Genomic DNA, 57671 nt, shown 5'->3' with positions numbered 1-57671 from the left:
CACCGCCCCGGCGGGCACCGGTGCGGCCGTGCACACCATCGAACAGATCCGCACGGCCGGCGACCCGCTCGACGACCCGGTCGTGTCCCCGGATGACATCGCCTTCCTGCAGTACACCTCCGGATCCACCGGCCGTCCCAAGGGCGTGATGGTCAGCCACGGCAACCTGCTGTCCAACCACCGCGCCATCGCGGCCGGGTTCCGCATCGGCGCGGACGACACCGTCGTCAGCTGGCTGCCGATGTACCACGACATGGGCCTGATCGGGACCGCGCTGCTGCCGCTCGCCGTCGGCATCCCGGCCGTACTGCTGGACACGATGCGATTCGTCCGTGACCCGCTCTCCTGGCCGCTGGCCATGGCCCGATACCGGGCCACCTGCTCCGGCGGGCCGGACTTCGCCTACCGCATGCTCGTCGACCGTCACGATCCGGCGCGGCTGGAAGGCGCGGACCTCAGCAACTGGCGGGTGGCGTTCAACGGCTCCGAACCGGTCAGCGCCGCCACCATGAACCGGTTCGCCGAGCTGTACCAGCCGTACGGCTTCCGCGCATCGGCGTTCTACCCGTGCTACGGGCTGGCTGAGGCGACCCTGTTCGTCAGCGGTCCGGCACCGGGCACCGGCTTTCCGAGCCGGGACGTGTCCCGTGCCGCACTGCAGACGGGCCTGCTGGCCCCCGACCCGGGCGGTCAGGACACGGATGCCGTCACCATCGTCTCGAGTGGCGCCGAGGCACAGGACACCCGCGTGGTGATCCGCCGTCCGGACGGCGACGTCGCCGCACCCGGTGAAGTCGGTGAGGTCTGTGTGCGATCGCCGTCCGTCGCCTACGGGTACTGGGCACGCGGCACGGACAACGCCGGGATCTTCCGCCACCCGATCCCGGGCCAGGACGGTGGTTTCCTGCGCACCGGCGACCTCGGTGCGCTGCTCGACGGCGAGCTCTACATCGTCGGCCGGCAGAAGGACCTGATCATCGTCGCCGGCCGTAACCACCATCCGCACGACCTCGAAGCGGCAGCGACCGACGGCCATCCGTATCTGCACGCCGGGCGGGCCGCGGCGTTCCAGCGGCCGGACGACGGCGCGCTCGTGCTCGTCGCCGAGTGCGCCCGCGGCTCCATGTCGGTACTCGCCCACGACCCGGACCTGGTACGCGAGGTCGCCGCAGAGGTCCGCCGGCGGGTGACGGCGCACGCCGGGCTACGACTCGACGACGTGGTGATCGTGCCACCCGGTGCCGTGCCGAAGACCTCCAGCGGCAAGATACGCCGGGCCGAGACCCGCGACCGCCTCGCCGCCGGCCGGTTACGCGTCCTCGGCGCCGTGCCGCTGCTCGCTCCCGCGCCTGCCTCCGGTACCGGCCTGGAGCACACGTTCACCGCGCACACCGGGTTCGCGCTCGACGCCGCCGACTGGGACCGGCCGCTGGCCGCGCTGGGCCTGGACTCGCTGCAGTTGATCCGGCTCAAGTCGGCGCTCGAGTCCAGCACCGGGCGGACCCTGCCGGCCGACCTGTTCTTCGGGGACCGGACGCCGTCTGATCTGCGCGCCGCGATCGGCGCCGCCACCGATCCACCACCCGGCCCCGACCCCGGCGGTGTCGCACCGCTTGCCGCGAGGCCTGTCGGCGAGTTCCCGGCCGCTCCCGGTCAGGTCGACCTGCACTTCTACCACCACCTGTCCCGGCAGGACACCGCCAACAACATCGTCTGCGCGGTGCGGCTGCGGCCGCCGGTCGACGAGCATCGGCTGAGGACCGCCGTCCGCGCGGTCCTGCACGCCCATCCCGGTCTGGGTGTGCGGATGGGACCGCTCGGCTCCGGCACACAGATCGTCCCGGACGACCCGCAGCCGCAGTGGCATACGGAGCGCCTCACCGGCGACGACCGGCTGCCCGCGCTGCTGGCCGAGTTCAGCCATCGGCCGTTCGATCTCGAACGCGGCCCGCTCGTGCGGGTCGCGGTCGTGCAGACACCGGGCAGCACGGTCCTCGCGCTCGTCTGCCATCACATCGTGGTGGATCACTGGTCTATGCAGCTGCTCATGGCCGCGATCCTGCAGCACCTGCCGGACCGCCCGCCGCCGGCCGGCACACCGGCGATCGCCTCCGCCATCGACTGGGCAGCCGGCGCGCATGCCCGCGCGTCGACGGCCGAGGCTGAGACGGCGCTGCAGGAGCTTGCCGAACGGTGGCACCCGTATCGGACGCAGGTGCTGTTCCCAGCCGAGGGGACCGGCGTGCGGGCGCTGCGCGCGGCCGCGTCCAGCACCGCCGGGATCATCGACTTCGCCGTCGGCCCGGACACGACAGAGGCCGTCTACCGGACGGCGCACCGCGACGGGCACACACCGTTCGTGTCGATCCTGGCGGCGTACTTCCAGGCTTTGCAGCAGGTCACGGGCGAGCCGCGGCCGGTGGTGGGTGTCCCGCACCACGGCAGGACCGACTCCCGCTACGCCGGGACCATCGGCTATCTCGTCAACATGGTGCCCGTACTCGGCGTGCTGGACGACCAGCCCACCCCGGCCGGCGCCCGGCACATGGCATGGCAGCAGCTGCGCACCGCCTTGCGTACCGCGCAGGTGCCCTCATCCCATCTGGTCTCCCGGCTCTCGCCGCCCCGGCACGGCCAGCACCCGCTGTTCCAGGCCACCTGCACCTTCCAGCAGTCCGCGCACGGACTGTTCGACGACGGCTTCGCCATCCCGTGGACCGGCACCCGCCAGCGCATCGGCGACACCGACATCGAGGTGCTCGACGTGCCACCGCGGCACTGCGCCTTCACCGTGAGCCTCTACGGCGCCCGTTACGTCGGCGGCCTCGCCTTCCGGCTGGTCTACCGCAGCGCACTCGTTACCCATGCGAAGGCCGAGACGATCAGTACAGCCTTCCAGCAGGCACTGCACCAGTCCTCCTTGATCGACACGACCACCTCTGAGGGGCGAGCATGACCTTCCTCGGCGCATCCGATGCGACGAATCTGATCGATGCCTTCGAGCGAGTCGCGCACCGCCACCCGGACGCGATCGCGGTGACCTTCGAGGGCCGACACACCACCTACCGCGAGTTGCACCGGCGCGCCCACGTGCTGTCCGCCGCCGTGCGGCAGGCCGCCGGAGAGACACCCGCACGGGTCATGGTGCTGCTCCCCCGCTCCGACGAGGTCATCGTGTCGTTCCTGGCCGTGCTGCGCGCCGGTCACGCGTACGTGCCCGTCGACCCGCACACCCCACCGGCCAGGATCGCCGTCACCGCCGAGGACGCTGCTCCCGCGCTCGTGGTCGCCTCGGCCGAGACCGCGGGCGCCGTGCCTGCCGGAATCCCGCGCCTGCTGATCGAGGATGTCGGGGAGAACTCCGGACCGGCGGTGACAGCGGATCAGCCGGGTCCCGCATCGCCCGCGTACGTCATCTACACCTCCGGCACCACCGGCCGGCCCAAGGGTGTCGTCGTCACCCACGCCAACGTGCTGCGGTTGTTCACCACCACCCAGCCGTTGTTCGGATTCGGGCCGACCGACGTGTGGTCGCTTCTGCACTCCTTCGCGTTCGACTTCTCCGTGTGGGAGATGTGGGGCCCGCTGCTGTCCGGCGGACGCGTCGTCGTGGCCGGCCACGACACCACCCGGAACCCCGCGTTGCTGCGCGAGCTGCTGCAGGCTGAACGGGTCACGATGCTCAGCCAGACCCCGACGGCGTTCTCGTCGCTGATGGCGCACGAGACAGCACTACCGGACCGGTTGTCGTTGCGCTGGGTCGTGTTCGGGGGCGAGGCGCTGCGGCCCCGGGACCTGCGGCCCTGGGTGACGAAGTACGGCCACCAGGCACCTGCCCTGGTCAACATGTACGGCATCACCGAGACGACGGTGCACGCGTCCTACCGGCGGATCCGGTCCTCGGACCTGGACTCCGCGGTCAGCCCGATCGGGCGGCCGCTGCCGGACCTGGAGTTCCGGCTGCACGACGCCGACGGGCAGCCGGTCGCCGACGGCGATCCCGGCGAGATCGTGATCACCGGCGCCGGGGTCGCCGCGGGCTATCTCGGTCTGCCGGAACTGACCGCCGAGCGGTTCCCCGCCGGCGCCTACCGGTCCGGTGACCTCGCGCGCCGCACCGCGGACGGCGAGTACGAATACCTGGGCCGGGCCGACGAGCAGGTCAAGATCCGCGGCTACCGGATCGAGCTGGGCGACATCCGCGCGGTGCTGGCGACGGTACCGGGTGTGCACGCCGCCGCGGTGGTCGTCCGTCAGCCGGCGCCACCGCGCAATCCCGTCGTCGCCACGGCCGCACCCGCCGGGGAGATCACCACGGTGCGTCGCCTGGTGCGCGGCGAGGACGCGGTCGCCTGGGCCGCCGACCGCACGCCGAAGATCGTCGCCTACGTTCGCACCGGCGACGGGTTCCGGCCGCCCGTACTCTTCGAGCAGCTCCGTGAGCAGCTTCCGCCCTACATGGTCCCCGCGTTCGTCGTACCCGTCGACGCACTGCCGGTCAACGCGAACGGCAAGATCGACGTCGCGCGGCTGCCGGCGCCGAGCGCCGCGAACCGGCTGCGGGAGGATGATCCGGACCGCACCACCGCGCCGGCGTCCGGCGACGCGCTCCTGATCGCCGAGCTGTTCGAGCGGGTCCTCGCCGTGGAAGGCGTCGGCGTCGACGACTCGTTCTTCTCCGTCGGCGGTGACTCCATCCTGGTCGTCCAGCTGCGGACGGCCGCGGCGGCACGCGGGCTGGACCTGGACATCGCCGACATCTACACGCTGCAGACCCCGAGACTTCTCGCCGAGACCGCGGGCCAGGCCGACGCCACACCTGCCGCCGCGGTCGCCGCGTTCAGTCTCATCTCGGACGACGACCGGCAGGCACTGCCGTCCGACGTCACCGACGCGTACCCGCTGGCCCGTCTGCAGGCGGGCGTCATGTTCCACAGCGCGTACGCCGAAGGCGTCAACATGTACTGCGACATCTTCATGTTCCGGCTCCGGGTCCCCTTCGACGAGCGCCTCCTGCGCCGGGCGCTGGAACGCGTGGTCGTGCGGCACGACATTCTGCGCACCTCCTTCCACCTGGCCGGGTACTCCGAGCCGTTGCAGCTGGTGCACACCACCGCCACGGCGCCGCTGTCCGTCACGGACCTGCGCGACCTTGCCGGAGAGGATCAGCAGCACGCGTTCGAGCGGTGGCGCGCCGCGGAGATGCACGTGCCCTACGACTGGGAGACGGCACCGCTCGTCCGGTTCACCGTGCATCTGCTCGGGACCGACGAGTTCATGCTCTCGATGAGCTTCCACGACGCCATGTTCGACGGCTGGAGCGAGACCTCGCTGCTGGCTGAGCTTCTCACCGACTACTGGCGATTCCTGTCCGGCGACGAGGAACCTCGGCCGGTCCCGGCGCGCCGGTACGCCGACTTCATCGCACTGGAGCAGGCCACACTGCACGACCCGCAGGCCCGGCGGTTCTGGGAGCAGGAACTCGCCGACGTCGAACCGACGCTCCTTCCCCTGCTCGCCGGCGGGTCGGCCGACGTGCACGCGGGCCGGATGGGCTTCCTCGCGGTCGAGGTGCCGCCGGTGCTGTCCGAACGTATCGCGCAGCTCGCCGCGGCCAGCGAAGTGTCGGTCAAGCATGTCCTGATGGCCGTCCACGCCCGGGTCGTCATGACCCTCACCGGTCAGGAGGACCTGCTGATCGGCGTGGCGTCCAACGGCCGGGTCGAGGCCGACGGCGGCACGGAGGTGATCGGCCTGCACCTGAACCTGGTGCCGCACCGCTTCCAGCCACGCGGCAACACCTGGCGTGAACTCGTCGCGGCCGCCGCCGCCAAGGAGCGGCAGCTGCTTCCGGTCCGCCGGTTCCCGCATGCGGAGATCCTGCGGGTGGCACGCCAGAGCGAGCTGACCGACATCATGTTCAACTACACCCACTTCCACGGCTACGAGCAGATCGCGCACGCCACCGGGATCGAGGTCCTGGACGGATTCGGCTACATCCAGACCAACTTCACGCTCCGGGCGGAGTTCAACCGTGATCCGTTCACCCGGCTGCTGAGCCTGGACCTCGAGGCGAACCTGGAACGCGTCTCCGCACCGCAGCTGCGGATGATCGCCGAGATCTACCGCAACGCGTTGCACAGCGTCGTCGACGAACCCGACCTCCGGCCGTCCCAACGACGTCTGCTCGGCGAGGACGCCTGGGCCGCCGAGCTGGCGCTGTCGCACGGACCGGCTGACACGCCGCACGACAGCGGGTTCGTGCCCGTGTTCGACCGCGCGGTCACCGCCCACGCCGACCGGATCGCCGCGATCTGCGCCGACCGCAGCATCAGCTACCGCGAACTGGGTGCCCGGGTGGACACCGCGACGGCCCGGCTGCGCGCCGGCGGGGTGTCGCCGGGCACCATCGTCGGCCTGGCCGCCGTCCGTGACATCGACTACCTGGTCGTGTTCCTCGCGGTGCTGCGCTGCGGTGCCGTGTATCTGCCACTGCCCGACGGCCCGGTCGACCGGATCCGTCGCATGGTGCGGCGCGCGGAGCCCGCGGTCATCGTCTGCGACGAGCGGTTCGGCGCGGCGGTACGCGAGTCGGTGCGGGACACCGTCTCCGTGCCGGTCCGCGATCTGGCCGACGTGCTGGCCGACGGTGATCCCGGTGAGATCCCGCGCCTGTCCCCACCACGCCCGCGGGACCCGGCGTATGTGCTGTTCACCTCCGGTTCCACCGGCGAGCCGAAGGGGGCGCTCATCCGGCACGACGGCTTCCTCAACCACCTCCAGGCCAAGATCGACGAGTTCGGGCTCGGCCCCGGCGACCGGGTCTCGCAGGACGCCGCGGCCACGTTCGACATCTCCATATGGCAGCTGGTCGCACCGCTGGCGGTCGGTGCCACCACCGTCATCTATCCCGACGAGATCGGTCAGGACGCCCCGCGCCTGCTGCGTGCCGTCGCCGATGACCGGGTGACCGTCCTGGAGGTCACCCCGTCCGTGCTCAACGTCTTCAACGCCGAGCTGGACTACTACGGCCCGGACACGTTCCGTCTCGACGCCCTGCGCTACGTCGCGTCGCAGGCGGAGACCCTGACACCGCTGTGCGCCAACACGTTCCGGCGGCTACTGCCTCACGTGACCCTGCTCAACATGTGGGGCCTGACCGAAACCTCCGACGACTGCCTTCACCACCGCGTCGAAAGCCACGTCGACGAGCAGGAAGCCTCGGTGCCGATCGGGCGACCGCTGCGGAACATGGCCGTCTACGTCCTCAACGCCGACCGTGAGCCGGTACCCGCCGGCACACCCGGCGAGCTGTACGTCGGTGGCGTGTGTGTCGGCGCCGGGTACATCAACGACCCGGACCGTACGGCCGCCGCGTTCGTACCCGACCCGTTCGCCGGTGGCGACGCGTTGATCTACCGGACCGGTGACCGCGGTCGGCGGCGCGCCGACGGGTCTCTGGAGTTCCTCGCCCGCTTCGACAACCAGGTCAAGATCCGAGGCAACCGGGTCGAGGTCGACGAGGTCGTCCGCGCGCTGGCCGGCGTCGATGGCGTGCAGGAGAGCGCCGTGGTGGTGCGGCCGGCACCGGACGGCGGCCGGCAGCTGGTCGGCTTCTACGTGCCGACGGTCGCCGATCAGCCGGCCCGCGCCGGCATCGGCGACGGCGTGGTCCGCCGGGATCTCGCCACCGACGAGGTACGGGCCGCGCTCGCCCGCACACTGCCGAGGTTCGCGATCCCGGACCTGCTCCTTGCGGTGCAGGCCCTGCCGCGCACCACCCACGGCAAGGTGGACCGGCGGCTGCTGGAGCAGTGGGCCGCCTCCGCACACGGCGGCACCGACAGCATCGCCGCCGACGCCGCCGACCTGACCGCCACCGAGGCCGCGGTGGCGGACGTCTGGGCCGCGGTCCTGAAGACATCACCTCCCGGCCCCGCGACCGACTTCTTCGACCTCGGCGGGCACTCGCTGCACGCCACGCAGGTACTCGCCCGGCTGCGGGACCGCTTCCCGGTCACTCTCCCGGTCCGCCTGTTGTTCGAGAACCCGACCGTGCGTGCCCTGGCCGCGCAGATCGATGCCCGCCTGGCCGAATCGGACCGGCCGGCCCCGGCCGCGCTCACCGCGCCGGTACGCATCACGGACCTGGACGAGTTCCCGCTGACGATGGCGCAGTCCAGCCTCTGGTACCTCAACCAGCTCGACCCGGACGACACCTCGTACGAGAGCGGCTACCTGCTCGACCTGCGCGGCCCGCTGCGGGTGGCGGAGCTGTGCACGGCCCTCGACGTGATCACCGGCCACAACGACGCGCTCTCGGCCAGGATCATCGACCGAGACGGTGTCCCGTTCCAGATCAGCGACCCGGCGGCGCGGCTGCGGCTGGAGCAGCGTGACGCACCGGACGCCCTGGCCGGCGCCGGGACCGACGCGGTCCTCGACCATGTGCGGCAGCGCCGGACGTCGCGCCGGTTCGACCTGAGCACCGGCCCGCTGACCGTGGCGGTGCTGCACCGGTTCTCCGACGAACGGCACGTGCTGGAGTGGAGCGGCCACCACATCGTCACGGACGGCTGGTCCAACGAGCTGATCATCCGCCAGCTGCGGGAAGCGTACGAGGCAGCCCTGGACGGACGCCTCGCCCCGGCCCCTCCCTCGCTGCGCTACGGCGACTTCGCGGTCTGGCAGGAGCAGTATCTGCGAACCCCGCAGGCAGAGGAGCAGGCGGACTTCTGGCGCGGATACCTCGACGGCTACTCCGGCGAGCTCGACCTCGTCACCGATCACACGCGGACCGACGACCGCACCCGCCAGGCGGGGCGGCTGCGGCACCGATGGGATGTCGTCGGTACCCGCCGCATTGCGGACTTCGTCCGCGGGCAGGGCACCACCACGTTCATGTTCGCCCACGCCGTGTCGGCGGCGCTGGCCGCCCGCCTGGCGCAGCAGTCCGACGTGGTCATCGGGGCGGCGGTCGCCGGTCGCACGGTACCGGGCACTGAGGAGGTGGTCGGGTTCTTCGCCAATACGCTGCCGTTCCGCTACGCCGTCGACCGGGACGTGACCGCCAGGGCACTGCTGGCGGCCGTCCGCGGACACGCGCTGGAGGCCATGGACCATCAGGTCCTGCCCTTCCAGCGCATCGTCGACGCGGTCCGGGCTCCTCGCCGGCCCGGCGTGCCACCGCTGGTGCAGGTGGTGGTGTCGGTGACCCAGCCGCTTCGGACCACGAAGTTGCTGCCCGACCTGGCCGCCGAGGTGTCGGACCTGGCCAGCACCCGGAGCATGTTCGACCTGACGCTGCGTTTCGACGACGGCGACGAGCTCGGGCTTCTCCTCGAGTACGACAGGTCGCTGTTCACCGATGAGACCGCGCGCCGGCTGCGTACCGCCTGCGTGCGGCTGGCCGAGTCCTTCGTCGCTGCCCCGGACCGGCTGGTGCGCGAGACGGTCCTGATCGACGACGCGGACCGCGACGCGCTCGACGCCATCGCGCGCAGGATCAGCGGCGGGCCGCTGCACGAGGGCGACATCGTCGCCTCCGCGCACTGGGCCGATGTGGTCGAGGAGGCCACACGCGGCGGTCTGCTCATCCCCCTCGTCCTGTCGCTGTAGCCGTCCGCCCACCCCAGGAGAAGATCCAGTGACAGCAACGGACCGGGCACACACCCTCCGGCAGCGGCTCCTCGCCCAGCGACAAGCCGCAGGCCCGGCCGCCTCGCCCGATGATCCTGCGACGACCGGCTCCCTGATCGACGCGTTCCACCGCACGGCCACCGCATTCCCCGACCGGCCCGCGGTGCGGGATGCGGCAGGCACCCTGTCGTACCGGGACCTGCGGTCACGTGTCGCAGGCACCGGCGACCGCATCAGGGGGCTGATCGGCGACGGTCAGCCGGTGGCGCTGCTGCTGCCACGTTCCGCCGACATGGTGGTCGCGGCGCTGGCGGTCGTGTGGGCGGGCGGGTACTACATACCACTCGATCCCGAGGCGCCGGCCGAACGCAATGCGTTGATTCTGGCCGACGCCGCGCCCGCGCTGATCGTCACCACCGCGCAGCTGAACGCCCTGGCCCCGGATGAACTGCCACACCTACTCCTCGGTGATCCCGCCGAACCGGCCGGCGACAGCGCACCGCCGGACACGTCACCGGAGGCGCCCGCGTACGTCATCTACACCTCCGGGACCACCGGGGTGCCGAAGGGTGTCGAGGTGTCGCAGCACAACGTGCTGCGACTGTTCGAGGTCACGCGTCCGCTGCTGGGCTATACCGAGCACGACGTGTGGAGCCTCTTTCACTCGTTCGCGTTCGACTTCTCCGTCTGGGAGATGTGGGGGCCGCTGTTGTCCGGCGGCTGCGTCCTCGTGGTCGACCGTGGCACCGCGCGGGACCCGGTCGCGTTCCACCGCCTACTGGCCCGTGAGCGGGTCACGATGCTCAGCCAGACGCCCACCGCGTTCCAGGCGCTGGTGAGCGCCGGCCAGGACGATGCGGGCAGGCTGCACCTGCGCTGGATCGTGTTCGGCGGCGAGGCGCTGCGCTTCGGCGACCTGCGGACCTGGGTCGGCATGTACGGCGACAACTCGCCCCAGCTGATCAACATGTACGGCATCACGGAGACGACCGTGCACGCCTCCTACCGAAGAGTCCGCGCCGCGGATCTCGGCCAGCCCGCCAGCCTGATCGGTCAGCCGCTGCCTGACCTGCGCTTCCATCTACGCGACGAGGACGACCGTCCGGTGCCGCACGGACAGAAGGGTGAGCTGCTGATCAGCGGACCGGGCGTCGCGCGCGGTTACCGCGGCCGGCCGGAGCTGACAGCGGAACGGTTCGTCATGATCGCCGGGCCGGACGGTGAGAAAGTCCGCGCGTACCGGTCCGGTGATCTCGTCCGGCGCACCGGGGACGGCGAGTGGGAATACGTGGGCCGGACCGACGACCAGGTGAAGATCCGCGGCTACCGCGTCGAGCTCGGTGAGATCCGTGCGGCGCTGATGGATCTGCCAGGAACACGCCAGGCCGCGGTGCTCACGCATGAGCTGCCCGGTACCGGGCCCGTACTGGTCGCGTACGTGGTGCCGGAGCCGGGCACACGCCCGGAAATCGGTGCCGTACGCGCGGCACTGCATCAGCGTCTGCCGGATCACATGCTCCCCTACGACGTGGTGGCGCTCGACCGGTTGCCGCTGACCGTGAACGGCAAGCTCGACCGGGCCGCACTGCACTACTCGCACAGCACGGCGCACCCGGCCTCCGCACCGCACGGAAATCCGGCTTCCGCACCGCACGAAGACCCGCTCACCGAGGCGATGCTGGAGCTGATGCGTGGATTCGTGCCGCGGATAACCGCGACCGCCGGCTTCTTCGACGCCGGCGGGCACTCGCTGCTGGCCACCCGGCTACTGGCCGCGGTACGCCGGGACTTCGGCGTCGTGGTGCCGCTGCAGGACTTCCTGCGCGCACCGACCGCCACCGGGCTGGCCGGCGCGGTCCGTGACGGCCGGGGCGCCACCAGCGCCGGCGGGGCCGGCAGCGTGCAGCTGCTGTCCCTGGCCGAGAACCGGTCCGGGCATACCACGCTCGTCACCCTGCCCGGTGTGTTCGGCATCGGCGCCGCCATGGTCCGGCTGTCCGTGCACGTCCGGGACCGGTCCGTCTACGCGCTCCACACCCAGGACTTCGTCCGTGCCCACACCGGGCAGCTGACCGCGCGTGGCCTGGCCACCGCCTGTCTCGAGGCGGTGCGCTCCTCCGGAGTGACCAGAGTGCACCTGGCCGGGCACTCCATGGGCGGTGTGCTGGCGGCCCATCTGGCCGGACTGCTGCCCACGGCCGGGATCCACGTCGACGGCCTGATCCTGCTGGACGCGCCGAGTCCGGGCGCGATCCGCGCCCGGACCTCTGCCCCGCAGCGTGCGTTCCTGCAGGACGTGGCCGTCGCGTTCCCGGACCACACCGCGCAGTGGCGCGAGCAGGCCGGCGCCGTTCCCGGCCCGGACGATCCTGGACTGATCGACTGGGCCGCACGCACGGCGGCTCCCGCGCTGGTACCTCTCATCGGCCCGCTCGGTGAGGCGTTCGCCGCCTACCGCGCGATGTACGCCGCGCTCGCCGCCGACCTGCCCCGCCTCGACCGGCCCGCACTGCTGATACAAGCGGGCCAGGAATCGTCGGAGCACGACCCGACGTACCTCGCCGGCTGGAACGAGGTGTTGCCGCGGCTGGCCCGCACGGTGCTACCGACCGGTCACGAACAGATGCTGCACGAGCCCGACGTGCAGCTCACCGCCGCCGCGCTGACAACCTTCGTCCGCACGCTGGAGGCCGGACAGTGACCGGCATGTCATCGCCGGCGCGGGCGAGGACCCTGGTCACCGGCTCCGCCATCATGAGCCTCGGCAACTCGATCACCGTGCCGTTCCTGGCCATCTATCTGCGTACCGAGCTGCACGTGTCCATCTCCACCGTGGGACTGCTGCTCGGATGCGCGATCCTGTTCGCGATCATCGGCGGCTTTCTCGGCGGGGCACTGTCGGACTCGATCGGCCGCCGGCCTGTCATGGTGGCGGCCATCCTCGTGGTCATCGCCTCATTCGCCGGCCTCGCCATCGGTGGCGACGTCGTGACCGCGTTCGTCTGTACCGCGACGCTCACCACCGCCTCCAGCTCCTTCAGCCCGGTGGCGAAGGTGCTGCTCAGCGATCTGGTCGCGCCGGCCGACCGGCCGCGGTGGTTCTCCTACCAGTATCTGGCGATCAACGCGGGTTACGCGATCGGCCCGCTGCTGGGCACCGCGGTCGGGCTGACCGGCGACCGTACGTCGTTCGTCGTCGCCGCCGGCATCTACGCGCTCTACCTGCCGGTCGTGGTGATGGTCGCCGCCCCGGCGCGGACGGCGCCGGCAGACGGGAACACCGGCCCCGGCATGGTTCCGATGCCGCAAGGATGGTGTACCGCGCTGCGACGTACCGTCCTGGCCCTGGTCACCGACCGGCGCCTGGCCTGGTTGCTGATCGCCGCGATCCTGCTGGAGACGGTACACAACAAGATCTCGGTGCTGCTCGCCCAGCACTTCGCCGGGTCCGCCGCGAACAGCGCCTATCTCCTCGGTGCGGTGATGACGACGAACGCGGTCGCCGTCATCGGGCTGCAGACCGTACTGGCCCGGCACATGTCCCGATTCGATCCGCTGCGTGCCATGACCGCGGGCGGCGTGCTGACCTTCGCGGGGATGGCGGGCTTCGCCGTGTCGGCGCAGTTGTGGCACTACGTCGCCGCCATGGTCGTGTTCACACTCGGCGAAGTGCTCATCGTCCCGTCCGAGTTCACGCTGCTGGACCGGATCGCGCCCGCCGACCTGCGCGGCGGCTACTTCGGTGCGCAGACGCTGTCGCAACTCGGCGGTTTCACCGGCCCGTACTTCGGCAGTCTCATCCTGTCGGCGTACGGCGGGACGGCCATGTTCCTGGCTATCGGCTCGCTGGCCCTGGTCAGCGTCGTCATCTACGTCTTCGTCGGACGGCAGGTACCCACACCGTCGCCGGTCGCTGCCGGCACACCGCGCGGGGAAACCTCGTGAGACCACCACTGACGCTCCTGCGATTGCTGGGCCGCCGGAGCCTGCGGGCGACGAGGCCTTCCGGCCGGATCGACGCCGCCGGAGTGCGGCAGCAGGTGGTCATCGACCGTGACGAACGCGGCGTGCCATGGGTCCAGGCCGGGGCCGAGCCGGATCTGTACTTCGGCCTCGGATACGCCATGGCTGCGGACCGGCTGTGGCAGATGGACGTGTTACGCAGGCGCGCACACGGCGGGCTCGCCGAGGTACTCGGTCCGTCGCTGATCGACCAGGACGTCCTGGCCCGCACGCTGTCGTTCTCCTACGCCGCCGAGCGCAGTCTCACGGCGCTGCCGTCGCAGGCGGCCGAGAACCTCGACGCGTTCGCCGCCGGCGTCAATCACCTCATCCGTCGCCTGAGGCGGCGGGCCGCGTTGCCCGTCGAATTCCAGCTGCTGCGGTACCGGCCCGAACCGTGGACGGCCGTCGATTCCGTCGCGATCATCAAGCAGCTCGGCTTCGGGCTCGGCCGCAATCTGCACCAGGAACTCTTCCGGGACGGCCTGGCCGCCCGGCATCCCCACCTGGCAGACGTGTTCTCGGTCCCCCGGTATCCGCAGGGCGGCACGACGACGCTCGGCCGGCCCGGTCCGGATACGCGCCCGGCACCGCCGGCGGCGCCGGTCACCTCCCGCCTGCCCGACTCGTCGCGTGCCTGGCTCAGCGCGCTGCTGACCGGTCAGCGCACCGGCGGCTCCAACGGCTGGGTCGTCGGAGGAGCAATGTCCCGCACCGGCGGGCCGATGCTGGCCAATGACCCGCACATCGCTTTCACCCAGCCGAACCTCTGGTACCAGGTGGGCCTCAGGCTCGGCCCCGACATCGGATACGGCGTGACCGTGCCCGGCATCCCCGGTCTCGTCGCCGGCACCAACCGTGACATCGCGTGGGGCATCACCAACGCCACCGCCGACACACAAGACCTGTTCGCGATCACCGACGCCGATCACCGGCCGCCGGAGTGGACCCGCCCCCAGGTCATCACCGTGCGCGGCGGCGCACCGGTCACCGTCACCGCCTCCGGCGGACCGGGCTACGTCCTCCTCGCCCCGTCGGCCGGCCTGTACTGGTCCGGGTTCTTCGAGTCCACAGAGGCCGAGACATGCCAGCGGATGTGGCGCGCACGCAGCTGGGGACAGTTCCGCGAGGTCCTGCGCGGCTTCGGCGTACCGGTGCTGAACTTCGTCCTCGCTGCCGCGGACGGCACGGTCGGCTTCCAGACCGCAGGCATCATTCCCCGACGGCGGGCAGCGGACGGTGTCGGCGTGTCCAGCCGGGCCGACGCCGAGCGACGCTGGCGCGCTCCTCTGAGCTTCGACGAGCTGCCTGAGTCCACCGGTGACGCCGGCAGTGTGTACGTCACCGCGAACCACAAGATCATCCCGGACGGGCGGCCGCCGCACCTCGGAGCCGACTGGGGCGGCCCGTACCGCGCGGACCGCATCACGGATCTCATCCGCCGGGCCGCACCGGGCATAGCAGCCGCCGACCACGGCCGATGGCAGATGGACACGGTCAACGGCCGGGCCGTACGGGTGCTGCCCGCTCTGCTCACCGCGCTCGCCGCCCATCCACCCGCGCGTGGCCCGGCCGCCGGCTGCTACGACATTCTGGCCCGCTGGGACTGCCGGGACGACGCCGCGCAGCCGGCCCCGCTGATCTTCGCGGCACTCATGCGGCAGCTGGCGGATCGCTGGGTTCACACCCCGCTCGGGCGAGACCTCACCGTACTCATGACCGACGTCACCCTGCAGGTCGATCATCTGGTGCTCGACGACGCCGCCCGCAAGCACGCCGGCGAGAACGAACCGTTGCCGGCCGTCGTCGGCCACGCCCTCGCCGCGGCCGCGGCGAGCCTGGCCAACACCTGGGGTCCCGACCCGGCGCAGTGGCGTTTCGGCGACCTCAACCGGATCAGGGACCGTCATCCGCTGGCGGCGGCCGTGCCTGGGCTACGTGCCTTCTTCGGCGATCCCGACACACCGGTCAGCGGTGGCGGTCAGACGGTCTGCCTGATGTACCCGACGGAGGATGGCTCCGTCACGGAGGGCGCCCCCTGGAGATTCGTCGTCTGCTTCGGCGCCGACGGTCCGCTCATCCAGGACAGCCTGCGCCACGGCGCGTCCGGCAACCCCGCGTCGAGGCACTACGACGACCAGACGATGACCCACACGCAGGGCCGCCTGCACACCGTCCCGCTGGACGGTCCCGCCAGCCCAACCACCCGCCTCACCATCCGCGCACCCCGTTGGCCCGCCACCTGACCGTCACATGCGATCGGCGGGAACCTGCGGCCCTTCGCTCATCGCCGTGCTCACCGAGAGGGGTCGGGCGACGCCGCTGACGCCCAGCGTCAGCCGGGTCGGCGCCCGGCCAGGCTGACGCTGGTGCGCCGTCCACCCCAAGATTTCTGGGAGAGCCGGCTCACTGGCGATACTTCTCCGCGATCATGTGCTATTGCCATAGGTCGGCAATGGCATCGCGACCGCCTGATCGCGACAACGCGGCGACGTTCGCGCGGCACGGCCGGCCGCAGAGGCCGCCGGGTGACCGACGACGCTGCGTCCCGACGAAGATCAAGGTATGTTCGGCGGCAGGTGTGCCGGGAAGACTGGTCGGCGAGGTCCCAGCTGTGCCCTGCCCGAGGAGCCCCGTGTCCGATGCCCCGCGCCGTCCCGCCCGTCACCTGTTCGGTCGGGGTTCCTGGCCTGAAGTCAGCCGGATCGGCGACATCCTCCGTGCCGAGACGGTCGGCGGGATGCTGCTGCTCGGCGCGGCGGTCGCCGCGCTGCTCTGGGCGAACTCGCCCTGGTCGGAGACCTACCGGGATCTCGGCGCGCTCCGGCTGGGGCCGCACGCGCTGCACCTCGACCTGACGCTGGCGCAGTGGGCCGCGGACGGGCTGCTGGCGATCTTCTTCTTCGTCGCCGGGCTGGAGCTGAAGCGCGAGTTCGTCGCCGGGGACCTGCGTGACCCGCGGCGGGCGGTCCTGCCGGTCGCGGCCGCGGTCGGCGGCATGGCCGTACCCGCGCTGATCTACACCACGATCAACGCGACCTCGCCGGGCGGGGCGCTGACCGGGTGGGCGGTGCCGACCGCGACCGACATCGCGTTCGCGCTCGCCGTCCTCGGTGTGATCTCCACGCACCTGCCGTCGGCGCTGCGCACGTTCCTGCTGACGCTCGCGGTCGTCGACGACCTGCTCGCCATCGTCATCATCGCCGTGTTCTACACCAGCTCGCTGCACCTGCTGCCGCTGGCCGCCGCGCTCGTGCCGCTGGCGGCCTTCGCGTTCCTGGTGCAGAAGCGGGTCCGCTCCTGGTGGCTGCTGCTGCCGCTGGCCGCACTGACCTGGGGCCTGGTGCACGCGTCCGGCATCCACGCCACGGTCGCCGGGGTCCTGCTCGGCTTCATGGTCCCGGTCCTTCGGAAGTCCGAGGGGCCCGGCCCGGGGCTGGCGGAGCACTTCGAGCACCGGTGGCGGCCGCTGTCGGCCGGTCTGGCGGTGCCGGTGTTCGCGTTCTTCGCCGCCGGTGTCTCGGTCGCCGGCGCGGGCGGGATCGGCGCCACGCTGCGGGACCCGGTCACGATCGGCATCGTCGCCGGTCTGGTCGTGGGCAAGTGCCTCGGCGTGCTGGGCGCGACCTGGCTGGTGCAGCGGTTCACCCGCGCGTCACTCGGCGACGAGGTCAGCTGGTGGGACGTGCTCGGCCTGTCGCTGCTGGCCGGGGTCGGCTTCACGGTCTCGCTGCTGATCGGCGAGCTGGCGTTCGGCGTCGGCAGCGAGAAGGACGAACATGCCCGGATCGGCATCCTCGCCGGTTCGGTCATCGCGGCGCTGCTGGCCACGATCGTGCTGCGCGCCCGCAACCGGCACTACCAGCGGCTGGCCGCCGAGGAGGAGCTCGACGCGGACGCGGACGGCATCCCGGACGTCTACCAGAAAGACTGATCCGGCTCGCGCCGACCGGAAACCGGCAGCAGTCGCGCTCGGGTCCGGCTGCCGATACCGGACGAGCCGGGCTCAGGTGCTTGTACGCCGCCAGGCCACCTGCTGCACGAGCAGTGTCAGCACGCCCGCGACCACGATCGCCACCAGGTTGATCACGAGCTGCAGCGCGGACCCCCAGGCCTCGCGCCCGACGCCGTAGGCGATCGCGACGGCGGCGTTCGCCGCGGCCGGCACCGTGGTCACCGAGATCAGCACGCCGACGAGCGTGCCGGCCTTCGACGAGGTCAGCGACAGGATCCCGGCGATCCCGGCGAGGAAGCCGACCACCCAGGACAGCGCGTCCGGCCGCCAGATGAAGTCGGTCAGCGGCCGCTCCGCCACCAGCATCGACCGGTCCACCAGGTCGGCGGCGGTCAGCAGCCAGATCACCAGCACGGTCACCGCCATGCCGACCGGGAACCCGACCAGCAGCGCGGTCAGCGACCGGCGCAGCAGATCGCCGCGGCGCTGCACCAGGCCGACGCACAGCGCCGCGAGCGGCCCGAACTCCGGTCCGACGACCATCGACCCGACGATCAGGATCGGCTGGTCGAGCAGCACGCCGATCCCGGCGATGACGCACGCCACCGACATGAAGGCCAGGAACGACACCGACAGCGCGGTCTCCTCGCCGGTCTTGTGCTCGATCTCCTGCCAGACCACCGCGTCGACGCCCAGACCGGGGGTGCGGTCGGCGGCGCGGTCGGCGGCGCCGGAGATCGCCATGTCGACGTTCCCGACCGCGATCGCGCCGCTCTCCTCAAGGCCCAGCGCGCGCAGCCGGTCGAAGAGGTCGCTGGCGCCCTCCCGGACCACGTCGAACTCCACCAGGTCGCCGCGGGGTGACCGGGCGGCGCCCGCGACGACGGTCACGTGGGTGACCGCGTCGTCGGCGGCGAGGATCTCCTCGACCTTCCCGGTCACCGTCTCCGGCGAGATCACCCGAATGTGCAGCACGATGACATCCCCACTCCCCGGACGGTGATCACATAGCTTACGAGTCGCCGGAGTCGGTCCCCGACGTGGATACCGGGGCCGGGCTCGGGCCAGGTCGCTACGGTCGAGCAGCATGTACCTGACCATGCGGACCAGCGGACTGCCCGGATCGAACGGCAGGAACTCCGCCCGCCAGGGGCAAAGGTCCCCGCCCGGCGCCCAGCATCGATGGTCTTAAGGCCCTTATCCATCGCGGTCAACACGCCTACGGTGGCCTTTCCGGAGGTGAACGACATGACACAGTGGCACGCGGGCAGCGCGTCCGATCCGATGACCGCACCGCTGCCTACCGCGCCGGCGACCGCTCTCATCGGTCGCGGCACGCCGGATGGCCGAAGAGCGCGTCAAGCGGCTGCCGGTCGTGGACGACCTGGGCCGTGTGATCGGCATCGTCACCCGCTCCGGCCTACTCGAGGTGTACCTGCGTGAGGGTTCGGAGCACGTTCCCTACGATCGCGTGAACGGGGTCGCGTCATGACGGGACTACTGATGCAGGGCCTCTACGAGCTCAAACGCCGGATGTACCCGGGTAATCGGCCGGGCCGTCTGGCCAGGGCGATGATCCGGCTCGACGCCGCCCAGTTCGCCCTCGGCCTCGCACCCCGGCGCGCCGCCACGCTGGAGGTCACCGGCCGTCGCACCGGCCGCCCGATCGCCGTACCAGTCGTCGTGGTCTTCCTCGGCGAACACCGTTACCTGGTCTCGATGCTCGGCGAACACGCCAACTGGGTACGGAACGTCCGCGCTGCAGGCGGCCGCGCGGTCCTTCGCCGCCGCGGACGCGAACCGGTGCGCCTGACCGAAGTACCGGCCCTGGACCGGGTGCCGATCATCCGCCGCTACCTGCAGGTCGCACCGGGCGCACGCCCGCATCTGCCGGTCACCGCCCGCTCACCGGAACCAGACCTGTGCACGGCCGCCACCATCATCCCGGTCTTCCTCATTGATGCGGACGGGTGAATCGAAGCGTGGATGACGTTGAGCGCGTCAACAATTCCCATCGCCAGGTGGGCACTGGCGAACTCCGCTGTCCGAGGTCGGTATGCCCGGTCGCGCCCCTCGACGCCGTCATGACGCTGCCGGCACTGCTCTCGACGGCCGGGTCTTGCGCGGCGCCGGGTTCCGGGTCCCGGCGTCCGCCGTGGGCCGGGAGCCGTAGTAGGCCACGTGCATCAGCTCCTGCATGTCGTCGAGCATCGGCATGCGCGGGTTCGCGGGCGCGCACTGGTCCTCGTAGGCGTTCAACGCCTGCTGCGGCAGCGAGGCCAGGAACGTGTGCTCGTTGACGCCGGCCGCCCGGAACGACGCGGGGATGCCGACGTCCTCCCGCAGCCGCTCGATCGCGACCGCCAGCGACTCCACACCCTCCGCCGGGGTGGCGGCGGGCAGGCCGAGCATCTGGGCGATCTGCTGGAAGCGTTCCGGTGCGCGGTAGCTCTCGTACTTCGGCCAGCCGGTCAGCTTGGACGGGACCGTGCCGTTGTAGCGGATCACGTGCGGGAGCAGGATCGCGTTGGTACGGCCGTGCGCGACGTGGAACGTGGCGCCGAGCGTGTGCGACATGGCGTGCACGATGCCGAGGAACGCGCTGCCGAACGCCATGCCCGCGATCGTGCCCGCGTTGTGCATCCGCTCCCGCGCCTCCGGATCCGACCCGCCGTGGTGGACCGCGCGGGCCAGGTGGCCGAAGATGAGCCGGATCGCGTGCAGGGCCAGGCCGTCGGTGAAGTCGCCGGCGTAGACGGACAGATGATCGTCGTCGGCTCATACGGCCGTGGTGACCTGCGGGGCGCACGGCGGGGTCACCACCACCTCGGGGTACCTCTGCCGGAAGTCGGTCAGCAGTTCGCTGAGCCGGGCCCGATCGTCAGCCGTCGGCTCGGCCGACTCCGATGCGTGCAGCCAGGCTGCTGCTGGTGCAGGGTCAACGTCTGGCCGCGAACTTCGCGCCCTGGTCCGATGACCGGCTCTGCCGGCGTGCGAGGGCTCGGCGCTGGTGCCGAGGTGGGAGACGGGATGCGGCGTGCCCCCTGGTGGATCTTGTCTGTGGTGGTTGATCGACCACCACCGGGCGTCCTTCGTCGTCGATACGCTCGATCGCAGGCCCGTGGCGGCGGGTGATCCAGGAGGTGTGCTCGTGTGCGTACCGGCTATGCCCCGGCGCGTCGTCCCGGCCGTGTCCGTACCCGCGGATCCGCAGCGTGAGTCCGTACTGGCCGGCCAGCCGGCTCTCGCGTATCTCACCTGGATCCCGTCATCCCCCGGCATGGCGGCCGGTGAGGCGCCGAGACGGATCACCCTGGTGCTCGCGGCTCTGTGATGTCGTCTCCGTAGCCGTCCTGGACTGCTGTGACGTCCGCCTGTGGAATCCACAAGAGAGGTTCGTGTCATGACATCGTCGGACGGCGGGCGAAGCGGACGCGTCCGCGATCTTCTGGCAGCCTGGCTCCGGCTGACCTGGCACGGCAGGCTTACCTGGGCGGCGCTCGCTCTCCTGCTGGTCGCCGGGCTGCCCGGGATGTGCGTCACCGGACAGCTGTACGCAAGCAGCCACCTGGTCGAGGTGGAGCGCGGCGAGCCGATCCGGTTCACCGCGACGGAGGGCGAGCGGGTGACGCTGGCGCTCCGGGTGGCGAAGAGCGTCAACAGCTACTGGCAAGCACCCCGGGGCGTCGTCATGACCCTCGCGGGTGACGGTGACCAGCAGCTGGCGCCACCCCGCAACGACGGCTGGGGCGATTCGATCCTCACGGACTCGTCCGCGGAGGAACAGCTGATCGTCCGGGCGTCGATCACCGTCCCGGCCGCTCCCGGCACGAAGCGGCGCACCGTGACGGGCGCCATCAAAGGAGACGTCTCGTATCCGGTAGATGCCGGCGGGCGGGAGTTCGTCAGCGAGTCGGTGAGTGTCGCGGCGCCGGTGGAGATCACCGTCGTGCCCACCGGAAACAGCGGCGGGTCCCGCGGAACCGGACCGGTTCTCACCTTCGTGTACCTCGATCTCACGCTCGGGTTCCTTCTCGTCGGTCTGGCAGCGACGGCGCTCGCCGCCAACCTGCGGCGACGCGCCCTGGCCAGGCGCGGCCAGCCACGTGAGGGCGGCGGCCTCTCCGGGTTCTGGATGGGGCTGTTCGGGCTCGCATTCAGCGGCGCCCTGTTCCTCGGCGGGCTCAGCACCGTTCTTCAGCTCGGATCCGGGCTCTACCGGACCCTCGGCGAACGCGCCGTGCTCGATGCACCCGGGCCGATCATCTGGGCGCCGGTCACCGTGCCCGCGCTGCTCTGGGCGGCGACCGTCATCGGCATGTCCGCCCTGGCAGCGAAACCGGCTGATGAACCGGCACCCGAGACCGGCACAGGAAGCTGACGGACGGACCGTACCCCCTGGTGGATCTTGTCTGTGGTCATGGGATGAGCTGCATGCACACGCCGGAGAGGACCGGCGATCGCGGTGAACGAGGTGGCCCCGGCCGGAATCGCCCGGGCCGGGTGTGGCAGCCGAGTCCGGTCCGCCGGGCGCTCAGGTCACGGCGGCGCACTGCTTGATCTGGTCGAAATTGCGGCGGGCGAGATCGGCACGCCAGCCGGTCAGCGGTGCGGTCCGGCCGTTGCGGATGAGTTCCACGGGCACCAGGTCTGCCCGTACCACCGAGCGGTCCTGGATGTCGAGCCGCAGCAGGCCGGAGCGGGAACTGAACTGCTGATACAGCGGATGGTGGTAGAAGAGCAGATTGCCGAGGCCGTAGGCGATGTAGGCGTCACCGGCATGCCCGGCGCCCTGCAGGGCGTGCTGATCGGTCACACCGACCCCGGCGACCGGGAGACCGCCGCACGCCAGGCACTCGACCTGATCTGGACGGGCGTCGAGGCACGCGGTTGACCGAGGCCATGGCGGCCGGGTTCGCGCCGTGTCCCGGAATGGGACGGCGCGGCCGGTAGAGCCTCCGGCTCGACCTCCGGAACCGGATCGACATCGCGCTGTGGGCGACGCGCACGGCAGGCCCGTTCCCGCCGGACCAACGACGGTGATCGCCATCCGGTTCCCGTGCGGTGGCTACCGCGGCGGGTCGATGCTCCACAACCGGATGGTGCCGTCTGCCGAGACGCTCAGCAGCTCGCGCTCGCCGGCGCGCAGGCGCAGAGATCGCAGCGGGCCGGTGTGGCCGGTCAGCGCGGCGCCGACCTGCTTCTGGTCGCCGTGCCGGGTGAGGTCCCACAGGCGGAGGGACGGGTCCGCCGGGCCGCCACCGGTCACCGCGAAGCGGCCCTGCCGGTCACAGCAGACGGCGGTGACCGCGTCGGTGTGTCCGGTGAGCCGCGCCTGCGGTGCGGCCGGGGTCTGCCACACCCGCACGACGCCGTCGGCGTAACCGCCCACCAGTGGCCGGCCGGTCGTGCCGGCGGCGATGCAGGTCACGTCGGCGGGCCCGATCATGCCCGCGACCCGGGACGAGAATCCGGTGCCGTCGGCCATGTCGGCGTACTCCCTGATCCGCCCGTTGACGCCGGCGGTCACCACCATCGTGCCGTACCACAGCACCGCGTTCAGCCGGCCGTCGCCACTGCCACCGGAGCGGCGGCTGGAATGGTCGACGGCGTCCCACACCCGCACGTACCCGAACGTGTCGGCGGCGGCCACGTACCTCCCGGTCGGGTCGAACCGCACGCAGGTGACGGTGCCGTGGTAGACGGTGAGCGGCTCACCGAGCGCCGACCCGGAAGCCGCGTCCCAGAACCGGACGGTCTGGTCGTCACCGCCACTGACCAGCACCTTTCCGTCCGGGGAGAAGTCGATGCCGGTGACCCGGCCCTCGTGTCCCGTGATGACCGGCGCCGACTCCCGGCCGGAGGTCACGCTCCACCTGCGTATCGTGCCGTCGGCTCCGGCGGTCGCCACGAGGTCGGCTTCGGACGGGTGCAGGGCCACCTCCCAGGCGTCGTGCTGGATCGCGGACCCGATCAGCCTTCCCGGCCGCGGGTCCGGTGTCGTCCGCAGGGCGCGGTAACCGCGATAGCCCAGCCAGCCGGCCAGCCCGGCGGTGGCCGTGCCGAGGGCTCCGCGTACCAGCAGGTCTCGGCGGCGAATGCCGGGTCTGGGCACGGCAGGATCGTGGCCGGCGCCACCGTCCACACCCGCCTCGGCGCCCGGCCGCATGCGCGTCTCCGATGGCTGCGGCTGCTCCGCCTGCTCCGGTGTCTCCGCCTGCTCCGCCGTTCCCGGCTTTTTCGACGCTGCCGGCCGCTCCGGTGCTTCCGGCGGTGTCGGCGCCTCCGGTTGCTCCGGCTGTCTCGGTGCCGTGACCGGGTCCGGAGCCTTCCGGGGCGGCGAGCCGGCGACGGCGTCACGGTGGGACACGCTCTCCGGCAGGTACAGCGCGCCCTCGGCCACCAGCAGCTCCGGCTGATCCAGCACTGCGGGCGGCAGCCGCAGCGTGCGATGCAACAGCGAAGCGGCCAGCGGTACGCGGGTGGCGCCGCCGACCAGCAGCACCGTGCCGATCTGCTCCGGTGGCACGCCCGCCGCCCGGACGGTCGACACGGTCAGCGCGGCCGTGCGGTCGAGCAGCGGCCGGACGGCGCGCTCGAACTCCTCGCGGGTCACGTGCGCCACCCGGCTGGCGATCGGCACGTGAATCTCGGCCATCGGGTGCCGGGACAGCTGCTCCTTGGCCATCCGGGCCGATCTCCACAGCTCCCGCCGTGCCCGGTGCTCCTCCGTGGTGCGCGGCCAGTCCAGCGCGTTCCAGCTCTCCGCGTCGGCATCGCCGCGGATCAGCGAGACGACGACGGCATCCAGGTCGAGACCTCCGACGTCGTCGAGGCCGTCGCTCGCGAGCACCTCGAAGGATCCGGTCCCGTCCGGCTGTACGACCGAGACGTCGCAGGTGCCGGCGCCCAGGTCGTAGACGACCAGCACCCGATCGTGGCGCAGTGCGCGGCCCGGCGCCGTGCGCAGATACGCGGCGGCCGCGACCGGCTCCGGCACCAGCACGCACTCCCCCAGGCCGGCCTGTCGCGCCGCGTCGGCCAGCACGCCGAGCCGCGCCCGGCCCCACGCCGCCGGATGCGTCAGCACCACCCGCTGCGGCGTGCTGCCACCGGTCGCCCGGCGCGCCTCCTCCGCGACGCGGCCCAGCACGGCCGCGACCACGTCCACGACCGCGACCTCCCGGTCACCGAGCCAGACGGCACCGTCGCCGACGCGCCGTTTCGGGTTCGGCTCGAAGCGCGACGGGTCCCCCATCGAGGCCCGCTCCGCGTCCACGCCCGTGAACAGCGTCCCGTCCGGCGCCGCCCACACCGCCGAGGGCAGCAACGGCGAGGCGTCCAGCAGCAACGGCCGCACCCCGCCCCCGGGTGAGGCGAGGAAACCGACCGTACTCGTCGTCCCGAAGTCCACGCTCAGCCGGTATCCGTCCGCCCGCATCGCATCAGGATGCCAGCCACCGGCTAGTTCCGCGGATCAGGCCAGGCCCGAGCACGCTGAGCGCGTGCAGCACCGATCACCTCGGCATCGTTCAGTGGTCCCGTGCACCGTCCATGACCTCGACTGCGACGCCGGTCCCCTGGAACACGTCACACAACCGGCCGACGAACGCCTGCCCGTCCGCGAGGTGCAGGCCGCCGCTCACGGATGGCCGATTCGCCATGGTGAACTCCACCCTGACGTAGTCGGCGCCGGTCGAGGCCGTGGAACCCGGCGGCGAGCCCGGCCAGCAGGTGACCGTCACCGCGCTCAACTCTCCGATCGGGACCGTCCGCCTCCAGAAGATCCACACGATCCGCATCCGGGTCGGCGCTTCCAGCGGCCACCATTCGCACCGCAACACGTCCGTCGGCAGGCTGACGGCGACGAACGACCCGGCGAGCAGGACAGCCGCCACGGCCCACACCACGAACGGCATGGACCCGCCGTCCGTCATCACGATGAGCCCGCCGGCGGGGCAGCACGCCAGCACCGCCGCGGTGGCCACCATCGGAAACACCGCCTCCCGCAGACCGCGCCACCTGCTGTCGAAGATCAGCACAGCGGCGCCACGCGGATGCCGCAGCACCCCCGCCCCGCCACCCATGCCTCACACCCCGCCCCATGGCCGCCGCATCGCACAACATGAGGCCACGTCCACTCCAGATCCGCACAGCTTCATCGCCGACACCACGCCCTGATCTGCCGAGATGAGTGCACCGGGCTTCACCATAACGAAAGTTGCGCCAATCGATTCGCCGCGTTAAGGAGGCGGCAGATTCTTGCGCCTTTGTCTGTGCTGGTGAGTCACGTGACAATACTCACCTATTGATTCCTAGTCATTCCCTGCCCAGTCGCGCGCCAAGGGGTATGCGATGCCGGTCGTGGATCGGTCTCGACGAGCGACGGTCAAGCAATGCACCGGACCGCTAGGCATGCATGGAGCGTCGTTGTGCGTTAAGAGTGCAACGACCGCCGCTGAATACTACTGTGGTGACATGGGAATCAAAGTACGACCGGCAAAACCGGGTGAAGGGCGAGATGTTGCGCAGCTCTTGGCGGTCGCAGCGTTACCGCGACCAGGGCTGGCCAACACCATTGACAACAATGAACTTATGATGGCGCCTGGAAATCCTGTCGAGTGTTATCTCGTCGCATACGAAGACCTCAAGATGGTAGGCGCCGTAGGTGCCAGCCCTCCATGGAACTGGCTGACCGAATTGGGAAAGCATGGCCTAGCGCGGGAAGAGCAGCGGCGCATAGGGATGATCATCGCTAAAATTGTCAGCGTTGTGGTTGAGCCGGACCATCGCCGACAGGGTGTCGGGCGCAAGCTTTTGCTCCACACAATCGCCTTCTATCGCCAGCATCACTACAAATGGATGTACGGGCAGTTTAGCGACGACAGTCTCATCGAATTCTATAAAGAACTGGGATTCACGGTTTCGGACCCAGACCAGCCGCTTAACGTTCCTGTCGGAATCCGGACCAGCATGCTTGGCGGCTCGGGTGAACGGTGGTTTTCCATGCTACTTTAAGGCATAAGAGCGTAATTTGTAAAACAGTCCGGCGACCTAGTTAAACTTCAACCCGGACGCAATTCACGCGCATCCCACTCAATTGAATCGGGACTCGCTGTCCCAACTCGGCCCCACTTCTGAGCGCAGGATCGTAAGCGCTCATCTGCCGCGGACAGGGTGGGCGTGGTGCGTCGTTGATGCGTGCCGGGTAGCCTCGCAGGGTGCTGGTAGTCCTTGATGGTCGCCGAGTGAGCTCGGAGGCCGATCTGCATCGTGAACTGGCGAGGCTGCTTGACTTCGGCCCCTTCTACGGTGCGAACCTGGATGCGTTGTGGGATCGACTGAGTACCGACGTTGAACGGCCGATGCACCTTCTGTGGACTGATTCAGGGACCAGCCGGGCCGCGATGAGCCCCCTATCGTTCGAGCGTGTCGAACGGATCCTTCAGAAGACCGTCGAGCAGGACACCGGCTGGTGCCTGGAAGAGCGCTTCACTTACGAACTCGCATGATGCACGCTGCTCGCCGACGCGCTCTCATGCCGCTGATAGTGAGCGAGCTGTCTGCGGCGCGAGCCGTCATGTTTGCTGGACGAGGCGCGGCGGCATGTCGTGATGTGGCTTGCTGTGGTTGGTGTCGGCAAAATTGTCACGTCTTGGCTTGGTGGCCGTACCGTCGTAGCCGTACAAACGAACGGTGTGGGATGACCTTGAGCAGATCGCCTGGCACCGGCTGAAGCACAACTACGGCACGGCGTCCGACGTACCCGGGTGGCTTCGTGGCTGTGCCAGTGACGACGCCGGGCGGGCCGCGGCGGCGCTCGACGACTTCGACTCGGCCGTTTACCACCAGGGTGGCTGGATCTGCCCGGCTGCGCCGGCGGCCCTGCCGTACCTTGTCGACCTCGCCGCCGGCCGAGCGGTCCATCACCGCCAGATGATCGTGAGGTTAATCGCCGAATTCATCGACGAGGCCGCACTCGTCGATCGAAGGACCGTCGATGCGGCTTGGCCGGCCGCCGTGGAGCGGGAGATCCCGCGCCTGACGGTTTTACTGGACGACCACGAGCCGGCCGTGCGGCGTGCGATGACATGGCTGCTGAGCAGGAACGGACTGCCGCAGCAGGCGGTCACCACGGCGATCTGGCGGCGATGGCACGTGGAGGACGACCGAGTCGCCCGCTGGGATCTCATCGCAGCGTTCGGCGCGTTGCTCGAACGGGACCGCGACGCCGGTGACATCCGCACGCTGTTGCACGAACTCCTCGACGACGCCGATGTGCAGACCGGGCTCGCGGCCGTGCACGCGCTGGCCGGCACCGACCCGGACGTGCCGCTGACCCGTGCGCCGCAACTGCTGGCAGCGATCCGCGACCCCGGCATCGGAGCCTGGCGGAACTCCGCGTGGTTCGGTACATCCATCATGGACCGCACCGGCCATCTGCTGCAACGCGATCCGGTCGTGGCGACCGGCTTCATCCAGGCCCTCGGCGGTGGATCCGGCCGTGACGAGCGGAACGCAGGCCTGCAACGCGCTGCTGCCCTGCTCGCACAGTGGCGGACCCCGCCGCCGGCACTGCACGACTTCCTCATCGAGCGGCTCGCTGACGACGACGCCGAGGTCCGGTTCCGCGCCGCGTTCCTACTCGCCTGCGCGCCGTCATCCACGGCGGCCGATACCCTCGCCACCCTGGCCACCGACACCAGTGTTTGTGGCTCCCGCTGGGGCGCCACGGTGGGCGATGCGGCGGTGTGGGCGCTGGCCCGCCTCGGCGACGCCCGCTGCGTGCCTCTGATCAGGCAGCAGCTGGCCGGATCCCGGCTCGGCTTCGCCCCGAACGGCCGGTTCTACACGACACCACCGGGATCGTGGGACGGGTTCTGGCTGCCCGCCGTCGACGAGGCACTGACCCCGTTGGCCACGCACGCTGCGAGCCTGGTGCCGGCCGTCCGGGTCGGTTCCTCGCGCGCCCTGTGCCGGTTGCTCGGCGCATGGGGTGCGGCCTCCGCGCCGGCGGTGCCACAGCTCGTACTCCTGCTCGATCGGCACGACCGCCAGGTGGCCGCGGCGGAGGCACTCGGCGGCATCGGACCGGCTGCCACCGACGCAGCCACCGACCTGCGACGGCACGCGTCGATACCCGCCGCGGCGTGGGCACACTGGCGGGTCACGGCCAACCCGGCGCTCGCGTTGAACGCCCTGACCGGCGTCACTCACCCTCACGACCTGCACAGACTGGGTGACCTCGGCCTGCTTGCGGCAGGTGAGGCCGACAGACTGCACCGGCTCTCCCGATCAAAGGACGATTGGGTACGGATGGAAGCCGCATACGCCCACTACCGCGTCACCGCCGATCCGGCCCTCGCGGTCGCCGTTCTCACCGAACTCGCCGGCCCTCTCATCGACGGCACCTGCTCTCCCGTGATGATCACCGCACTGGAGCGTCTGGCCGCGATCGGCCCCGCGGCCGAACCCGCCCACGTGATCGCACGCGCTGTCCTGGACAGTCCGCAACGCCTGTCCTACTTCGGCGGCTGGCACGTCTTCAAGGAGGACGAGCACCTGCGGTCACATGCCACCACCCTGCTCAGCAGAGCCGGCCGCCTGTGAACCATCACCACCTGCCTCCCGCCGCTCGCGTCAGATCCCGGCGTGCCAGGTCCGGCCGGTCATGCCACGCCTCCGCGATGTCCAGATCACCGCCCACCACGCCGATCCGAAGACCACCATGCGCTACGACCGCGCCCGCAAGAACCTCGACCGGCACTCCAACTACATCCTCGCCGCCTACACGGCCTCCGGCACATGACAGCGAGCGATGGTCCAGACCGAGCGACTCTGCCGATGAGCGGATGTCGACGGATGCCTCGCCAGGAAGCCGCAGGGCTATCGTCTGGACGTGGTCTCTGATCAGCCTCCGATGCTGCCAACGGTGGAACAGCTTGAGTCTTGGGCCGGCCGGGGGTGTGTCGCGCGCGCGAACGAGACAGACGTGGCGCTGTGGCGAATCCCGCAATCGGAGAAGGCCGCATTGATCTTCAGTGGCGTGCCGCTGCTCGGCGGCATCGTCGAAGAGGTCTCTTTTCACGCGGCATCGTCGATGTACCGGCTGGCTTTCGAGTCCAACGGCGGGTCCGCGCATACCGCCTGGGAATACGGTGCCGTACCGGGCACCGGTGAGGTCCGGCTGTGGCGGTCGGACGGCCGGGGAGGTAGTTCATTTGTGAACTCCTCGATCAGCCAATGGTTGTGCGCGCTACACCTGGTCGGCACCTGCTTCGCCGAGTCGGCCGCCCTCGGCCGGTACGACGAGAGCGTCGAGGCGGAGGATCAGGCAGTCGCCGAGCTTGCCGATCTACTGCGCCGGATCGAGGCCATCGATCCGGCTGCCATCGCAGACGGCGATCACGAGCGGCAATTCTGGCCCGCTGTGCTAGATCGGTGGCTCTTTTGATCTCGGTCAGCCTTCATCCGCCTCTGCCATAGTCATAGTGCAGCCTTCACTGTTCAGACCGGCCGCCGACAACTCTGGCTCGATGCGCCGGCGTTGACGCCGTTCCGCCGCTTCCGGGCGGCAGGCCCTTGTCCTGGGCGGTGACGACGTGTTGCCCTCGGAACGGCTGTTCCTGCGGTGGGGCCGCGGCCCACCCTTTTAGATGGTCATGGCCGCATTACGGCCAGCACTTACGGTGCTCCGTGGTCTTCCCAGTTCTCGGCGCAGACGCGGGCTCCGCTGACCACGGTGTCCCCAACGCGGTCAGCCCGCACGTACATGTTCAGTCCGTCCGGCCCCAGGTCTCCGCTGCAGCCGATGATCAGGCCGATCTCGTCATTGTCGGCACGCTGGATCAGCGTCGCGTCGATGCGCGACACCGGCGCCCCCACCAACTCGATGCCCTCGTAGCAGACCCGGGGACCAGTGCGCCCGTGCACGGTGACAGCGCCCAGGACGGGCAGGCGACTTCCCAGATCCCAGTAGTGCGCGGTCACCCCGGTATGATCGAAGCGGTCGCGGGTCAGAATCCACTGGCCGCTCTTGCCGGAGCCCGGCCACGGAAAATGACCATGCCGGACCGCGGGCACCTCGCCGCCCAGCGCGGCCATCACCTGCTGCGCATCCATGTCGAACCGAAGGGGACCGATACTTTCCAACGGCGTCCAGTCCCAGCGCGGGCGGTCCCGATCGGCCTTCAATGCCCACGCCCCCGGGTTCGGCTCGCGCGTGCGGACATCGATCCATTCCAGGACCGGCGGAGCGTGGTACGGATCCGCTGCCAGCTGGGAGCACACCGGCAACGCATCGGTGATCACCGCGTCCCGGCGTTCCCAGTAGCCGGCCGGCGACAACCCCCACTCCTGGACCGCGCCCATGGAGATGCCCCACGACTGCGCTTCAGGATCACCGCTCCAATTGACCCGGACCACGGCTCCTTCCTTGATGTGCGAGCCGGTCGAGCTCCGCCCGGACCTGTGAAGGAGCTCGGGCGATGAGCTGCACATCCCGGAACCGAAGCAGTGGCCCGTCCATCGCATCGACCGCCACCGCCACCAACCGGATGCCGTGCGCGTAGATCGCCGTCACGCCGACCTCGCCGTACCGCCCCCAGCACGTGCCGGCTTCCCTGCCGCGGGAGACCCCGGCAACCGCCCGACCCAACACGGCTTCGACCTGCTCAGGGCTCATGCCGAAACGCAGCGGCCCCACCGCTACCCGCGGATCGAGTATCCACTGCTCCCGGCCCCCAGGCCTTCTCTTCCACCAGCGCATCTCAACCCCGCTCACTTCTACAACCCCGGCCGATGATCGGGAGCGATCACCGTAAGCGGGCCCTCTGACAATTCAGACCCAGCGCGGGCATCAGCCGCGCATCGCGGCTGCATGACCTTCGGGCGTGCGCCGCCCTGACACTCGCCTGACAGGGGGAACGGCAGCAACGCCGGGTCACGTCAATAGTGGAGTGCGAGAACCGGCTTAGCGCTGGCGAGGTGCCCGGATCTGCCGCCGACCGCGCCCGGTGGCCTACGTGACCGGTCATGGAAAGTGGCGCGTGCCGGGGCGGCTCGACGGGCCCTCGGGCCGGGACCAGTGCATGAGCGGCGCGGAGACGGCGAAGGCTTGGGCACAGGGCACCCTGATCTACGTGTCGCTGTCGTCGGCCGGTAGTGGGCTGCCTTGACGACTCACTTTCATTTTGCAAGTATGCTGGCATGAGCCTGTTCATCACCTGCCCGGTCGAGAGCGTGGAGCGCGCGACCGCCTTCTACACCGCTCTCGGCTGGACGCTCAACGCCGAGATGTCGGATCACAACGTGTCGTGCTTCGCGATCGCGCCCGAGCAGTACGTCATGCTCGGCAGCCGCGAAATGTACGCGAGCGTCGGCGGCGTCGAGGACCTGGTCGGAGGGCCGGACACCCCCTCGAAGGTGACCGTCTCGTTCGACCTCGGCAGCCGCGAGGCGGTCGACGAGCTCGTCGACCGCGCCAGCGCCGCCGGCGGACGAATCGGCGACACCGACGACTATCCCTTCATGTACCAGCGCCAGTTCGATGACCCCGACGGCTACCACTACTCACCGTTCTGGATGAAGCCGAGCGCCGATCCAGCCGAGTGAGCGACCTCGCCGCGGCACTCGACATCGTCGGCAGCCGGTGGGCACTGCTCATCGTGGAGCGGCTGCTCGAAGGGCCGCAGCGCTACGGCGACCTACAGCGTGACCTCGGCGCACCGACGAACATGCTCGCGACCCGCCTGCGCGAACTCGAGGCGGCCGGGGTGCTGTCCCGACTTCCTCTTCGGCACAACACCCGTGCGTACGCGCTGACGGAGCGCGGGCTGGCACTACGAGACGCAATCGTCGCACTCGAACGTTGGGGCGCCCAAGAGACGTAACCCCACGCCGTGAACCGGGTGAACGCCAGCGGGAACTGCATCGCCTAACGGCCACGAAGCCGACGTCGCGTTCCAGCGTGCACCATCCGCTCATGCCGCCGAGCGCGCGGTGCCGCGATGACCGTCGGCGAGTGCGTCGAGAGTGGTCATGGGCGGGTGGGGCAGAGATATCTGTCCCAGATCTGTGCCGTGCGGTAGGGGCCGTCGCCTGCGCAGTCTCGCTGTGGCTCGTCGAAGCGCACCCAGTAGTTGAGCTCGCCGGGCAGAGCGAGGTGATGGCGGACCGGCTCCGGAGCGCCGAGATCGTCGATCACGCCCTCGAACTCTTGCATCCATGGGCCGTCCCAGTCGGTGTCCTTGACGACGCGCACGCGTGTGCCCGCAGGCAATGCATCTGTCGGCCATTCGGCTGACATGGGACGCCCGATGACCTGCTCGATGGCAGCCCGGTCCGCGGAGACGCGGTCGTCTCGCCCCGGGTGATCCTGCATCGGAGCATCATCGGAACCACCAGGCCAAGGCCGCAATCCATTTCAGGACGCCGCCCTCGGACGTGGCCTCTGCCGAGATCGGTGCGCTCGTTCATGTCGTGAGTGAGCGGGAAGGTGCAGCGTTGGGTCGATCGCCCTCAACTGCCGCCGATCGTGCGCGGCCATCCCCACTGCCGGAGCGGGCCCGGCGTGCCGAGACGACGGGGGTGGCTCGGCCGTCCGCTACCGTTGGTGCATGGTCGCTTCCGCACGGCTGGCGGTTGTTTCCGGCGGCGCGACCGGGATCGGCCGGGAGGTCGCCCGCATGTTCGCCGGGCGCGGGGATCGGGTGGTGATCGTCGGACGGCGGGTGGAGCTGCTGCGCCAGGCCAGTGAGGACATCAATCGGACGGCCGGGGCTGACCTGGCGATCCCGGTCGGCGCCGACCTGACGGATCCGGCGCAGGTCCGGCGTGCCGCGGACCTCATCGCGGATCTGGGCGAGGTCGGTGTGCTCGTCAACAACGCCGGCGCGGCCGTCACCCCGCCCGCGGGCGACGGGCTCGACGCCCTGGCCGCCTCCTGGCGCCGTGATCTGGATGCCAGTCTGCTCACCGCAGTACTGCTGACGCATGCGCTGCTGATCATGATGAGCCGCCCTGGCGGCCGGCTCACCATGATCAGCTCGGCGGCCGCGCAGCGCGGTGGCGCGGGCCCGCACTCGGCCTGCTCCTACGCGGCGGTGAAGGCGGCGCTGCACGGCTGGGCCCTCGGACTGGCCAGGCAGCTCGGCAGGGATGGCATCACGGTGAACGTCCTGGCACCCGGCTACATTCAGGACACCGGCATCTTCCACGGCCAGGACACCCCCGGCTTCGTGGCGACCAAGATCGCCGACACTCTGGTCGGCCGGCCGGGGACACCGGCCGACGTCGCGGCGGCGATCAGCTATATTGCCTCGCCCGAGGCCGGATACCTCACCGGGCAGATCATCGGCCTCAACGGCGGCGCCGTTCTCGGCCGATAGGCGCTGCGCCGGCCGCTCCGACCCGGAGCGGCTTCGTGCCGTGACCGCAGGCGGCCTGCGCCGATTCCTCGAATGGATTCGCGGCGCCGTCGTCCACTTCGCCGTCGCCCGCGCACCGGGCGATGTCTGAGGCGCGTTCGATCAGCACCGGCTACGGGAACTCTGCTGTCAGAACCGCGTCGGTGAAGGCGTCGACGTCGCGCGGAGGTGCAAGCTCCAACCTGTGGATGTCGTCGAGCGGTAGACAGAAACCCGGCCGGATACACAGCTCGTTCAGCAGCCCTTGGGCGTCGGAGTCCAGATCGTCGCGATATCCCAGAGGTCACAACATCTCAGGCGGACAACCGTCACCGTGCGAGGTCCCAACCACTGATCGCGGGAGAACCACCCGCTTCCGCCGCCGAGCGTACGCGACCGCAAAACGGATCCGTCACGCATTGCGACACGGCCTCGAAACGACCCGACTCACCCTTGTGCCGAGAACCGTGCGTCCCGCAGGCCGATGTCTACGGGAGGATCCGGCCACCGTCCTCGCCGTGCAAGCCGATCAAGGTAATCCAGCAACTCTGCCTCGCTGCGCAACAGGCGTTCGCGCTCGGCAACCGGCAGTCCGTCGAGGAGGTCCGTGAGCTGCTCGGCACGGGAAACATGCACCATGGCGCCTGAGTACTCCCGACAGCGCGAACACCAGGCCAGGCCGATGCAACGCTCAAAGAAGCGGTGGGTTGACGAGTAGAAACGGTACCGGTAGGAGCGGATCTCGCCGTCGCATGCGACCTCACGACGGGACAGGCCCCCGTGGAGCACGCCTACCTTGGTCCACTCCCAGCCGGTCGCCCTACGCCCCACGCCGGCATCCTCCCAGCGCGAAACGCTCAGTCGCCATCCGGATCTGCCGCAGGCCGGCTCGCGGCAGGCCCGAACTCTGCGATGCTGGCGCCGGACCTGCCGAAGGTTCGGCGGTGATGTGATCAGACAATGTGGTCACAGAGCGGCGAGCAGGTGCGACCGAGGCGGTGGCCAAGTTCCTGTAGTAAGTTTCCGAGCCGTTCGACCTCTTCAGGAGTCGGTGGTGTGATGGGGGCACCGCCCGCGATATGTTCCCCCACCTCATATAACGTGCCGTAGAGGTCCTCGGCGGTAGCTCGGTCGAGTCGCATTGTGATGTCATCGGTCACGCGACGAAGTTACTCTCATACCGCTGTCGGTCGGTGGCGGAGGAGCCGATGCTGCGGCATGTCGTCGTTCGAGGTCTTCGGCCGCTCGCGGCGGACGGTGTTCCCTGGCGTTGATCCGCGGCACTGCTGAAGACCACCCGGCCGCGGGCAGCAGCTCCACGTCGCCGCTGGGCCGGCGAAGGTCCGAACATGATCAGGTCGGGATACGGCCTGCCAGAACCGCCCCGGTCGTCTGCATGGCCGGTCCGATGGTGTGAGGATCGAGACTGTGCTCGGCCGCGACGGTCGTCGCCAGACAGTCTCCCCACGTCGCCGCCCATAACGACGCCAGGTCATCGTCTGGATCGAGGTCCTCAGGCCTGCCAGGGATACCGAAAGCGTCCAGAAGTCTCCGCCCGACGCCGAACGGCTCGCCGATGGATAACTCGCGTCTTCCTCATCCGCGCCGCGCAGGTCGTCTATCGACGGTGACCGACATTATGAGGTCGGTCGCCCGCCGTCTTCCCGGCGGCGACGAGAGGACTCAGGGCGTGGCGGGCAGCCCGGTGCGGCACAGCTCAAGGGCGTCCCGGGCACCGCGGAGGGCCGTGATCACCGTGGGCGAGGGATGCACGTGCACCTCGGCGAGGTCGAGGCCGCCTGATCCCTCGGTGACCGGGTAGGCCAGTTGCTCACGCCCGAGCCGGAACTGGGCGTCGATACCGGCGCGGTTGCCGCGCGGATCCTGGCGATGCCAGCCGCCCGCCAGGTATACGGCGACCAGGCCGTGCAGGAACGGTTCTCCACCGTCGCTCAGCTGCTGGTAGCACAACCCAGCCGGAACGCCGGCGGCCCGGACCACCGCCGCCAGCAGGTGGGACTTGGCGTAGCACAGGCCCACGCCGGCGCTGAGCACCTCACCGGCGGTGACGGTGATCCGCGGATCCTGGGCGTCCACGGAATGCCGGATCCGGTCACGAACCCACTCGAACGCGGCCCGCGTGAAGTCGACGTCATCCGGATGTGCCGCACGGAGTTCATCGGACAGTGCCCGCACCGCCGGATGGTCCACCTCGACGACCACGTCACCGCCCAGGTAGTCCGACGGTTCACCCGCGATCAGCTGCACACCTGTTCCTTCCCGCTCGGCCGGCCGGTTCGAGGACTCGGACCCGTCACAGCCGTCCCGCATTGCCTTCGGCCTCCGGACGAGCGTAAGACAGCGGCGCCCGTCGCAGACCGCGGATCGCCGGGGTGAGCAGCAGTGCGGCGCAGACCGCGACGCTGACCGCGCCGGAGAGCAGCAGCAGCTCGCGCGGGTCGACGATCTCCGCGACCGGCCCGGCGAGCGCCTGCCCGATCGCCACCCCGGACACCGAGCCGGCCACCTCGTACGCGGTGACCCGGTTGAGCACGTCCGGCGCGACCTGGGTCTGCACGCTCGTCGACCACATCACCGACCAGAACGCCCACGCCACGCCGCCGATCAGGTGGCCGGCCATCAGCAGCGGCAGCGGCAGCTCCAGCGCCACGGACAGCGGGATGCACGCGAACCCGGACATGGCGATCCCACCGGCGGCGAGCGGGTGCGCCGGCCGCAACCGGATCGCGATCAGGCCGCCGAGCACGGTGCCGGCGCCGAGCCCGGCCATCACCCACGCGAACGCGACGTCCCCGAGGCGCTCCCCGATCAGGCGCGAGCCCAGCGGCACGTACGGCCCGAAGACCAGCATCCCGAAGAAGACCCAGATCAGGATGACCGACCACATCCAGGCGCGGGACCGGAACTCCGACCAGCCACGACGCAGGTCGCCGAAGAGCGAGGAAGAGCCGATCACGGGGGTACGCCCGGGAAGGCGCAACAACACCAGGCATAGTCCGCTGATCAGGAACGTGGCCGCGACCACGGACTGGGTGGCCAGCCGGACCGCGTCCGCGCCGACCATCATCGTCCGGGCCCCGATCCGGTCCGCGAAGACGCCGCCGAACAGCACGAAGAGCACGAACGGCGCGGTCCACACGGCCAGCACCGAACCGACCCCGGACACGCCGTGGATCGCGCCGACGGCGAGCGCGGTCACGACCGGCAGCATCGCGTCACCGGGCAGGGAGACGGCGCGGGCGCCGAAGTACAGCGTGAAGTTCCTGGTCCACAGCCGGCCCGGCGTCGTGAGCAGTGCGGTGCGCATGGTGTCCCATTCTGGGCGTGCGACGGGTCACCCACAGGCGCTGGGCAGGACGTCCATTGGGTACATTCACGCCATAAGGCACCGCGTCGTCGCGCTCGTCGACCCGCCGCTGGAGATGTACCGGGTGACGAGCGCGTCCGCCGTCTTCGGCGACCACGGGCCGGACATTCCCGCGCACTACGACTGCACGTGGTGCGCCGGGCCCGATCCGTACCACCCTTGGGGTGGATGTGATCGTCGACCACGGCCTGGAGGCGCTGGCCGTGGCGGACACCGTGCTGATCTCCGGCTGGCACGCCGGCCCGGACGTGCCCGACGAGGTCGGGGCTGCTGTTCTGGCCGCGCACCGCCGTGGGGCGCGCATCGTCGCGATCTGCTCCGGCGTCTACGTACCCGCGAGCCTGGGACTTCTCGACGGCCGGGCCGCCGCCGTGCACTGGGAGATGACCGCCGACGTGGCCGCCCGGTTCCCGCTGGTCCGGGCGCACGCGTCCGTGCTCTTCGTCGACCACGGGGACGTGGCCACCGCCGGCGCGTCCGCCACCACCGTCGACCTGTGCCTGCACCAGGTGCGCCGCGAGCACGGCGCGGCCCTGGCGATGCGGATCGGCCGGCAGCTGTCCGCGTCACCGCAGCGGGAGGGCAGCCAGCGCCAGTTCCTGCGGCTGTCGACCACCGGCCCGATGCCCGACTCGCTGGCGCCACTGCTCGACTGGATCACCGCGCACCTGTGCCGGCCGCTCACCATCGAGGACATGCCCGCCCACGCCGGCCTCTCCCCGCGCACGCTCACCCGCCACTTCACCGACCAACTCGGCGTGTCCCCCGGCCGTTGGCTGCGCGACCGCCGCATCGCCAGCACCCGCGCGCTCCTCGAGGAGACCGACCTGCCGGTCGGCGCGATCGCCGCCCGCGTCGGCCTGTCCTCCGCCGTCAACCTCCGCCGCCACTTCCGCGCCGCCCTCGGCACCACCCCGGCCGCCTACCGTGACTCGTTCCGCCGTTCGGGAGACCAGAAGCAAGAGCAGACACAGCGCGGGTACGACCTCAACGTCGCCTCCGCCTGAAGCGCCCGGCGTAGGCCGGCCTGCTTCCCCTCCCTGACCGCTGCTCGCTTGCGCCCTGCTCGGCGGTCAGCCACGGCGGCGGCGGGAACCGGCCGAGTACCTGAACGTTCCGCTGATCAAGCTAGCCACGGTCATCAGAGCATCGGGCCGGGTACTGGTTTCGTTCGTAGGGGCTCGTCGGCGGCATACGTCGGGCTCGGCTCGTGGAATGCTTCGCCCGCCCATCGCCTGCGCACCGGGTCGGCGCAGGCGTCCAGAAATGCGTGCGCCGCGGCCGCGATGTGCTGCCGATGGACGGCCAGCTCCGGAACTCGTACGAGTACCACCGCCGCGGTGATCGCCTCTTGCCGAACACCGGGGTGAGGGTCGTCCAGAAACGCGACGGCGGCATCGTACATCTGGGACCGGAGCTGCCGGACCGCGTGCCAGGCCGAAGAGGGTGACTCCAACGGCGAGCATCCGGCGAGCTCGACGAACTCACCGACACGGACATCGCCGACCGCGTCAGCCATCTCCGACAACCAGGTCAGCAGATGCCCTCGCAACGGCCGGAGTCTGCCGTCCGGGCTGCGGATCACCGTGTCGCCGCCCACCTTGCGGTCCAGCAGTGCCAGCGCGTACCGGACGGCCGGCGCTGCAGGCGCGAATACGTTCGGGTACTCGATGAACGCGGTCCACAAACAGGAAAGGCCGACCGTGGCGGCTTTCGGATCCTCAGCAGCCAGGCTGTGCAACAGCGCCCGCATGTCGGGGTCCGACCACAGGTGCTCCTCCGCCTGGCTTGACCGCACGATGTCGTCGATCATGCCGTGCAGGTCGGCCCGGTTCTCAGTCACGGCAGCATGATGACACGGCGTTGTGGAGCGGTAGCGGTCGCTGCATCCGCAAGATGATCGGCCGGCCGCCCTGGAGAACCTGATGGCCGCGAAGGTGGCCGGTCTTCCGGACGCCTGGCGCCGCGACCTGCTCACCTGGGCGCGCCTGTTACGCGCCGGGAGCCCACGCAGCCGACGCCGCGACGAACTAACCGTTCGGGCCTACCTCGGCCTCGCTGCGGACGCCGCCGCGGCCTGGCCACACTTGCGCGAAGTGACCCGCGACGATGTCCTCGCCTACCTCGGAACGCTGAAGGGATCACGCCGGGAGAGCGCCGCCACGGCGTTGCGAGCAATGTTCCGGTGGGCCAGGCAGCACAAGAGGATCTTCCGCAACCCCACCCATGCGATCTCGATACCGAGTGCCCCGGACACGATCTGGCAGCCGTTACGCTCGGAGGAGATCACCGCCAGCATCACAGCCGCTACCGCCCCGCAAGCCAGGCTCTGCGTGATCCTCGCGGCCGTCCACGCCGCCCGGCCAGGTCAAATCCGTGCTCTGCACCTCGACGACGTCGATCTCGCCAACCGGCGACTCACCATCGCCGGTAACAGCCGCCCACTCGACGAGCTCACCACCCAAGCCCCGCTCTCGACTGGCTGGCCTACCGGCGCGAGCGCTGGCCGGGCACAGCCAACCAGCATCTCCTGGTCAGCAGCGCCAGCTCGCTAGGTCACGCGCCGGTTAGCGCCACCTGGATCCTCAACCTGCGTGGCCTGCCGGGCACCCTCGAGCGGCTGCGCATCGACCGCCAGCTCGACGAAGCCATCACTGCCGGAGCCGATCCACTTCATCTGGCCGCGGTCTTCGGCTTCAGTGAAGGGTGGGCGGCCAACGCCCGCCAACTCCTCACCAACTCCGGCTTGCGGCGGTAGCCCACACCGTCCCGTTGATCCCGACCGTGGCTCCGGCCCACAGCCCGTCATGGCTCACGAGCGGTTTTCGCGGGCGATTTCAGCGAGGACGCGACGCTTTCGCGAACTGCGCCGCCTTGATCCGTTCGGGCAGGATCCGCTGGCGGATCGCGGCACGCCAGGTCGCGCGATCGCCGCCGATGACATGGTCGCGGCCGGCCATCAGCCCGGTGAAGCCCTTGGCCGCGACAAGCTGGGGGTCGTTCTTCCACGAGTTGTCGCCGAACCGGGTGCCGCCCATCCCGGCCCGGGCGTGGAACTCGGTGGCGGTGGCGCCGGGCAGCAGCGCGGTGACGGTGACTCCGGTGCCGAGAAGTTCCTGACGTAGTCCCTGGGCGAAGGAGTACACGAAGGCCCGGGTCGGGCCGTACACCGTCTCGTACGGGGTGGGGGTGGTCGCGGACAAGGAACTGGTGAACAGGATCCGGCCGGCGCGGTTGGCAACCATGTGCCGGGCGATCGGCTTGGCGAGTCTGACCTGGGACACGACATTCAGGTTGATCTCGTCGAGTTCGTCGGCGAGGTCAGTGTCGACGAACGCGGCACCGCCGAGGCTGACGCCCGCGTTGAGCATAGCGATCGCCAAGGGCCGGCCGGTGGCGGTGACGGCATTCCAGACCTGATCGACGCCTTCGGCGGTGCGCAGGTCGGACTGCACGGCGGTGACCTCAACGCCGGTGCCCGCGGCGAGGCGGGTGGCGGAGTCGTGCACGCGCCCGCTGGCCCCGGTGATGATGACGTCGTGCCCGTGTCGGGCGACCTGCTGGGCGAGGGCGTAGCCGATGCCGGCGGATGCGCCGGTCACTATGGCCAAGGGTCGTGTAGCGGTCATGGGATAGATCCTTACCGGTTGCGGTCGGGAGTGGGGATGCGGGGCGGCGTTGGTGTGCCTGCGGCTGGGTGCACCCGGCCGCAGGACTCGGCAGTGATCACACCGGCGTTGCGGCGGAGGTTCGGTCGTACCCGTCGGCCGGCACCAGGTTGTCTGGCGTCTCCACCGACCTCGCCGTTGATCCGGAGTGACCGCAATCCGCAGTTTTGCTGCTTTAGGCGGCGTCGCGGTCGGCGCTGCGGCTGATCGCTTCCCGGGCGGCAATGTCGGCGCGGACCGTGTCGAGCTTCTCCAGTAGCCCGTCGTAGGCGTAGTTGCCCAACGGCAGCCGCAGCGGCGGCTGCGGGTCGTGCGCGACATCGACGATCGCCACCGCCGCGCGGGCCGGGTCGCCGTCCTCCTTACCGGCGCCAGCGCGGAACCCGGCGCGCTGGGTGCCTGCGGTCGGCGCGTAGTCGGCGATCTCCGCTTCGGGCGTCACTTCCGCAGCGGAGTTTCCCGCCCAGTCGGTGGCGAACCCGCTCGGCTCGACGAGCACCACCTTGATGCCGAGCGGAGCGACTTCCTGAGCGAGGGCTTCCGACAGGCCCTCGACGGCGAACTTGGAGGCGTTGTACCAGCCCACGGCCGGGAACGACCGCACCCCGCCGACGGAGGAGACGTTGAGGATGCGACCCGAGCGGCGGGCACGCATGCCCGGCAAAACGGCGTTAGTGACGGCAGCCAGCCCGAACACGTTGATCTCCATCATGCGGCGGATCTCGGCCTCGTCGCTCTCCTCGACGGCGGCGAAGTAGCCGATGCCGGCGTTGTTGAACAGCACGTCGATACCGCCGAAACGGGCCTCGGCCTCGGTCGCGGCAGCGACGACCTGCTCCGGGTCGGTGACATCCAGCGGCAGGGTCAGGACGTTGTCGCCGCCGACTTCCTGCAGGTCCTTCAACGCCTCGACCGCGCGGGCGGTGGCCACGACCCGGTCACCGTTGTGCAGGGCGCGCAGCGCGACCTGACGTCCGAAGCCACGGGAGGAACCGGTGATGAACCAGGTGAGCATGGGGTTTGCCTTTCCGGTGGTGACGGCAGCGGTCGCTGCCTGCCACTCCACGAAAGCCCAGCTCCTATCGGTGCAAGAAGGGTCGCTCGACCATAGGACTCACCGGCCCACCCTCGCGCTGCCCGGTCGAGTCACAATCGGTTCATGCCGACCAACCGGGCGCTGAGCGCCTTCCTCACCGCCAAGCGGGCTGCGATCACTCCCGCCGCCGCAGGCGTCCCGGTGACCGGCCCGCGCCGTGTCCCCGGGCTGCGCCGCGAAGAGGTCGCATTCCTGTCCGGCGTCAGCGTCGACTGGTACATCCGCCTCGAACAGGGCCGGCAGATCACCCCGTCGGAGTCCGTGCTCAACGCGGTCGCCCGCACCCTCAAACTCGACCCCGCCGAACGCGAATACCTGTTCAACCTTGCCGGGCACCGCCCCACCGGCGGCCGCGGCACCGGACCACGCCCCGGAGTACGGCCCGGTGTGGCCCGGATGATGGCTACCTTCACCAACCAGGCCGCGTTCGTCCTCGGACCCCGTATGGAGATACTCGCCGGCAACCCATTGACCTGGGCACTCATCCATGACTTCCCAGCCGAGCCGGACGACCGGCGCAACCTGCTGCGCTGGCTGCTGACCGAACCGAGTGCCAAAGACCTCTACGAGGACTGGGCCGTCATCGCCTCCGAGATGGTCGGCGTGCTGCACATGGAATCCAGCGCCCGCCCCGGCGACCCGGACATCGCCGCACTCGTCGGCGAACTCGCCACCCGCAGCCTCGAATTCCGCACCTGGTGGGCCGAACCCAACCCGCAAGGCCGCACCTCCGGCACCAAACGGTTCAACCACCCGGTCTCCGGGCCGCTGCGCATTGACTGGGAAGCCTTCGTCCTGCCCGACGACGCCACCCAAACCCTGTTCATCTACACAGCCGCGGACACCGCCTCACAAGACGCCCTGGCCTTCCTCGCCCGCTGGCGTTCCGGCTCCCACGATGCAGCCAACCCGCAAGGCGAAGGACACGGCACCAACGTCCGCCCCTAATCGCAACAGGCGCCTCGGGCCACGCACGGCGTCGCAGCACTCACTGATCGCTCGGGTGAGTTCGAACCCGAGTGCCCGAATGGCATGATGAGCCGACTGGACACCCGGATTCGCCATGCGAGCACTTGGGTTCGCCGGAACTCGCGGAGATTATCGGACGGACGAAGATGAGAACGTCCTCGTGAGCAATAAGGTGCATGGGAACGTTCCGGCTTCGGGCCTTCCTGACAGCATCGAGCTGAAAGAATGTCGGCCGTGGGACAAGCCGTTCGTCGCGGACGGCGGCGAGCAGTGCGACACATCGCTCGGTGGGCACCAGCCCTGCGCGCTGGCCGGCTCCGATGACCGCTGACGGCAGGTCGATCAGTTCTCCTTTGTCGCGCCACGGGCGCGCGGTGACGACGACGGTCCCTCCGGGCCGGAGCAGGACGGCGCAGGCGCGGAGGATCCCGGTGAACGCTTCGGTGAGTCCGGCATGGTCGTGGTGGGCGAGGTTTCCGCGGTCGGTGCCGTCGTTGTAGGTGTAGTCGGTCTTGGAGACGCCGTCGTTTCCGAGGCGGACGTTGCCGTGGGTGTGTGGCCCGTACGGCGGCGAGGTGATGATCAGGTCGACGGTGCCGGTCAGGGCTGTCGGGATCAGGGAGAGCAGGCGGGTGGCGTCGCCGCGGATGACGGCGGCGTGTCCGGTGGCTCCTTGCTGGTGGGCGTGGGTGACGTTGGCGTCGGCGATGTCGGACCAGCGGCTCTCGAACTCGACGCCGATGGCGTCGCGGCCGGCGTGGACCGCTTCGACGAGGGTGGTGCCGATGCCGCACATCGGGTCGAGGACGAGGTCGCCGGGTTCGCTGTAGGTGGTGATGGCGTGGGCGGCGATGGCGGGGAGCATCCGGGCGGGGTGCCGGACGGTGTCGCGGACGTATCGGCCGCGGCGTTGTGCGGTTCCGGTGCGTTGGGCGGTGGCCCACACCGACAGCGGCGTCGGGGGTGTGTGCTGTCCGGGGTCGGCGGGTTCAGGCACGGTTCTTGCCCTGGCGGCTCGGCGGGGTGGGGATGAAGACGAGCAGGTCGGTGTGGGCGCGCCGGTGGCTGGGTCGAGCAGGTGCTTCCACCGCAGACCGCGGCGGTGTTCGGGGCGGCCGGCATCGGCAGCCGGGCCTCGACGTCCACGCCGGCGGCCCCGGCCCCGCCGGCGATGGGCCGCACGTGGAGTATCGCCGTTCCCGGCGTCGCCGCGCTGCTGCTGTACGCACACCTGCTGTACCGGATCCGCGCGCTCAACTACCAGACCACGGGCGGATTCTTCCGGCGTTTCGACAAGTTGTTCATACCCTGGGGCGCGCTGACGACCGCCGGCATCCTGGCGGTCGTGTGCGCGCTGAGCGCGTCGGCGGTGATCGCCGGAGCCCTGGACACCGGGCACGCTCGTGGCGAACTTCGCGTGTCACCCCGGGTCGTGTCCGCTTCCGCAGTCATCACCGCGGCCGTCGTCGGGGTGTGCCTGCCCGCGCTCGGCGCGTGGTTCGGCTCCGCGGTGTTCGAGGATCCGATCGGCCCCTGGCTGCGCTGGGCGCTGCTGCCGCTCGTTCCGATCGTGGTGGCCGCCGTCGTTCCGTCCCGGGCGCCGCGACGTGGCGGGGACGAGTGGCTGCGTCTCCCGATCAGCGCCACCCTACTGGTCGCCGCGGGAATGATCGTGGTGCAGCAAGGCATCACCAAGGTGTTGTGGGACTTCGGTGTGGTCTGGTATGACCCGCCGGTCTTCCGTGGCGGTGGTCTGCTCTTCGGGGCCGGCGTGGCACTGACGGTGTATCCCTTCCGCCGGTACCGGTGGGCGTTCGCGGTCGCGCTGGGGGTGTTCGTAGCCGCCGTGATCGACGTGTTCCACACGGAAATCGTCGCCGTGACGTTCGCGGTCGCGGTCATGCTGCGGCTGGTGCACCGACGCTGGCAGCTGACGGCCGGCCCTCCACAGGAGACGAGCGGCTGACCGTGCCTGGACGGGCACAGGCACACGAAACCGGATCGTCGAAGCCAGCCGAATTGTCCCCGCATCATGTGCCACGACTACGGCGACCGGGATCGACTGGACACGATCGACCGCAACACCATCGGCCACGTTGAGGAGCGTGGCTGGAGTGTCATGCATGTTCCCGAGGACGATCTCAGGCCTGGCTGGGCGTTCACCGTCGGCCTCTGGCACAGCCACCGCCAACCCGAACTGGCGACCTTCGGCCTGGACATCGGCACCATGAAAGCGTGCCTGAATGTGTTGGGCCGACAGGCCACAGACGGATGGCCGCCGGAGCTGGACTACGAACGCAGCCACGTCATCGATGGCGACCCGTGCTGTTCAAGACCATCGAACCGGGTTGGTACAAGGCGTTCTTCGGTACCGCGATCGCTTCTACCGGCGCCCGCCGATTCCGTTCGTCCAAGTCCTCTGGGCTGACAGCCACCAACGATTCCCCACTGACCCCGAATACGAGCCGACGGCGCGTGACCGGCAACCCAGCCTCTGGCTCCGGCCTGACCAGCATCCCCGAGGCGTCTGGACACAAGATCTCTGATTCGCGGTCCGGTGGGACCACCGGACCTCAGGACCACGGGGCCTTCGGTTATGACGCATCCACCCCGAGCATTACGCCGCAGGAGGGTCTGAAGATTTACGGTGTTGCGGGTCAGACCACGCGATGACGGGTTGGCCCCAGCGTCGTTGTCGTTCGCTACGGATGAGGGCTCGTTCGCGACGTTGCGCCGCCAGCACGTCGGCGGATTCAGGTGGTCGTCGCAACGCTGCTGGTGAACGACTACAACGCCGAGCCTAGCGAGTACGGCAGCAGCGCCACCAGCGACGTCCGCCGAGGCCCACCTGCCGCGCGCATCGCGGCAGATCAGTGCGTCCGATCTCGGCCCCTTCAACCGCTCGGGCCGAGTATCGGAGGTTGCTGCCGAGTAGCGCATCCCCCGTCGAACTGATGTGTAACAAGAACCTATTAGATGAGGACGTTCTGGCCCGGTCCGCCCGCGGCCGACGCGGGTACGCGATCAGAACGGCGGTGCGTCCATCTCGGAGTCGATGACTACTGGGGGACCTTCGTTCCATGTCAGCAGTATGCGCTCGGCACGGGCGCGCTGGGAGATGTCGCGACTGGTCACGGCAACGTCCCGCAAGGGAGCGAGAAGTGCCGGCCGGTAATCGAGCAGCTCCGGGGCGTCAAGAAGGTATCCGGCCGCGACCACGGCCGAGTGGCGTATCTGCGTATCGACGTCTCCGAGGTATCGGGACACCGATGCGAACATCGCCGGCCGAGCGGCCAACACGGCGATGACGGCCGGATCGTCTTCAAGCCGGTAGCCGTGTTTAGCCGCAGCGACCAGTTCCTCGTCGCAGACGCCATCCGCCAGGCCGCCGAGAAAGTCCAACAGAATGACACGGAGGCAACCTGACTCGCCGCGCCAGGTGGGATAGGTACTGATGACCGGCAGGGTCCGTGGGTCACCCAGGATCCCGGCGACATAGAGAGCCACGGGCACGGTCGTCGAGTAAATGCTGTTCTGGTGGTTGACCAGCTCGAGCACCTCCAAAGCGGACGTTCGGGCGTCAGGGTCATCGTCGGTCAGGTGCAACAGCGGGGTAACAACGTCATCGGCCCGACCGCGCGCGTGTTCCAGGGCGGCCCAGTGAGTGTCCCGGAGTACCACCGCTGGATCGGCCCAGCTCAACATGGCTGTCAGTGGGCCGGATTCTGTCGGCGCTCACGGTATTCCCCGGGGCTCGGCTCAGGTAATTCCCCAGGTGGTGGGCCTCTGGTTGTAGTTCTACTTGGTGGTCTTGGTGGTTGTCGACCCGGCGGAGCCGGGTCGTTTGTTTGGTCGGTAGCTGGGGCCGTTCATGAAGATCTGGTGGCTGGTGTTGATGAGCCGGTCGAGGAGGGATTCGGCGACGACGGGGTTCGGGAAGAGTGGATACCAGTCGGCGGGTGAGCGGTTCGAGGTGGCGATGAGTGAGCGTCCGGCTTGGGCGCGTTCGCTGATGAGTTCGTAGAGGTCGTCGGCTTGTTGTGCGGTGAGTTCTCGCATGGCGAAGTCGTCGAGGATGAGTAGTGCGGGGCGGGTGAGTTCGGCGAGGCGGCGGGGCCAGGTGCGGTCGGCGTGGCCGCCGGCGAGGTCGGCCAGGGCGCGGCTGGTTTTGCAGAAGCGGACGTCGGCGCCGTGCCGGACGGCGAGGTGGCCGAGGGCTTGAGCGATGTGGGTTTTCCCGACGCCGACGGGGCCGTGGAGGATGACGGATTCGCCGGCGTGGAGCCAGCGGAGCGCGGCGAGGTCGCGGATCTGCGCGGCGGGGAGTTTCGGGCTGGCGTGGAAGTCGAACTCTTCCAGGGTGGTGGCGTGCTCGAAACGGGCGCGGCGGAGCCGGCGCTGGATGCTCATCGTGTCGCGGCGGCCGATCTCGTCGTGGCAGAGGACTTGCAGAAACTCCAGGTGGCCGAGTTCCCCGGCCTGGGCTTGGACCAGGCGGGCGTCGAGGGTGTGGAGCATCCCGGACAGCTTCAGGGCGCGCAGGCTGTCGCGCAGGGCGGCGTCGACGATGGTCACGAAGTCTCCTTGGACTGGTAGAGGAAGGTGCCGAGCGCGGTCATCAGGTGCGCCCAGTCGGCGCCTTCAGGACGGGGAAAACCGTTGGCCTGCAAAGCTTTGGCGACGTCGTGCAGGAGTCCGTAGCTGAACCGGGCGTCACCGCCGGCGGGGGTGGGCAGAGGGTAGGAGGGCCCGGCCATCGAGCCGGCGGTGTCGCTGCCGGTGGTGGGGGTGCTGGTCATGCCAGCACCGCCGTCGAGGTGCCGGGATCGTGGTCACCGGGTCCGTCACGGTCCTCGCTCGTGGTCACCGGGTCCGGTCCGGGCGCGGTGTTCGTGGTGGGCAAGGGGATGACGGTCGCGAACAGCTGCGAAGGACCGCGCAGGTGCGCCGCGGCCCCGCCGTCACCGGCGGCCGGCCGGGGCGGGTCCGTCTCGGCGCCGACGGCCAGGATCCCCTTGATCGTCCGGTAGGACGGGTCACCGGCCGTGACGGCTTTGACGCAGGCCGCTTCCAGCCTGGCGGGGCCGTGTTTGTCGGCCAGGCCGAGGACACCCTGCGCGGCGCGGAGCCGGAACAGGGCGTTGACCTCCAGCAGCCCGGCGATCACCTGGACGCAGGCCGGGCCGATCTCCGCCGCGCGGGTGCGGCACCAGGCCGGCGTCCGCATCCGGAAAGCGATCTTCTCCGGCGGGTAGTGCCCGAGATCGGTCTGCTTCCCGGAGGGTTTGCGGCCATGGGTCGCGACCAGCGTGCCCTGGTGGAAGATCTGCACCACCATCGGCGTCTCGCGGGCGTCGACGCGCTGGCCGATCAGCCGCCACGGCACCGAGTAGATCGTCCTGCCGACCTTGGCGTGGATGTCCGGCCCGACCATCGCCGTCGACCACGTGGCCAGGGTGAACGGCCGGGACGGCAACGGCTGCAACGCCGCCTGCTCGACCGCGGTGAACACGACCGCCGGGGCGGCCCCGGACAGCGGCCTGCTCGCGCGCCGGCCGGCGACCTCGACGCACCAGCGCAGCGCGGCGGCCTGCATCTGATCGAGGGAGGCGAACTCCCGGCCGCGCCAGAACGAGTCACGGATATAGGGCATCGGCCGCTCGACACGGGCCTTGTCCCGCGGTTTGCGGGCCCTGGCAGGGTCGACCAGCACACCGTAGTGCTCGGCCAGTTCCGCATACGATCGGTTGATCTTCGGGTCGTAGAGATCCGGCTTGTCGACGCCGGTGCGCAGGTTGTCCGGGACCAGCCGCCGCGGCACCCCGCCGAAGAACCGGAACGCCTCGACATGAGCCTCGGTCCAGGCCCGCTGGTCCATGGTCAGGACCGGCCGGATGAACATGTGCCGGGACGCGGCCAGGACCATCGCGAACGCCCATACCCGCCGCTGTCTCCCGGACGTCGGATCGACCCAGGACCCGAGATGACCGTAGTCGATCTGGGCTTCCTCTCCGGGCGGGTAGTCCGTCTCGCCGCGCAACACGACGACCCGGTCCCGGCGCACCTGCTCGGCCATGTTCGCCGCGACATACCGCTTCAACGACGCCACGCTCGCCGTCAGCCCGTGCTCGTCACGCAGCCGCTGGTGGATCGTCGCCTGGGTCACCCCGGCCGCGAGATGCTCGGCGATGTACTCGTGGAACACCGCGATCTGGGGCCAGGTGATCTGCCTCAGCCTCGTATCGGCCAGCTGCGGGAACCAGCGGGTCACCAAATCCGCCCACTCCTGCCGGCTCATCGCCGGCCCACCCGGCGTCAGCCCCGCCGCGACCGCCGGCGCCAGATACTTACGGATCGTCTTACGATCCACACCCAGCGACACCGACAACTCGCTGATCGACCGGCCCGCATACCAGTGGGTGAAGATCTCGGTCACATCGACCACGTCGAACGTTCTCCTCGCCATCGGCTCCCCCACCCGTCGTCCGGACGAGAGAGCACTCTTCCTTGATCACGAGGACCACCAACCACCGCACACACCCCAAGTGACCTGGGGAATTACGTGAGCGACCGGGTGGGGAATTACCTGAACGTCAGACCGCTAGAAGTGGGGAATTACGTGAGCGCTGACAATTCATCAGCACTGTTGACCACGCCATCGATGCTAGAGCCGAGAGAGAACAACAGGCATACCGGCCCGGAGGTAACCGGCGCGCACGCTCGGCGGCTTATTCTGATCCGCAGCCTTCCGAGTGGGACAGCGGGACCGCTACGAGCCACGGGCACGCTGCACCGTCACATCCCCGGCCGACGGTGTACGTCGAGCGCGGGCCGTTCCGAGACCATGCAGGTGGAACGACCTCATCGGGCTACCGAGCGTCACAACGCTGCGGCCGCTACGCGCGGATCGCGGCATGAGAGCGCGTCAGCTCGCATGGTCGATGATGGGCCACACCACTTCGCCCGCGCGGTTCGCCGGGTCGATCAGTACGACGGCTTTGGCCGCGAGAGCCTTGGCGGAGTCGGTCCTGCGCCCTGCGAGATAGATGCGAAGAACATCGGCTGGGTCGGCGCCCAGCAGTGCGGGAAGCGACCGCCCGAGAAGATCAACCCGCCTTCCCACGTACTGCGGCGGATCATGAAGGTATCTCCCGAACTTGGACGGGCCAAAGTCTCGGGTTCCGCGCCACCGAGGCGGGAAGGGCCAATCGGAATGCTGAGCGTAGAAGGACCAGACGTCGAAGTCCTTGACGCCATTTGTCCCATCTATGAAGTGCAAGGCCGCACCCTGGCACAGGGCGCGGCCCAGGAGACGGCCGGCGTAGCGGCCCGAGCCTTGCGGATTCCGCTTGAACAGTTCCGCCTCCGCGTCGGCGGCCAGCTTGGCGAGTCGAACCAGGTCAGCCAGTTCGATCCGCGCCTGCGACCTCTCTGGTTCCCCTGTCACCTGGCCATGTTGTCACAGTGGCGCGAGGGGTGTCGTGCTCGTCGGAGGTCTACACGTCGACCGCATCGAGCAGCAGCCAGCGCGAACAGATTGGGCCTCCGCAGCTCAAAGAGCCTGTCGCCATGATGGGGTAGCGCTCGATCAGCGGCAGAAGAGTGTGGGCTCAGGCTGACCGGGTGCCGGATCTGACATCATCTGTCGATGATTGCCGAGGCCGCGATGCGAGACTGGCTCGACGACGCGTGGTGTCGGACAGAAGTCGTCCAGATCGTCACGGGCGGCGAGGCCGGAGAGCCTCTCGACGGCCGTGAGGTGCTGGCCGAACTGCGGAGTGTCGAGTCGATTGCTGCTGTGAGGGCGCTGACCACGACGGGGCGGTTTACAGGCGATATCTGCCGCTGTCACGGCGGTCAGACCGTCGTGCTTCTCGATTCCTGCGGGCGGGTGACAACCAGTGCCAGCATCCACGGCTTCGGCTCGGTGAGTTGGGACCGGCCGAGGTTTCGTAACGACCTGAACGTCCTTGACCCAGCGGGACTACACATATTCCTGGCTCGACAAGGTGTGCCGCGCCAGCTCGCGTTGTTCCTGGCACCGCTGACCGACTTGCTGGATCTGCACGAAGGCCGTCCGCAGTTCCGGCCGGCTGGTAAGAGAGGCCAGCGGTATCTCGCCGAGCGGGCTGTGCCTGACGTGCTGCATCCGCTGCTGTTGAAGTTCACCGGGCAGGAGGTCGGCGCATTCTCTGCCGCGCAGGTTGAGGACGTCCGCCGGACACTCACCGCAGCGGTTGGTTCACCGGAGGAGCGCGCGGCGATCCTACTGTCGTGGCTCGGCCGGCTTCCAGTACCCGCCGAAGCACTTTGGGGCGAAGGCGTTCTGATACGCCAACTCCTGGCTGGCCTATCCGGTACCGATCTCGTTACCGCAGTCACCACGACAAGTTCGGCCCACGTCGTCATGGGCGTGATCAACGCGACCATGCACAGTGACGAGGACATGCATCTCAGCGAAGCCCTATCCCGTCCACTCCGGCGCCTTCTACCACCCAAGTGACCCGAAGAGTGCACAACAAGCCGATAGCCAAGCACGGATCGCGGCATGAGAGCGCATCGGCGTACGGCGTGCATCATGCGAGCGCGTACGTGAAGCGCTCCTTCAGGCTCCAGGCGGTGTCCTGCTCGACGGCCTCCCGAAGGACCCGTTCGACGCGTTCGAACGACAGAAGGCCCATCGCGGCCCGACTGGCCCCGGAATCCGTCCACAGAAGGTGCACCGGCCGTTCAACGCCGGTACTCAACCGATCCCACAGAGCATCCAGATTCCCACCGTAGAAGGGGCCGAAGTCGAGCAGCTCGCCAGCTCCCGATGCAGCTCGGCTTCCGAGCTCACCCGATGACCATCAAGGACTACCTGCACCCCGCGATGCTTTCGGGCACTCGTCGACGACTCACTTCGCCTACCCTGTCCGCGGCAGATGAGCATGTGTTCAGAGGTGTCAGAGGCGCTCCACGCGGTCGGCCTGCGGGCCCCGGTCGCTCTGACGCACCGCGTACCGGACCCGGTCGCCCGGCTGCAGCGGTTCCGACCCGGCGACCACGGATACGTGGACGAACAGGTCGTCGCCTCCGGCGTCCGGGGTGATGAACCCGAACCCGCGGTCGCCGTCGTAACGTGCGACGACGCCCTGGCCCGCGCGTGCGGGCACGCCCCGTGACGGCGGCTTAATCCTGGTGGGTGGCGGCCCGGCCGGTGCCGGGCGTCGCGGTGGCGGCGCGGGCTCGGCCCCTCGGACCAGATGCACGTCGCGGGCCTGCGGGCCCTTGTCGCTGCTGACCACCTCGTACGCCACGCGGTCGCCCTCTGCCAGCCAGCTGAGGCCCTCGGACAGGGCCTGGGCGTGGACGAAGACGTCCCCGGCGCCGGAGTCGGGGGTGATGAAGCCGAAGCCCTTGTCCTCGTCGTACCAGGAGACGGTTCCGTCCGCCCCGTCGGCACCGCCTGTCGTGGCGGGCAGGCCGGCCCCAGGACCGAGCGGGATCACGTGCGCGGCCTGCGGGCCGCGCTCGCCCTCCACGACGACGAAGGCCACCCGCTGCCCCTCGCTGACCACGCCGCCGGTCACGATGGCCGAGCTGTGCACGAAGATGTCGGGGCCGCCGCCGTCCGGCGACGCGAACCCGTACCCCTTGGTCGGCTCGTACCAGTTGACCGTGCCGAGCACGCCCACGGCACCGCCGGCGGCCTGCTCAGCGGTGCCGCGCACGCGCAGCGCCTGAGGACCGCGGTCGTTCTCGCCGGCCTCGAACTCGACGGCCTGGCCCTCACGGAGCACCTTCGACCCGCCGTCCCCGACGATCTCGGAGGCGTGCACGAACACGTCTGGTGATCCGTCGTCAGGCGCGAGGAAGCCGAACCCCCGTTCGGCGTCGAACCAACGGACGATCCCGTGCGGCATAGGAAACTCCAGGTCGTTAGAGCGGCATTGCCCCCAGTCTCGCTGACGCCGTCGTGCCCGGGACCACCGGGACCGCCCCACGGTCAGTCGGTCGTCAAAAGGTCGTAGGCGGCCAGGACGCCGGTGGCGGTCGCGAACGACTCCGACCGGCTCGTCGCACCCGCCCGCCGCGCGGCCGCTCGACGTGGCCGACGATGAGTTCGACTCCGTGGCCGAGCGCGTCGCTGCCTGGCGGGCCTGCTCAGCGCCGACGGTGACCGGTCCAGACGCGCCGGCACCGTGCCCGGCATGCGGCGCTGACCCGGACCAGTCCACCGACCCCAGCACACGCTGCTCAGCGTCTGCTACTGCGGCCATCCCCGCTCCTACGACTGCAAGCACCAGGACCAGACGTGCCCCTGCCTCATCGGCGCAACGTGACCAGCCTCGACAGGCACATGTGTGCGGCACACAGCATGTTCTGCCGGGCCTGTTTCGATCGCAGGCCGGGGCAGTTCGATGCGTTCTCTGCTGAGGGTGCTGGGTCAGGCCGTGCAGCGTCCGCCGAGGCCGGCCTTGAGGGCATGGCTGGGTGAGAACGTGATCGGCCCGAGCCAGCGGGTGTGCACCGTCACCGTCGAAATGCCAGTGTGCCAGGGCGCGGGCAAGCTCGTTGACCGCACGGTGCTAAGCGGGGCCTCAGCCGCGTCGGCACCATGGGTCTGCCGGCCTTCCTCGGCCTCAGCGCGGACCGCCGCCGGCTGGCAGACGGACGACCCCTCGGAAGCGGCGTCCTTAGGAGGACTCGACGCCGTCATTGCTGGTGTTGATCGGCGGCATGGGTTCAGCGTTCGTCATCTCCCGTCCCGTCGGAAAATGCGCCGAGACCCAGCCTCGCCGCGACATGGCCTGTGAACCATGCAAAGAAGTCGCTGGTCGGGCCGAGACCCACACGGACCGCATCGCGCCAATCGGGCTGCTCGAGTACGGCGAGGTACTGCTGCACGATCCGATCCCGCTGCTCGGTAGTGCAGCCGCATCGGTCCGGAGGCTTGGCCACCAGATAGTGAGCGATCATCGCGGCATCGATGTACCGGTTCACTGTCGGCGCCTGCCGGGCGAGGTGAACAGCGTGCGCGGCCAGCACGACAGGTGCCGGCGGGTAGTGCTCAAGGGTCATGCCCATGCCCCCGCAGTCCGCCATGGTCCTCAGGAGTCGGCCGGTGTGGTCGATCAAGTCGTCGTCAGCGTCGGCGCTGGTGATCGCTTCATGCAGGTACGCTGTGGTGGCGACCTTCCCTGCGAAGTAGCCGTTGAGGTAGTCGCCGTCGCAGGCATGGCGCAGCAGCCACGACCGGGAGTTGGCAGCGCCTGGTCGGCATAGCGCCTCGACGACGTAGACCCGGCCCCAGCCGGCGACGCGCCCGGCAAGCCACTGCAGCGCTTCTGCACCTCCACGGCGGCGCTGCAACGCCTCTGCGGCCAACGGGCCGAAATGGTTCGACAGCAGACCGATGGTTTGGATCAGTGGGATGTCGCCCTCGTCGGAATCGACGGCCAGCAGTGTGAGTCCGACCGTGGCGGCATTGCGATCGGTACTGTGCCGCACCAGCCACCGGCCGGTTTGCCGCACTCGTCGCCGATCCGCGCGCAGCGCAGCGGCAACGATGTGGTCGTTGCGATGGATCGGGACGTAGACATCGCGGAAGGCCTCGACAAGGTCACTCGCCTGCGCGCCAGGGTGGCTGAAGTGCCGGTCGAGGATGACAGCGACATCCGCCCCGTAGAGCCGTTGGTCCCTCGCACGCCGGTATGACGGCCGCGAACGGTAACGCTCATCGTCTGGATACGGCTCACCATCACCAGGCAAAGCACCGTCTGGATGGTGTTGATGGAGACGCAGAGCGTGTTCGTACAGAGCGATCCGGGGTCCGAGCAGCTCAGGCTCGGTCGCCACGCTCACCGGCGGACGGAAGACTCGATTCTTTTGATCATGGCCGTGATAATTCCACCTTGCGTGTTCTTCAGCAACCTCAGCGCGGTGCTCTGCCTGTTGCCTCGACCCCCAGGCCGTCCTTGCGGATCGGATCCGAGGGATATAGACAGAGGGGCGGCCGTCGGGTCATGCCTCACACGGGGTCGCGGGCTATGAGAACACGCCCGATATCCGGCCGCAGATATCATCATCAAGCCCCTCGGGCTGCCGTACGCTACCGGCAGATGGCGGTACGTCGCTTTTGTTCCTGACCGTTGCGGTATCCGAACGGAACCGGTGATAACCCGCCTGCATCCGAGCGCCTGAAGTGTCAGCTCGACCCCGGCGGGAGGGGCAATGCACAGCGTGATCAGGCTGGTCACGATCGTGACGGCAGTGGGCCTGGTGGCCGCGTGTGCCCGCCCGGCGGGACCTGCTCCGGTGGCATCGGCGCCGGCGCCCCCGGCATCGCTGGCGGAACCGGTCGGTGACCAGCCGGAGCTGCCGGCTGGCTGGCGGTGGGAGTCGTTCGGCGGCGTCCAGGTCGGCGTGCCCGGCGACTGGGGGTGGGACAGTCAGGCGCTCCGGCTGAACGCGTGGTGCATCACACCGGGCGAACATCCGCCCGTAGTCGCCCGGCCCGGCGCTCCGGTCCCGGCCATTTCCTGCGGCATCGACCAGGACGGCCCGCCCGCCGGGTTCCTGATCGCGAACACCGGGTGGACGGTCGGCTTCGACCGTACGGACAAAGGCGACGACACCGAGGCCGAGGGCGACCGCACGACTGTGCGGCGGGACGGTACCGAGGTGATCATCCAGGCACCGCAGCAGTGGCGCGACCGGATCGCCGCCACCATCCATCAGGTGCGAGTCGACGACGCCGGCTGCCCGACCAGTCACCGGATCAGCAACGGACCGGGCCTGCGCCCCACCCCGCCGGTGAACGTCGAGACCCTGCGAGACGTGACCTCGATATCGGTCTGCAAGTACCCACTACCGGACGAGGACTCCGCCCGGACGCCCTCGCCGCGCCTGTTGTCCAGCCTGCGCCTGGACGGCGCGGCGGCAGCGGACGAGATCCGGCAGATCGCCGCCGCACCGGTCGGGCACAGCCTGGACACCCCGGCGGACTGCGCACCGGAGGTGGCACACGGCGACCAGATCATCGTGCTACTGGTCCGGTCCGCGACCGGAACCGCGGAAATCACCATGCGGTACGCCGGCTGCGTCCAGAACGGCTTCGACGACGGGACGACCGTCCGCGAATTGACCAAGGCCGGCGTGGGCCCGCTCATCACCGGCCCCAACCGCGTGTACGGCGGCTTCTCCGGTCAGCCCGAAAAGAACGACATGCTGCTGCAACACGACTGAACACGGGTACGGGACAGAAACGGACGCAGCGCGCTGTCGGCGGCAATCCGGATGCCGTCGGCGGGACGCGCCCGGCATGATGACGGCGTGGCCGCTGACCTGCTCTGGGACGATGTCCGGGAGCTCTTCGATCCGGATCTGATGGGATCGCTTCCCGATGCCTGCGTTCCGCATACCTCGGTGACGGATTGGCAGGCTCTCCTCGATCTCGTCGTCGCGCGTGGCTGGCGGTTCGAGTACTCCGAAGGTGAGACGATCCTGCCGTTACCTACCGCGGCAGCGATTCTGGCCCGGGAACCCAACTCCGAGTGCCCGGCTCTGAGGGTATGGCCGTCCGCCCACATGCTGATGATCTTCCCGTTCGATACGGCCGAGGAGATCGGCTTTGTTCTCGACCTGCGCGAGATACAGGGTCAGGAGCGGCTCGACGAGTTCTGCAGGTTCTTCCGGGCAGTCGGGCGGCACCTGGGCAAGCCGGTGTTGATGGACGGCGAGATGGGCAGTCCGGCCGAGCACCCGGTCCTCGGCTTCCTCACCGAGACCGATCGGGTGGTAGTCATCGACCCGCCGCCGGCATCGTGAGGCCGTAGAACCCGGCACCAGATCAGAGTCTGCGGCTTCGAGCTGACTCTGGAACTGGCTGCACGCTCATCGGCCAGTTCGCGCGTAAGTGGTCAAGTGCCGGATGCCATGAAGGCGGCGAGGATCCAGTAGGGATGCCGGTCGAGTTTCTTGCGGGCCCGGTCGTAGCGCATGGTCGTGCGCGGGTCGGTGTGCCGGGCGGCGATCTGGACGTCGCGGAGTCTGACGCCTGCGTCGAGCATGGTGGTCACGAACGTGTGCCTGAGCATGTGCGGGTGCATCCTCGCGATCCGGATCCCGGCCCTGCCGGCCAGGATCTTCAGCCGGCGGGTCGCGGCGTGCCGGTCCACCCGGACACCGTAGGTGTTGCGCAGGATCGGACCGTGCTCGCGACCGTCGACCGCCGTGTCGATCGCGCGGGCCACTGCGGGTGGCAACGGAATCAGAACGGTCTTGTCGCCCTTGCCTCGGATCTTCAGTACGCGGTGGCCGTCTCACTTAGCACTCCAGCCGAACTTGGCAGAACGAGAGACACGTTCACGTGACCGAAATCTGGTTCGCGTACCAAGTGGCGAGCGCGGCGCGGTTGTCGATGCTCAGTTTCGCGTAGATGTGCCGCAGATGGGCGTCGACCGTATGCGGGGACAGGAACAGCTTCGCCGCGATCTCCCGCTGTTTGAGGCCGGTCGCGACGTGCGCGGCCACCTTGAACTCCGCGGGGGTGAGCACGCCGCGC

49 protein-coding genes and 4 pseudogenes (1 of these 53 running past the window's edge) are annotated in these 57671 nt (G+C 69.6%); 26 read left to right on the top strand and 27 right to left on the bottom strand.

All coding sequences use genetic code 11. The features are described 5' to 3' along the window. The 6 genes from OP04_RS20965 to nhaA form a co-directional block, all read left to right on the top strand. A protein-coding gene (locus tag OP04_RS20965; protein WP_085066635.1) for an AMP-binding protein crosses the window boundary here: on the top strand, positions 1-2956 show its 3' portion. It extends 392 nt beyond the left edge of the window; 2956 of the gene's 3348 nt are visible here — the last part of the coding sequence; its start codon lies beyond the left edge, outside the window; its stop codon occupies positions 2954-2956. Then, the gene (locus tag OP04_RS20960) at positions 2953-9618 is read left to right on the top strand and encodes a non-ribosomal peptide synthetase (protein WP_033341468.1); all 6666 of its coding nucleotides are present in this window, start codon (positions 2953-2955) and stop codon (positions 9616-9618) included. Before OP04_RS20965 ends, OP04_RS20960 begins: the two co-directional genes overlap by 4 nt. A gap of 28 nt (positions 9619-9646) precedes the next feature. Continuing rightward, positions 9647-12340, top strand: a complete 2694-nt coding sequence (locus OP04_RS49875; RefSeq protein WP_051798460.1) for an amino acid adenylation domain-containing protein — start codon at positions 9647-9649, stop codon at positions 12338-12340. 5 nt (positions 12341-12345) lie between these two features. Next, positions 12346-13584, top strand: coding sequence for an MDR family MFS transporter (locus OP04_RS20950; RefSeq protein ID WP_033341629.1), 1239 nt, complete (start codon positions 12346-12348; stop codon positions 13582-13584). Continuing rightward, positions 13581-15887: a penicillin acylase family protein gene (locus OP04_RS20945; protein WP_085066632.1), complete on the top strand. Its 2307-nt coding sequence runs from the start codon at positions 13581-13583 to the stop codon at positions 15885-15887. The genes OP04_RS20950 and OP04_RS20945 overlap by 4 nt, the downstream gene beginning before the upstream one ends. A 389-nt stretch (positions 15888-16276) precedes the next feature. Then, positions 16277-17575, top strand: a complete 1299-nt coding sequence (nhaA, locus tag OP04_RS20940) for a Na+/H+ antiporter NhaA (RefSeq protein WP_033341466.1) — start codon at positions 16277-16279, stop codon at positions 17573-17575. Positions 17576-17647: 72 nt separating this feature from the next. On the opposite strand, the gene OP04_RS20935 is transcribed toward nhaA, so the two are convergent. Then, complete coding sequence (locus OP04_RS20935) at positions 17648-18571, bottom strand: DUF389 domain-containing protein (RefSeq protein ID WP_033341465.1); 924 nt, start codon at positions 18569-18571, stop codon at positions 17648-17650. Between the two features lie 367 nt (positions 18572-18938). Between OP04_RS20935 and OP04_RS51905 the strand changes: the two genes are divergently transcribed. Together OP04_RS51905 and OP04_RS20930 are read left to right on the top strand one after the other, a co-directional pair. After that, complete coding sequence (locus tag OP04_RS51905; RefSeq protein ID WP_085066631.1) at positions 18939-19088, top strand: CBS domain-containing protein; 150 nt, start codon at positions 18939-18941, stop codon at positions 19086-19088. Continuing rightward, complete coding sequence (locus OP04_RS20930) at positions 19085-19570, top strand: nitroreductase/quinone reductase family protein (RefSeq protein ID WP_232323673.1); 486 nt, start codon at positions 19085-19087, stop codon at positions 19568-19570. Before OP04_RS51905 ends, OP04_RS20930 begins: the two co-directional genes overlap by 4 nt. A 108-nt stretch (positions 19571-19678) precedes the next feature. On the opposite strand, the gene OP04_RS20925 is transcribed toward OP04_RS20930, so the two are convergent. Next, positions 19679-20359, bottom strand: coding sequence for a bifunctional acetaldehyde-CoA/alcohol dehydrogenase (locus OP04_RS20925; RefSeq protein WP_085066630.1), 681 nt, complete (start codon positions 20357-20359; stop codon positions 19679-19681). A 388-nt stretch (positions 20360-20747) separates the two neighbouring features. On the opposite strand from OP04_RS20925, the gene OP04_RS53510 reads away from it, so the two are divergent. Then, on the top strand, positions 20748-20930 hold the full coding sequence (locus OP04_RS53510) for a hypothetical protein (RefSeq protein WP_157240116.1): 183 nt from the start codon (positions 20748-20750) through the stop codon (positions 20928-20930). A 69-nt stretch (positions 20931-20999) separates the two neighbouring features. Beyond that, the gene (locus OP04_RS20920; RefSeq protein ID WP_033341463.1) at positions 21000-21977 is read left to right on the top strand and encodes a hypothetical protein; all 978 of its coding nucleotides are present in this window, start codon (positions 21000-21002) and stop codon (positions 21975-21977) included. A 153-nt stretch (positions 21978-22130) separates the two neighbouring features. Here the strand turns inward: OP04_RS20920 and OP04_RS20915 are convergent, their stop codons facing one another. The 3 genes from OP04_RS20915 to OP04_RS20905 form a co-directional block, all read right to left on the bottom strand. Continuing rightward, positions 22131-22412, bottom strand: a complete 282-nt coding sequence (locus OP04_RS20915; protein WP_033341462.1) for a hypothetical protein — start codon at positions 22410-22412, stop codon at positions 22131-22133. Positions 22413-22664: 252 nt separating this feature from the next. Further along, positions 22665-25037: an Hsp70 family protein gene (locus tag OP04_RS49870; RefSeq protein WP_051798457.1), complete on the bottom strand. Its 2373-nt coding sequence runs from the start codon at positions 25035-25037 to the stop codon at positions 22665-22667. Positions 25038-25128: 91 nt separating this feature from the next. Then, positions 25129-25683, bottom strand: a complete 555-nt coding sequence (locus OP04_RS20905; protein WP_033341461.1) for a hypothetical protein — start codon at positions 25681-25683, stop codon at positions 25129-25131. A 391-nt stretch (positions 25684-26074) separates the two neighbouring features. Between OP04_RS20905 and OP04_RS51900 the strand changes: the two genes are divergently transcribed. The 5 genes from OP04_RS51900 (at position 26075) to OP04_RS20885 (ending at position 30050) form a co-directional block, all read left to right on the top strand. Beyond that, the gene (locus OP04_RS51900; protein WP_198153915.1) at positions 26075-26614 is read left to right on the top strand and encodes a GNAT family N-acetyltransferase; all 540 of its coding nucleotides are present in this window, start codon (positions 26075-26077) and stop codon (positions 26612-26614) included. 203 nt (positions 26615-26817) lie between these two features. Beyond that, a complete protein-coding gene (locus OP04_RS20895) occupies positions 26818-27108 on the top strand; it encodes a barstar family protein (protein WP_033341459.1) in 291 nt (96 codons plus the stop codon). Positions 27109-27292: 184 nt separating this feature from the next. Continuing rightward, positions 27293-29206: a hypothetical protein gene (locus OP04_RS20890; RefSeq protein WP_033341458.1), complete on the top strand. Its 1914-nt coding sequence runs from the start codon at positions 27293-27295 to the stop codon at positions 29204-29206. 61 nt (positions 29207-29267) lie between these two features. Then, positions 29268-29405: a hypothetical protein gene (locus OP04_RS53505; protein WP_198153914.1), complete on the top strand. Its 138-nt coding sequence runs from the start codon at positions 29268-29270 to the stop codon at positions 29403-29405. A gap of 123 nt (positions 29406-29528) precedes the next feature. Further along, complete coding sequence (locus OP04_RS20885; RefSeq protein WP_198153913.1) at positions 29529-30050, top strand: SUKH-4 family immunity protein; 522 nt, start codon at positions 29529-29531, stop codon at positions 30048-30050. A gap of 230 nt (positions 30051-30280) precedes the next feature. Here OP04_RS20885 and OP04_RS54745 read toward each other — a convergent pair whose 3' ends face one another. After that, positions 30281-31021, bottom strand: a complete 741-nt coding sequence (locus OP04_RS54745; protein WP_198153912.1) for a hypothetical protein — start codon at positions 31019-31021, stop codon at positions 30281-30283. Positions 31022-31804: 783 nt separating this feature from the next. Here OP04_RS54745 and OP04_RS20875 point away from each other — a divergent pair. Then, positions 31805-32209, top strand: a complete 405-nt coding sequence (locus OP04_RS20875) for a VOC family protein (protein ID WP_033341456.1) — start codon at positions 31805-31807, stop codon at positions 32207-32209. After that, a complete protein-coding gene (locus OP04_RS20870; protein WP_033341455.1) occupies positions 32206-32487 on the top strand; it encodes a winged helix-turn-helix transcriptional regulator in 282 nt (93 codons plus the stop codon). Before OP04_RS20875 ends, OP04_RS20870 begins: the two co-directional genes overlap by 4 nt. Positions 32488-32633: 146 nt before the next feature. Here OP04_RS20870 and OP04_RS20865 read toward each other — a convergent pair whose 3' ends face one another. After that, positions 32634-32978: a hypothetical protein gene (locus OP04_RS20865; RefSeq protein WP_198153911.1), complete on the bottom strand. Its 345-nt coding sequence runs from the start codon at positions 32976-32978 to the stop codon at positions 32634-32636. A 235-nt stretch (positions 32979-33213) separates the two neighbouring features. On the opposite strand from OP04_RS20865, the gene OP04_RS20860 reads away from it, so the two are divergent. Continuing rightward, entirely contained in the window at positions 33214-33984 is a 771-nt protein-coding gene (locus tag OP04_RS20860; protein WP_033341454.1) for an SDR family NAD(P)-dependent oxidoreductase, read from the top strand. Positions 33985-34449: 465 nt separating this feature from the next. On the opposite strand, the gene OP04_RS20855 is transcribed toward OP04_RS20860, so the two are convergent. The 4 genes from OP04_RS20855 to OP04_RS20845 form a co-directional block, all read right to left on the bottom strand. Next, the gene (locus OP04_RS20855) at positions 34450-34833 is read right to left on the bottom strand and encodes a hypothetical protein (protein WP_033341453.1); all 384 of its coding nucleotides are present in this window, start codon (positions 34831-34833) and stop codon (positions 34450-34452) included. Between the two features lie 122 nt (positions 34834-34955). Beyond that, positions 34956-35162, bottom strand: a complete 207-nt coding sequence (locus tag OP04_RS51895) for a hypothetical protein (RefSeq protein ID WP_085066627.1) — start codon at positions 35160-35162, stop codon at positions 34956-34958. Positions 35163-35685: 523 nt separating this feature from the next. Further along, the gene (locus OP04_RS20850) at positions 35686-36270 is read right to left on the bottom strand and encodes a transglutaminase-like domain-containing protein (protein ID WP_033341452.1); all 585 of its coding nucleotides are present in this window, start codon (positions 36268-36270) and stop codon (positions 35686-35688) included. 46 nt (positions 36271-36316) lie between these two features. After that, positions 36317-37330, bottom strand: a complete 1014-nt coding sequence (locus OP04_RS20845; RefSeq protein ID WP_051798448.1) for an MFS transporter — start codon at positions 37328-37330, stop codon at positions 36317-36319. A 224-nt stretch (positions 37331-37554) separates the two neighbouring features. On the opposite strand from OP04_RS20845, the gene OP04_RS48560 reads away from it, so the two are divergent. After that, positions 37555-38397 (top strand): GlxA family transcriptional regulator, encoded by an 843-nt coding sequence (locus OP04_RS48560; RefSeq protein ID WP_063746652.1) that lies wholly within the window; start codon positions 37555-37557, stop codon positions 38395-38397. A 134-nt stretch (positions 38398-38531) separates the two neighbouring features. On the opposite strand, the gene OP04_RS49855 is transcribed toward OP04_RS48560, so the two are convergent. Next, positions 38532-39233, bottom strand: a complete 702-nt coding sequence (locus OP04_RS49855; protein ID WP_051798446.1) for a hypothetical protein — start codon at positions 39231-39233, stop codon at positions 38532-38534. 82 nt (positions 39234-39315) lie between these two features. On the opposite strand from OP04_RS49855, the gene OP04_RS48555 reads away from it, so the two are divergent. Beyond that, positions 39316-39945, top strand: coding sequence for a site-specific integrase (locus tag OP04_RS48555; RefSeq protein WP_051798443.1), 630 nt, complete (start codon positions 39316-39318; stop codon positions 39943-39945). A 282-nt stretch (positions 39946-40227) separates the two neighbouring features. On the opposite strand, the gene OP04_RS20825 is transcribed toward OP04_RS48555, so the two are convergent. Together OP04_RS20825 and OP04_RS20820 are read right to left on the bottom strand one after the other, a co-directional pair. Beyond that, positions 40228-40992 (bottom strand): SDR family NAD(P)-dependent oxidoreductase, encoded by a 765-nt coding sequence (locus tag OP04_RS20825; RefSeq protein ID WP_198153910.1) that lies wholly within the window; start codon positions 40990-40992, stop codon positions 40228-40230. Between the two features lie 241 nt (positions 40993-41233). Beyond that, positions 41234-42124, bottom strand: coding sequence for an oxidoreductase (locus OP04_RS20820; RefSeq protein ID WP_232323672.1), 891 nt, complete (start codon positions 42122-42124; stop codon positions 41234-41236). Between the two features lie 93 nt (positions 42125-42217). On the opposite strand from OP04_RS20820, the gene OP04_RS20815 reads away from it, so the two are divergent. Beyond that, positions 42218-43102: a helix-turn-helix transcriptional regulator gene (locus tag OP04_RS20815; RefSeq protein WP_033341448.1), complete on the top strand. Its 885-nt coding sequence runs from the start codon at positions 42218-42220 to the stop codon at positions 43100-43102. 40 nt (positions 43103-43142) lie between these two features. On the opposite strand, the gene OP04_RS20810 is transcribed toward OP04_RS20815, so the two are convergent. Then, positions 43143-44120: a TRM11 family SAM-dependent methyltransferase gene (locus tag OP04_RS20810; protein ID WP_232323671.1), complete on the bottom strand. Its 978-nt coding sequence runs from the start codon at positions 44118-44120 to the stop codon at positions 43143-43145. Between the two features lie 81 nt (positions 44121-44201). Between OP04_RS20810 and OP04_RS20805 the strand changes: the two genes are divergently transcribed. Both OP04_RS20805 and OP04_RS51890 read left to right on the top strand, forming a co-directional pair. Next, on the top strand, positions 44202-45089 hold the full coding sequence (locus OP04_RS20805) for a hypothetical protein (protein WP_033341447.1): 888 nt from the start codon (positions 44202-44204) through the stop codon (positions 45087-45089). A gap of 66 nt (positions 45090-45155) precedes the next feature. Further along, complete coding sequence (locus OP04_RS51890) at positions 45156-45551, top strand: DUF4262 domain-containing protein (RefSeq protein WP_198153909.1); 396 nt, start codon at positions 45156-45158, stop codon at positions 45549-45551. Between the two features lie 596 nt (positions 45552-46147). On the opposite strand, the gene OP04_RS20800 is transcribed toward OP04_RS51890, so the two are convergent. The 5 genes and pseudogenes from OP04_RS20800 to OP04_RS20780 all read right to left on the bottom strand — a co-directional run bounded on the left by OP04_RS20800 (position 46148) and on the right by OP04_RS20780 (position 50570). Then, entirely contained in the window at positions 46148-46681 is a 534-nt protein-coding gene (locus OP04_RS20800) for a hypothetical protein (protein ID WP_157240110.1), read from the bottom strand. Positions 46682-46921: 240 nt separating this feature from the next. Beyond that, entirely contained in the window at positions 46922-47698 is a 777-nt protein-coding gene (gene istB / locus OP04_RS20795; RefSeq protein ID WP_033341446.1) for an IS21-like element helper ATPase IstB, read from the bottom strand. Continuing rightward, on the bottom strand, positions 47695-47922 hold the full coding sequence (locus OP04_RS20790; RefSeq protein WP_033341445.1) for a hypothetical protein: 228 nt from the start codon (positions 47920-47922) through the stop codon (positions 47695-47697). The genes istB and OP04_RS20790 overlap by 4 nt, the downstream gene beginning before the upstream one ends. Positions 47923-48023: 101 nt before the next feature. Continuing rightward, a pseudogene (istA, locus tag OP04_RS20785) lies at positions 48024-49568 on the bottom strand (IS21 family transposase); the annotation flags it as partial. Positions 49569-50048: 480 nt separating this feature from the next. Then, entirely contained in the window at positions 50049-50570 is a 522-nt protein-coding gene (locus OP04_RS20780; protein ID WP_033341444.1) for a hypothetical protein, read from the bottom strand. Positions 50571-50771: 201 nt separating this feature from the next. Between OP04_RS20780 and OP04_RS53495 the strand changes: the two genes are divergently transcribed. After that, the gene (locus OP04_RS53495; RefSeq protein WP_063746651.1) at positions 50772-51626 is read left to right on the top strand and encodes a hypothetical protein; all 855 of its coding nucleotides are present in this window, start codon (positions 50772-50774) and stop codon (positions 51624-51626) included. A 73-nt stretch (positions 51627-51699) separates the two neighbouring features. Here OP04_RS53495 and OP04_RS56820 read toward each other — a convergent pair whose 3' ends face one another. The 5 genes and pseudogenes from OP04_RS56820 to OP04_RS20760 all read right to left on the bottom strand — a co-directional run bounded on the left by OP04_RS56820 (position 51700) and on the right by OP04_RS20760 (position 54970). Continuing rightward, complete coding sequence (locus tag OP04_RS56820) at positions 51700-51924, bottom strand: barstar family protein (protein ID WP_085066623.1); 225 nt, start codon at positions 51922-51924, stop codon at positions 51700-51702. Positions 51925-52068: 144 nt separating this feature from the next. Continuing rightward, positions 52069-52542: pseudogene (locus OP04_RS56995) on the bottom strand (cold-shock protein); the annotation flags it as partial. A 60-nt stretch (positions 52543-52602) separates the two neighbouring features. Then, positions 52603-52794 (bottom strand): annotated as a pseudogene (locus tag OP04_RS54730) (cold-shock protein); the annotation flags it as partial. 36 nt (positions 52795-52830) lie between these two features. After that, positions 52831-53028, bottom strand: a pseudogene (locus tag OP04_RS54725) (cold-shock protein); the annotation flags it as partial. 823 nt (positions 53029-53851) lie between these two features. Then, entirely contained in the window at positions 53852-54970 is a 1119-nt protein-coding gene (locus OP04_RS20760) for a hypothetical protein (RefSeq protein ID WP_232323670.1), read from the bottom strand. A gap of 369 nt (positions 54971-55339) precedes the next feature. On the opposite strand from OP04_RS20760, the gene OP04_RS20755 reads away from it, so the two are divergent. After that, positions 55340-56353, top strand: coding sequence for a hypothetical protein (locus tag OP04_RS20755; RefSeq protein ID WP_033341441.1), 1014 nt, complete (start codon positions 55340-55342; stop codon positions 56351-56353). 87 nt (positions 56354-56440) lie between these two features. Next, positions 56441-56935 (top strand): hypothetical protein, encoded by a 495-nt coding sequence (locus OP04_RS20750; protein WP_033341440.1) that lies wholly within the window; start codon positions 56441-56443, stop codon positions 56933-56935. 92 nt (positions 56936-57027) lie between these two features. On the opposite strand, the gene OP04_RS20745 is transcribed toward OP04_RS20750, so the two are convergent. Both OP04_RS20745 and OP04_RS20740 read right to left on the bottom strand, forming a co-directional pair. Further along, positions 57028-57414, bottom strand: coding sequence for a tyrosine-type recombinase/integrase (locus tag OP04_RS20745; RefSeq protein WP_085066622.1), 387 nt, complete (start codon positions 57412-57414; stop codon positions 57028-57030). 58 nt (positions 57415-57472) lie between these two features. Further along, a partial coding sequence (locus OP04_RS20740) for a response regulator transcription factor (RefSeq protein WP_198153908.1) occupies positions 57473-57671 on the bottom strand: 199 nt, incomplete at its 5' end.

Origin of the sequence: Catenuloplanes japonicus (assembly GCF_000717135.1) — a bacterium.
Lineage (GTDB): Bacteria > Actinomycetota > Actinomycetes > Mycobacteriales > Micromonosporaceae > Catenuloplanes > Catenuloplanes japonicus.
The sequence above is the reverse complement of the archived record's forward strand: the minus strand, read 5'-3'. Positions and strand labels throughout refer to the sequence as shown.

What these genes read in the sequence shown, in the direction of transcription:
- OP04_RS51900 (WP_198153915.1), top strand. Translation starts at nt 26,075, where the DNA reads ATGGGAATCAAAGTACGACCGGCAAAACCGGGTGAAGGGCGAGATGTT.
- OP04_RS20865 (WP_198153911.1), bottom strand. Translation starts at nt 32,978, where the DNA reads ATGCAGGATCACCCGGGGCGAGACGACCGCGTCTCCGCGGACCGGGCT.
- OP04_RS20790 (WP_033341445.1), bottom strand. Translation starts at nt 47,922, where the DNA reads ATGACCAGCACCCCCACCACCGGCAGCGACACCGCCGGCTCGATGGCC.
- OP04_RS20875 (WP_033341456.1), top strand. Translation starts at nt 31,805, where the DNA reads ATGAGCCTGTTCATCACCTGCCCGGTCGAGAGCGTGGAGCGCGCGACC.
- OP04_RS49870 (WP_051798457.1), bottom strand. Translation starts at nt 25,037, where the DNA reads ATGCGGGCGGACGGATACCGGCTGAGCGTGGACTTCGGGACGACGAGT.
- OP04_RS20755 (WP_033341441.1), top strand. Translation starts at nt 55,340, where the DNA reads ATGCACAGCGTGATCAGGCTGGTCACGATCGTGACGGCAGTGGGCCTG.
- OP04_RS20860 (WP_033341454.1), top strand. Translation starts at nt 33,214, where the DNA reads ATGGTCGCTTCCGCACGGCTGGCGGTTGTTTCCGGCGGCGCGACCGGG.
- OP04_RS20905 (WP_033341461.1), bottom strand. Translation starts at nt 25,683, where the DNA reads ATGGGTGGCGGGGCGGGGGTGCTGCGGCATCCGCGTGGCGCCGCTGTG.
- OP04_RS20845 (WP_051798448.1), bottom strand. Translation starts at nt 37,330, where the DNA reads ATGCGCACCGCACTGCTCACGACGCCGGGCCGGCTGTGGACCAGGAAC.
- OP04_RS53495 (WP_063746651.1), top strand. Translation starts at nt 50,772, where the DNA reads ATGATTGCCGAGGCCGCGATGCGAGACTGGCTCGACGACGCGTGGTGT.
- OP04_RS20815 (WP_033341448.1), top strand. Translation starts at nt 42,218, where the DNA reads ATGCCGACCAACCGGGCGCTGAGCGCCTTCCTCACCGCCAAGCGGGCT.
- OP04_RS20950 (WP_033341629.1), top strand. Translation starts at nt 12,346, where the DNA reads ATGTCATCGCCGGCGCGGGCGAGGACCCTGGTCACCGGCTCCGCCATC.
- OP04_RS51905 (WP_085066631.1), top strand. Translation starts at nt 18,939, where the DNA reads ATGGCCGAAGAGCGCGTCAAGCGGCTGCCGGTCGTGGACGACCTGGGC.
- OP04_RS20920 (WP_033341463.1), top strand. Translation starts at nt 21,000, where the DNA reads ATGACATCGTCGGACGGCGGGCGAAGCGGACGCGTCCGCGATCTTCTG.
- OP04_RS51890 (WP_198153909.1), top strand. Translation starts at nt 45,156, where the DNA reads ATGTGCCACGACTACGGCGACCGGGATCGACTGGACACGATCGACCGC.
- OP04_RS53505 (WP_198153914.1), top strand. Translation starts at nt 29,268, where the DNA reads ATGCCACGCCTCCGCGATGTCCAGATCACCGCCCACCACGCCGATCCG.
- OP04_RS20960 (WP_033341468.1), top strand. Translation starts at nt 2,953, where the DNA reads ATGACCTTCCTCGGCGCATCCGATGCGACGAATCTGATCGATGCCTTC.
- OP04_RS48555 (WP_051798443.1), top strand. Translation starts at nt 39,316, where the DNA reads ATGGCCGCGAAGGTGGCCGGTCTTCCGGACGCCTGGCGCCGCGACCTG.
- OP04_RS20930 (WP_232323673.1), top strand. Translation starts at nt 19,085, where the DNA reads ATGACGGGACTACTGATGCAGGGCCTCTACGAGCTCAAACGCCGGATG.